The 57,671-nt window shown below is 48.3% G+C and carries 43 protein-coding genes (1 of these 43 running past the window's edge); 25 read left to right on the top strand and 18 right to left on the bottom strand.

The annotated features are described in order from the left end of the window. Both AC2215_RS13730 and AC2215_RS13725 read right to left on the bottom strand, forming a co-directional pair. Positions 1-1,442 carry the 5' portion of an ABC1 kinase family protein gene (locus tag AC2215_RS13730; protein WP_486810575.1) on the bottom strand. The gene continues 604 nt to the left of window position 1, outside the view, so the window shows 1,442 of its 2,046 coding nt (coding positions 1-1,442); it begins with the start codon at positions 1,440-1,442; its stop codon lies beyond the left edge, outside the window. A 293-nt stretch (positions 1,443-1,735) separates the two neighbouring features. Then, a complete protein-coding gene (locus AC2215_RS13725; protein ID WP_486810574.1) occupies positions 1,736-2,431 on the bottom strand; it encodes a hypothetical protein in 696 nt (231 codons plus the stop codon). A 523-nt stretch (positions 2,432-2,954) separates the two neighbouring features. On the opposite strand from AC2215_RS13725, the gene fmt reads away from it, so the two are divergent. The 3 genes from fmt to AC2215_RS13710 all read left to right on the top strand — a co-directional run bounded on the left by fmt (position 2,955) and on the right by AC2215_RS13710 (position 7,950). Further along, positions 2,955-3,950, top strand: coding sequence for a methionyl-tRNA formyltransferase (gene fmt / locus AC2215_RS13720; RefSeq protein WP_486810639.1), 996 nt, complete (start codon positions 2,955-2,957; stop codon positions 3,948-3,950). A 137-nt stretch (positions 3,951-4,087) separates the two neighbouring features. Continuing rightward, on the top strand, positions 4,088-4,846 hold the full coding sequence (locus AC2215_RS13715; RefSeq protein ID WP_486810573.1) for a class I SAM-dependent methyltransferase: 759 nt from the start codon (positions 4,088-4,090) through the stop codon (positions 4,844-4,846). A gap of 350 nt (positions 4,847-5,196) precedes the next feature. Further along, entirely contained in the window at positions 5,197-7,950 is a 2,754-nt protein-coding gene (locus AC2215_RS13710) for a glycosyltransferase (RefSeq protein WP_486810572.1), read from the top strand. Between the two features lies 1 nt (position 7,951). Here the strand turns inward: AC2215_RS13710 and AC2215_RS13705 are convergent, their stop codons facing one another. Further along, positions 7,952-11,293 carry an O-linked N-acetylglucosamine transferase family protein gene (locus AC2215_RS13705; RefSeq protein WP_486810571.1) on the bottom strand — a complete coding sequence of 1,114 codons (3,342 nt, stop codon included), beginning with the start codon at positions 11,291-11,293 and terminating at the stop codon, positions 7,952-7,954. Positions 11,294-11,488: 195 nt separating this feature from the next. Here AC2215_RS13705 and AC2215_RS13700 point away from each other — a divergent pair, with 195 nt between their 5' ends. Then, positions 11,489-14,398, top strand: a complete 2,910-nt coding sequence (locus AC2215_RS13700) for an O-linked N-acetylglucosamine transferase, SPINDLY family protein (protein WP_486810638.1) — start codon at positions 11,489-11,491, stop codon at positions 14,396-14,398. A gap of 117 nt (positions 14,399-14,515) precedes the next feature. Here AC2215_RS13700 and AC2215_RS13695 read toward each other — a convergent pair whose 3' ends face one another. Beyond that, positions 14,516-15,031 (bottom strand): type IV pilin-like G/H family protein, encoded by a 516-nt coding sequence (locus AC2215_RS13695; protein ID WP_486810570.1) that lies wholly within the window; start codon positions 15,029-15,031, stop codon positions 14,516-14,518. 105 nt (positions 15,032-15,136) lie between these two features. On the opposite strand from AC2215_RS13695, the gene AC2215_RS13690 reads away from it, so the two are divergent. After that, on the top strand, positions 15,137-15,352 hold the full coding sequence (locus tag AC2215_RS13690) for a hypothetical protein (protein WP_486810569.1): 216 nt from the start codon (positions 15,137-15,139) through the stop codon (positions 15,350-15,352). Between the two features lie 9 nt (positions 15,353-15,361). Here AC2215_RS13690 and AC2215_RS13685 read toward each other — a convergent pair whose 3' ends face one another. Continuing rightward, the gene (locus tag AC2215_RS13685) at positions 15,362-16,672 is read right to left on the bottom strand and encodes a class I SAM-dependent methyltransferase (RefSeq protein WP_486810568.1); all 1,311 of its coding nucleotides are present in this window, start codon (positions 16,670-16,672) and stop codon (positions 15,362-15,364) included. A gap of 545 nt (positions 16,673-17,217) precedes the next feature. Next, positions 17,218-18,165 (bottom strand): Rpn family recombination-promoting nuclease/putative transposase, encoded by a 948-nt coding sequence (locus AC2215_RS13680; RefSeq protein WP_486810567.1) that lies wholly within the window; start codon positions 18,163-18,165, stop codon positions 17,218-17,220. Between the two features lie 343 nt (positions 18,166-18,508). Between AC2215_RS13680 and AC2215_RS13675 the strand changes: the two genes are divergently transcribed. The 6 genes from AC2215_RS13675 (at position 18,509) to AC2215_RS13650 (ending at position 25,726) form a co-directional block, all read left to right on the top strand. Next, positions 18,509-20,236, top strand: a complete 1,728-nt coding sequence (locus tag AC2215_RS13675; RefSeq protein WP_486810566.1) for a diflavin flavoprotein — start codon at positions 18,509-18,511, stop codon at positions 20,234-20,236. Positions 20,237-20,408: 172 nt separating this feature from the next. Next, on the top strand, positions 20,409-22,139 hold the full coding sequence (locus tag AC2215_RS13670) for a diflavin flavoprotein (RefSeq protein ID WP_486810637.1): 1,731 nt from the start codon (positions 20,409-20,411) through the stop codon (positions 22,137-22,139). A gap of 151 nt (positions 22,140-22,290) precedes the next feature. Then, positions 22,291-23,040 carry a radical SAM protein gene (locus AC2215_RS13665; protein WP_486810565.1) on the top strand — a complete coding sequence of 250 codons (750 nt, stop codon included), beginning with the start codon at positions 22,291-22,293 and terminating at the stop codon, positions 23,038-23,040. 33 nt (positions 23,041-23,073) lie between these two features. Further along, positions 23,074-23,979, top strand: coding sequence for a hypothetical protein (locus AC2215_RS13660; protein WP_486810564.1), 906 nt, complete (start codon positions 23,074-23,076; stop codon positions 23,977-23,979). Positions 23,980-24,012: 33 nt separating this feature from the next. Further along, positions 24,013-24,963 (top strand): hypothetical protein, encoded by a 951-nt coding sequence (locus AC2215_RS13655; RefSeq protein ID WP_486810563.1) that lies wholly within the window; start codon positions 24,013-24,015, stop codon positions 24,961-24,963. Between the two features lie 34 nt (positions 24,964-24,997). Beyond that, a complete protein-coding gene (locus tag AC2215_RS13650; protein ID WP_486810562.1) occupies positions 24,998-25,726 on the top strand; it encodes an SMI1/KNR4 family protein in 729 nt (242 codons plus the stop codon). Here the strand turns inward: AC2215_RS13650 and AC2215_RS13645 are convergent. The 6 genes from AC2215_RS13645 to AC2215_RS13620 form a co-directional block, all read right to left on the bottom strand. After that, positions 25,712-27,130: a glycosyltransferase family 2 protein gene (locus AC2215_RS13645; RefSeq protein ID WP_486810561.1), complete on the bottom strand. Its 1,419-nt coding sequence runs from the start codon at positions 27,128-27,130 to the stop codon at positions 25,712-25,714. The genes AC2215_RS13650 and AC2215_RS13645 overlap by 15 nt on opposite strands. A 181-nt stretch (positions 27,131-27,311) precedes the next feature. Next, positions 27,312-28,829: a carotenoid oxygenase family protein gene (locus AC2215_RS13640; protein ID WP_486810560.1), complete on the bottom strand. Its 1,518-nt coding sequence runs from the start codon at positions 28,827-28,829 to the stop codon at positions 27,312-27,314. A 171-nt stretch (positions 28,830-29,000) separates the two neighbouring features. Further along, the gene (locus AC2215_RS13635) at positions 29,001-29,168 is read right to left on the bottom strand and encodes an NblA/ycf18 family protein (protein WP_486810559.1); all 168 of its coding nucleotides are present in this window, start codon (positions 29,166-29,168) and stop codon (positions 29,001-29,003) included. Positions 29,169-29,577: 409 nt separating this feature from the next. Next, entirely contained in the window at positions 29,578-31,470 is a 1,893-nt protein-coding gene (locus AC2215_RS13630) for a hypothetical protein (protein ID WP_486810558.1), read from the bottom strand. A gap of 242 nt (positions 31,471-31,712) precedes the next feature. Continuing rightward, a complete protein-coding gene (locus AC2215_RS13625; protein ID WP_486810557.1) occupies positions 31,713-32,729 on the bottom strand; it encodes a calcium-binding protein in 1,017 nt (338 codons plus the stop codon). A gap of 454 nt (positions 32,730-33,183) precedes the next feature. Continuing rightward, positions 33,184-33,459 carry a HetP family heterocyst commitment protein gene (locus tag AC2215_RS13620; RefSeq protein WP_486810636.1) on the bottom strand — a complete coding sequence of 92 codons (276 nt, stop codon included), beginning with the start codon at positions 33,457-33,459 and terminating at the stop codon, positions 33,184-33,186. 1,147 nt (positions 33,460-34,606) lie between these two features. Between AC2215_RS13620 and AC2215_RS13615 the strand changes: the two genes are divergently transcribed. After that, complete coding sequence (locus AC2215_RS13615) at positions 34,607-35,269, top strand: pentapeptide repeat-containing protein (protein WP_486810556.1); 663 nt, start codon at positions 34,607-34,609, stop codon at positions 35,267-35,269. Here AC2215_RS13615 and AC2215_RS13610 read toward each other — a convergent pair. The 4 genes from AC2215_RS13610 to AC2215_RS13595 form a co-directional block, all read right to left on the bottom strand. Beyond that, positions 35,261-36,262, bottom strand: a complete 1,002-nt coding sequence (locus AC2215_RS13610; protein ID WP_486810555.1) for a caspase family protein — start codon at positions 36,260-36,262, stop codon at positions 35,261-35,263. The two genes, AC2215_RS13615 and AC2215_RS13610, sit on opposite strands and share 9 nt — an antisense overlap. Before the next feature lie 389 nt (positions 36,263-36,651). After that, on the bottom strand, positions 36,652-37,530 hold the full coding sequence (locus AC2215_RS13605; RefSeq protein WP_486810554.1) for an alpha/beta fold hydrolase: 879 nt from the start codon (positions 37,528-37,530) through the stop codon (positions 36,652-36,654). 61 nt (positions 37,531-37,591) lie between these two features. Beyond that, positions 37,592-37,936 (bottom strand): DUF1815 family protein, encoded by a 345-nt coding sequence (locus tag AC2215_RS13600; protein WP_486810553.1) that lies wholly within the window; start codon positions 37,934-37,936, stop codon positions 37,592-37,594. Positions 37,937-38,526: 590 nt separating this feature from the next. After that, positions 38,527-38,739, bottom strand: a complete 213-nt coding sequence (locus AC2215_RS13595; RefSeq protein WP_486810552.1) for a DUF2839 domain-containing protein — start codon at positions 38,737-38,739, stop codon at positions 38,527-38,529. A 149-nt stretch (positions 38,740-38,888) separates the two neighbouring features. Here AC2215_RS13595 and AC2215_RS13590 point away from each other — a divergent pair, with 149 nt between their 5' ends. The 4 genes from AC2215_RS13590 (at position 38,889) to tsaB (ending at position 41,824) form a co-directional block, all read left to right on the top strand. After that, the gene (locus AC2215_RS13590) at positions 38,889-39,914 is read left to right on the top strand and encodes a DMT family transporter (RefSeq protein ID WP_486810551.1); all 1,026 of its coding nucleotides are present in this window, start codon (positions 38,889-38,891) and stop codon (positions 39,912-39,914) included. 2 nt (positions 39,915-39,916) lie between these two features. Further along, entirely contained in the window at positions 39,917-40,459 is a 543-nt protein-coding gene (gene moaB / locus AC2215_RS13585; RefSeq protein ID WP_486810550.1) for a molybdenum cofactor biosynthesis protein B, read from the top strand. A 134-nt stretch (positions 40,460-40,593) separates the two neighbouring features. Next, positions 40,594-41,178 (top strand): LexA family protein, encoded by a 585-nt coding sequence (locus AC2215_RS13580; RefSeq protein WP_486810549.1) that lies wholly within the window; start codon positions 40,594-40,596, stop codon positions 41,176-41,178. After that, positions 41,168-41,824 carry a tRNA (adenosine(37)-N6)-threonylcarbamoyltransferase complex dimerization subunit type 1 TsaB gene (tsaB, locus tag AC2215_RS13575; RefSeq protein ID WP_486810548.1) on the top strand — a complete coding sequence of 219 codons (657 nt, stop codon included), beginning with the start codon at positions 41,168-41,170 and terminating at the stop codon, positions 41,822-41,824. The genes AC2215_RS13580 and tsaB overlap by 11 nt, the downstream gene beginning before the upstream one ends. A gap of 106 nt (positions 41,825-41,930) precedes the next feature. On the opposite strand, the gene AC2215_RS13570 is transcribed toward tsaB, so the two are convergent. Further along, entirely contained in the window at positions 41,931-47,939 is a 6,009-nt protein-coding gene (locus AC2215_RS13570; RefSeq protein ID WP_486810547.1) for a CHAT domain-containing protein, read from the bottom strand. 126 nt (positions 47,940-48,065) lie between these two features. Continuing rightward, complete coding sequence (locus AC2215_RS13565; RefSeq protein ID WP_486810546.1) at positions 48,066-49,079, bottom strand: hypothetical protein; 1,014 nt, start codon at positions 49,077-49,079, stop codon at positions 48,066-48,068. A gap of 951 nt (positions 49,080-50,030) precedes the next feature. Here AC2215_RS13565 and AC2215_RS13560 point away from each other — a divergent pair. The 9 genes from AC2215_RS13560 (at position 50,031) to AC2215_RS13520 (ending at position 57,393) form a co-directional block, all read left to right on the top strand. Further along, positions 50,031-50,276, top strand: a complete 246-nt coding sequence (locus tag AC2215_RS13560) for a peptidoglycan-binding domain-containing protein (RefSeq protein WP_486810545.1) — start codon at positions 50,031-50,033, stop codon at positions 50,274-50,276. A gap of 137 nt (positions 50,277-50,413) precedes the next feature. Continuing rightward, positions 50,414-50,629, top strand: a complete 216-nt coding sequence (locus AC2215_RS13555; RefSeq protein ID WP_486810544.1) for a tetratricopeptide repeat protein — start codon at positions 50,414-50,416, stop codon at positions 50,627-50,629. A gap of 306 nt (positions 50,630-50,935) precedes the next feature. Then, a complete protein-coding gene (locus AC2215_RS13550) occupies positions 50,936-51,136 on the top strand; it encodes a hypothetical protein (RefSeq protein WP_486810543.1) in 201 nt (66 codons plus the stop codon). A 278-nt stretch (positions 51,137-51,414) separates the two neighbouring features. Then, entirely contained in the window at positions 51,415-51,915 is a 501-nt protein-coding gene (locus tag AC2215_RS13545; RefSeq protein ID WP_486810542.1) for an ATP-dependent zinc protease family protein, read from the top strand. Next, positions 51,912-52,817: a 30S ribosomal protein S6--L-glutamate ligase gene (gene rimK / locus AC2215_RS13540; RefSeq protein ID WP_486810541.1), complete on the top strand. Its 906-nt coding sequence runs from the start codon at positions 51,912-51,914 to the stop codon at positions 52,815-52,817. The genes AC2215_RS13545 and rimK overlap by 4 nt, the downstream gene beginning before the upstream one ends. Positions 52,818-53,177: 360 nt before the next feature. Beyond that, on the top strand, positions 53,178-53,645 hold the full coding sequence (locus tag AC2215_RS13535; protein ID WP_486810540.1) for an NfeD family protein: 468 nt from the start codon (positions 53,178-53,180) through the stop codon (positions 53,643-53,645). 106 nt (positions 53,646-53,751) lie between these two features. Continuing rightward, the gene (locus AC2215_RS13530) at positions 53,752-54,726 is read left to right on the top strand and encodes an SPFH domain-containing protein (RefSeq protein ID WP_486810539.1); all 975 of its coding nucleotides are present in this window, start codon (positions 53,752-53,754) and stop codon (positions 54,724-54,726) included. Positions 54,727-54,924: 198 nt separating this feature from the next. Continuing rightward, complete coding sequence (gene tilS, locus AC2215_RS13525; RefSeq protein WP_486810538.1) at positions 54,925-55,905, top strand: tRNA lysidine(34) synthetase TilS; 981 nt, start codon at positions 54,925-54,927, stop codon at positions 55,903-55,905. A 36-nt stretch (positions 55,906-55,941) separates the two neighbouring features. Then, the gene (locus tag AC2215_RS13520) at positions 55,942-57,393 is read left to right on the top strand and encodes a 2-succinylbenzoate--CoA ligase (protein WP_486810537.1); all 1,452 of its coding nucleotides are present in this window, start codon (positions 55,942-55,944) and stop codon (positions 57,391-57,393) included. The last annotated feature ends 278 nt before the right edge of the window (positions 57,394-57,671 follow it).

Here is a 57,671-nt window from a genome sequence, read left to right as displayed (position 1 = left end):
AGGCGCTTGGCGACGTAGGGGTAGGCTTTGCTGAGAACTTTGAATTCGGGATCGACGTTGATAGCAATCCCTTCTAAGGTGACCAGCGATCGAATAATCAGAGCATAGTAAGCCGGCACTCGGAACGGATACTCGTACATCAGCGCCGAGAGTTGGTCGGTAATACTCTTGAAATTCAGTTCGGCGACACTGGCCCCCAAAGCATCGTTAAAGACGTTCCCCAGTGCGGGAATAATCGGGGTTAAGTCCGTTTCGGGGCCGAGAAACTCCAGCTTCACGTAATCGTGGGCTAACCCTTCAAAATCCCGATTCACCAAATGCACCACCGCCTCGATCAATCCGTAGCGCTGATATTCCTTAATTTGGCTCATCATGCCGAAATCGAGGTACGCCAGCTTTCCTTCGGGGGTGGCGAGCAAGTTACCGGGATGGGGATCGGCGTGGAAAAAGCCATGTTCGAGCAACTGGCGCAGGGAACATTGCACCCCCACTTCCACGAGATACCCCGCATCGATGCCTTGGGCTTGAACCGCCTCTAAATTCGTCAGCTTCGTACCATCGATCCACTCCATCGTCAGCACCCGCTGTCGGGTATATTCTGGGTAAATCGTGGGAACGTAGATATCTTTGAGATGTCCGTAGAGTTGCTCGAAGCGCTGGGCGTTGGCGGCTTCTTGGGAGTAGTCCATCTCCTCGAAGATGCGCTCGGCAAATTCATCCATAATGCCGACGAGATCGCTGCGCACCTGTTTGACGTTTTTTTGCACCCAGGTAGCCAGGATGCGCAACAGGTAGATATCGAGGGTCACCCGTTCTTCTAAGTCCGGGCGCTGGACTTTAACGGCGACATCCTCGCCGGTTTTGAGCTTACCTTTGTAAACTTGCCCCAAGGAAGCCGCCGCAATGGGATTGGGGGAAAGTTCGGCGTAAATATTTTCCGGGCGATCGCCGAGTTCAGCTTCGATGAAACCGAATGCCACCTCGTTGGGGAAGGGCGGCAGTTGGTCTTGGAGTTTGCTCAACTCTTCGAGATACAGCGGCGGCACGACATCCGGTCGGGTGGAGAGGGCTTGACCGATTTTGATGTAAGCCGGACCCAAACGGGTGAGAATTTCTCGTAATTTGATGGCTCTGCGGCGCTGGTTTTCCTGGCTGCGTCCGGTACGGCGATCCCACCACAAACTCAAAAAGAAGCTGACGAAAGAGCCGACGATCGCCACGAAACGTCCCCAAACTGCCAGGGGGCGATTGCGGTATCGATCGCTCACTTGCTGCGGATCGTAGCGCAGAGCTGGAACTCGACCTAGCGGTTCTGGCTCTATTGAGTCGGCGACGGGAGCAATCCGTTGAGGGCGAACGGTGACCGTCGCTGAATTTGCAGGGGTAGTTCTAAGGCTCGAATCAACTCCACGAGAAAGAGGCGATCCCGTCTGGACATCCATGAATTTGCCATTGCTGAGAGCTTACTTAAAACATTGTAACAATTTGTTGCCTCAGACCGGGATATAAGTTAAGACTTTCTGCGCCATACAGATCGGAAAACCCTAAAAAACGTCAGGTTCGGGATCGGACCGTTTCGGGTGAGGGTGGGGTGTGGGGTGTGGGGCGTTGGGTCATCATCTCGGAGAACAGGGGGAAAATCTGCCCTCACGGGGGCGATTCCATTTCCCGTTCTCCGTTTGTGCCGACGCCTTTACCCACTTTCGCCCGAACCGATCCAATCGCGCGCCTGACATCAAAAAGAAGCAGCGACTTGAGTTGATTCCAACATGGCGCTGAGGGAATTTCCGAACAGGAGGGGACGATCTTCATTCGCAGTGACCGTCATGCCGGCTAAATCCACCGCACAGACAGACCACTCGCGAAATCCCAAGCCTCCCAATCGGAATAAAACCCGATCTCTGTGGGCTTGACTCCAACCCAACAACACGGCACAGCCGCCATCGAGTCGGTTGGGGGCTAAGGTGGTGCTGCGGTTGCGCTTGCCATCCCAAACCACCGCATAATCCGTGGCTTCAGAGGAACAAAATAGTCCTTCAAACTGGCGGGCGAGAAGGCGATCGCCTCCCCGAGACCAAGATAGGGGTACGGAGACGGAAATTGTACCGCGCATTTGAGTCGGATCGATCGCCGCCCGAGCGCTGGTGGCAATCGGAGAGGTGGGAACCACGCGCTGGACTTCTCCCGTACGGCGGTTTTCCACAAATAGATTGCTTTTGAGGCTGCTGCGGTGGAGTTTGGGATCGACGTGCATCTCCACTTGCGAGTAAGCGGCATATGCGCCATCGGGTGAAATCAAATTCCCCGTGCGATAATATTTAACTCCAAAGCCGCGAGTGGAACTGACTTGGGCGTGGGTCGTCATCGCCCAGTTCCAGGGCAGGGGATGAGGACTACCAATGGGGTCGTTCGAATTTTGTTGTTGATTCATGGGTTAGGCTAAGTATTTCTAAGGAGTTTCGATGGGAAACTCGTTGGGGTCTAGGTATTTCCGAGATCTGGGCGTCGACCGAGTTTTCGATGCCGAATTCTACGAAATCGGGTAGGTTTTCACCGTACCCGCATACACCCTTCAACACTTTTCCTGCCCAAGATCGCCCCGAGCGCGATGTCAAAATCGAAAAATAGAACCAAAGAGTAAGACACGGCGATCGAGTATAGATTGCGAGGCTCTGGCTCCCATAAAACTCTTCACGCCATTAAGCGGCGATTTGGAGGAAAATACTGAATGAATGAGGTCTTATCAAAAGTGCACGACCGCGATCGTACTGATGTTCTACCATTGATTCCGGAGAAATTCAATTAAATTTAAACAAAAATCGATGAAATGTGGATAAAGTGTTGATGAAGTTTGGCGATGCCGATAGCATATAAAAGCCGCAAACGGATAGTACAGTAGAGTTTCAAGGGGTCGCGCCACTGAGGTGGCTCGATCGTCATCGAGTGAACTAATGATGAAAATTATCTTCTTCGGCACGCCTCAATTTGCCGTTCCCACCCTAGAACGCCTCCTGGAAAATCCAGAATTCGAGGTGGTCGCAGTGGTGACGCAGCCCGATAAGCGGCGATCGCGGGGCAAAAAACTCCTACCCTCTCCGGTTAAAGTCGCAGCTGTTGCCAATAACCTGCCGGTGTGGGAGCCGAGTCGCATCAAAAAAGAGGCCCCCACCCTGGCTAAGTTGCGAGACGCTGGGGTGGATGCCTTTGTGGTGGTGGCGTACGGGCAGATTCTGTCCCAGGAAATCCTGGATATGCCCAAACTCGGCTGCATCAACGGTCACGGTTCGATTTTGCCTCGATATCGCGGGGCGGCCCCCATTCAATGGTGCTTGTGCAACGGCGAAACCGTAACGGGGATGACGACGATGCTGATGGATGCGGGGATGGATACCGGGGCGATGTTGCTCAAATCGGAAGTGTCGATCGATTTGCTCGACACGGCAAACGAGTTGGCGGGGAAATTAGCCTCTGTGGGGGCGGATTTGATGGTGGAAACTCTCCTTAAACTCAAGAGTGGGCAGGTACAACCTATTCCCCAAGATAATGCCCTCGCGACCTATGCTCCCCTCATCAAAAAAGAAGATTACCAACTCGATTGGACGAAACGGGCTATCGAACTGCACGATCGCATTCGTGGGTTCTATCCCAACTGCACCACCCCATTTCGCGGGCAAGCTTTGAAAATTCAAGCGACTGCCCCCCTGGGGGAAGAATATCGATCGCGCCTCCCGGATGAGATGGCGGGGTTGCAGGGAAATTTAGATGCGATCGCCCCGCAGTCCGATCGACCTGGAGTTGTGGTAGGACTAGCAAAGAAACTCGGTCCGATCGTCCAGACGGGAGATGGATTGTTGCTATTGCGGCAGGTACAGTTGGCGGGGAAGAAAGCGCAATCGGGATGGGATTTTGCCAATGGGACTCGGTTGGAAGTCGGGGAAGTTTTGGGTTGAGGGAATTTTCGAGTTCGATCTTGATGGCAAAAACGTAGGGGGAATGCGGCCGTTGACCCTCCGACTGTGATTTCACGACAAACGGCCCACCTGCCCCGACGGGGTTCTATCTTGACAAAAAGTGCGATCGGTTCAGTATGGATTATCAAAAGTTTATTCAGCATCTTCCCAATCTCTACAACCATTGGGGTGAGGAATCTATTTCTCCAAAATCCGCTCGATTCCAACCGGTTTTAAGGCAAGTTCGGGGGATGACGACGACTAACGTTCTCCAATTGCTCAACTGGGCGGTTGAGTGTATGGAAGCGGGGGAAGTTTACTGCGAAATTGGCTGTTTTCAGGGGGCAACTCTGATTGGGGCACTGCTCGATCGAACCGAAACCGTGGCTTATGCGGTGGATAATTTTTCTGAGTTCGATCTTGAGGGCAAAAACTTGGAACAACTGGCGCAAAATCTAACCAAGTTTGAGCTAGAAGATAACGTTATTTTTTGCAATCAAGACTTTGAAGAATTTTTTGGCGAGTTAAGGGATTTAAAATTTGCTGAGAAAATTGGGGTGTACTTTTATGACGGTGCCCACGACTATCGCTCTCAACTATTAGGGCTGTTATTTTCCGTTCCCTTTTTAGCCGATCGGGCTCTAATTATCGTCGATGATAGCAATAACGGTGAGGTGCATCAAGCCAACTGGGATTTTATCGCCGCTCACCCCCAGTGTAAAATGTTACTCGATTTACCCACGACTAAAAATGGCGATCGAACCTTTTGGAACGGTTTGCAAGTATTGAGCTGGGATATCGATCGAGGTGAGAATTACACCGTCGAGGAGTTGCGGCAACAGCGCAATGATAAAGTTATTGATGAAATTTATCATTTAGCTATTGAAAAATATTAATAAATTTAGATATAAATATTTTAAAATACATATCTTAAAGTGCGTAAAATCATGATTGAGACAATTCAAGTAAATCTCTTTTCAATACTCAAGCAATAACAATGGAGAATGAAAACTATACTTTTTGGTTTGAGCCACCCAATTATCTTGAAAATCGTTCTCATTATAATTTGAATGAGACCCATCTCATTGCTTTCCCAGATTGGAAAAGGCTTGAGAGTGGACTCTATACCGAACTTTACCAGTTATGTTTAAAAATACTAACCCAAGCCGATCGAAACATTCTATTAGTCTTAGTAGAAAGCGATCTAGATAGAGAAGATATTGAGTCATATTTTTTTGAGATTCTGATGAATATCTTGATGGAAGAAGAGATAGACATCGATCTAAATTCTGAATCGAATATTTTTCTGCTAGAGAGAAGTCACCTTCAAGGTTGGATCGATCTATATCCCAAAACAAAATATCAGGTTAAACTCAGCCAGGAATATCAGCATATTCCTCGTTTAATTCAAACCTTAAAAAAAATTGATCTCGATCGAATTTTACAATTTCAAAAAAATAAAAACAAAATCACAGAACTCTATCAAAATAAAATTAAAACTCTAGTCAAAGCCAATCCCGATCAGCTCTCAATTAGCGAGTATACTTATCTTGCCGATATTATACTTCAAAGAAGTCCCGGAAACTTTTTGATTTTTGGAGTTGGGAAAGATAGTCAACTATGGATAGATATCAACAACAATGGAAAAACCGTTTTTTTAGAAGATAATCAAGGTTGGTTGAATGAAGTAAAGTCATCAATTCCACAAATAGAAGCTTACTACGTTGATTATCAAACTCAGCTCTCTCAATGGCTGAATTTACTTCTTCAGTATAACCAGGGTCAAACTCCATTTTCCCTGACGCTTCCGAAACCGATCGAAACCACAAAGTGGGACGTTATCTTTGTCGATGCGCCAGCCGGGTATGCCGATGAAACTCCCGGACGGATGAAAAGTATTTATCTTGCCTCTCAACTGGCTTTCAAAAATTATTGTACGGATGTCTTCATTCACGATTGCGATCGCATCGTTGAAAATCTTTATTCGGGCTATTTTTTACACGAGGATAATCTATATCACCAAGTTAGAAAACTCAAACATTATCGAATTAACTTTAATTGGGACGATAACCCACAGGATGTAAAATCGTTCGTTGAATTGGGGATACGTTGCTTCGATATAGAAGACTTTTTGTCGGCAGAGTCTCTTTTGCGTAAAGCCTTGCATCTCGATCGCCGGAACAAGCTAGCGATCGAATATCTGGCGAAAGTCTTAGTGGAAATGAATCGGGATGAGGAAGCTACACATCTTTTACAATATTTATCTCCTATACAGACCCAGAAAACACTAAGTTTACCCGAAAAAATAGGCAAGCTGAATTTATCATCGGCAACTCCAGAAGAGCTTTCAGAGAATCTTAAAGAAGAGAATCAGTCCCGAGACAGGAGATTTACATCAAATCTAGAAAAAAAACGAATTCTGGTTATCAATAATTTGTATCCTCCCCAAGAACTGGGAGGGTACGGTCGCCGAATTTGCGATTTTGCGAATGTTCTGACTCAACGAGGTCATACCACTTATACTCTCACCTCAGATGCTCCTTATTTAGGCGAAATTCTATCGGTTGAAGATTCGATCGAGCGGAGTTTAGTCCTGTTTGGAACTTACGAAAAACTCCCCCCCGAAGCGATCGAAGATCGCGATCGCGTCATGGAAATTGTTGCTGGTAACGAGCTCGCAATTCAAAATGCGATCGAAAACTTCGCTCCCGATGCATGCATTCTGGGAAATATCGATTTATTGAGCTATAAAGTTATCGAAACGCTCCTCGAACGCTGCATTCCCACGCTCCACTTACTCGGATTCGATAGTCCCGGATATGAAGTCTCCGATACACCGCAAAGTTTGCTCTATTATGTTGCTGCCAACAGCGAATTTAGTCGAAAAGGGTTGCAGGATAAGGGATATCCACTCGACGATATTGGCATTGTTTACCCCGGTGCTTTTACCGATCGATTTAAGATGTGCGTGCTGCCGAACTTCGATCGGCTGCGGATTGTATTTGCCAGCTTAGTCTTACCCTACAAAGGCCCTCAAACCCTCATCGAAGCTTTAGCCATTCTCCACGATCGAGGAATCGACTTTCACTGCTCGATCGCTGGCGATGCACCGGTGACATGGTTTCTAGAGAGTCTACAGAAACGTACGAATGAGAGCGGCATTGAGGAAAAAATCGATTTTTTAGGCTATCTATCCCGTTCTCAATTGATTGACCTCTTTGCCACGCACAACGTATTGGTCTTTCCTTCCACCTGGGAAGAACCCTTCGGTCGCTCTCAAGTGGAGGCGATGGCGGCGGGTTTGACGGTGGTGACCAGTGGTACGGGGGGAGCGAGTGAAATCATCGAACCGGGTATCAGCGGATTGACCTTTCCCCCGGGGGATGCGGAAGCTCTGGCAGAGGTGCTGCTCGGCTTACAACACGATCGAGAACGGTGGGAACGCATTGCAGTTGCGGGTCAAGAACGAGCTGCACGATTCGATATCGATCGCTCCATCGATGTTATCGAACAAAAAATGGCAGAACTTTGCCTTCTTTGTAGAAGCGAAGAAAAATTTCAAGCTCAAATTTTAAGCAATTTAAAAATACAACTTCAGCTCAGAGATATTAATTTCATCGTTTTTCCCGATTGGACTCGATCGGAAGAATCATTTTGTGCAAATCTAGAACCGGCGATCGCAGCAATGTTATCTCATCCTCACCTCGATCGGCTCGCTTTACTCGTGCAGGTTGGTGATGTTTCTGACGAAGAAGCTAGCTTAGTAATGGCTGGAGTCATAATGAATGTTTTCATGAGTGAAAATTTAGAGGTAACGGAAGAACCGGCAATTTATCCAATCCGAAATTTGAGTTCGATACAATGGGAACTTTTATTGCCTGTATTAAACGGACGAATTATCCTACAGGAGGAAGATCGAATTGCGATTGCTCGAATACAAGCCGAACACATACCAAGCTATCAACCCCAAGAAATTTATCCTGTGGAAGTTGCTGAGTAAGTTACGCGATCGATCCAAGGTACTGATGCCACATTTGTTGGTAAGCTTTTTCGAGTTCCCGCGTAAATTGTGCGGTATTCCATAAGGGTGAAATTTGTTTAGACTGCCGTAACTTCCACGCAATTTTTTGGCGTAACTGGGAATCGGTTCCCAATCGAATTCCCCATTCAATATAGGCTTCATCCGTCCAGGCAATTCCTTCTTCAATCCCGGCGTTCGTCAGTAACGTATACCCTTGTCGGCTGGCAAATTGTTCCCCAACCCGCGTCACCACCGGAACTTCCATCCACAGGGTTTCCAGGGTTGTCGTTGTTCCGTTGTAGGGATAGGTATCGAGAACCACATCGGCAATGCTAATATTTGCTCGATGGATGGCTTCTGACGGTGCAGCCGGGAGGAATCGCAATCGATCGCATTTTACCCCTTCTTCCGTCGCAATTTGCTCGAAAAAACGACGTACGGATTCGAGATCGGTGTGTAACCCTTTAATCAGTAAATAACTGTTGGGAACGGCTTTTAAAATCTGTAGTTGCGATCGCACGTTATCGGGATGGCGTTTGCCACCGGTTTGGGAACTGAAATAGACGATCGCATCCTTGGGAATCTCTAATTGTTCTCGTCGTAACGTGGGTACGCCAACCTCAAAACCATCCACAGCAATATAGGTTTGGGGAAGTCGCCAAATCTTCTCGGTGTAGTAATCTTGTACTGAGTCGGGAAGAACGTAAGAGTCCACTAGGAAATAATCAATTGCCGGTAATCCAGAAGCATCAAAACCCAACCAGGTTAACTGAATGGGTGCGGGTTTTAACGCCATTACCGCGCATCCAACACCAGAAGTGAGGCTATCTAGATCGACCAGGATATCGATTTCATCTTGATGGATGATTTGAGCAATCTCGGGAATCGTTATTCCTCGCGATAGATCGCGAAATTTCGACACTTGAGTGGCAATAAACTGTTGCACCTCATCTTCAGTTTTCTGTAGAGAATAAGCAAAAGTCTGAAAGTGAGTTCGATCGTGATTCTGAAGTGTCCATCGCACTAAATAGCCAACGGAGTTTCGTCGCAAACCGCTTGACAAATAACCAATTTTTAGTATTTTATTTTTATTGACAGCGATTTCACGAGTGTTCGTTTGGGGGTGTCCCACAAAGTATTTCCGAATCTTAGATTGCATAAAGCTCGAAAAATCATTATTAAATTTTTTGTTTTTACGAACATCATCATCAAGATACGCTCCAAATAAGGTCGTGGTGATGAGTTGAATAATGTGGTTGCGATCGAGTTCTAGATCGGATTCAATTAATTCGACGATTAATTTTTCGTATTCTTGGTGAATCCTTCGAACTTTCTCGAAATTCCCACCAGCTTTCATTAAGCCTCTGAGAAGGAGATAGTACGCGGCAATTCGATCGGGTAGATTCTCCGTTCTGTTTATAAATGCTTCCGCCAGTTCAAAACTTTCCGCATATCGTTGCGTATCTTGATAGAGATTGATTAATGCAACCAACACGGGAAGATTGTTAGGTTGAAGAGAAAGATAAATTTCGGCGTATCTCGTGAGAACCTGTTTCGGTAAAATATTTTCTTGTAGAAAAACCGTCGTTTGACGGATAAGGAGTTGCCTGAACTCCGGAGAATCAGCCGCGTAACGAACACAAAATTCACTCAACCAGATAACAGACTCAATGGCTGGCTCGAATTCTAACGCTTTTTTCAGAGTCTCTAGCAGAATATCTCGATCGAGAGCGTGAGTTTCTGATTCTCCTAAGCTTAGTATTTCTCTGAGTTTTTCTAAAGTCGAATCCAACTCCGATCTCAATTCTAAATTGGCTGAAAGTACAGCCAGTTGTAGCCAATTATTGAGGTCTTCGGGAACAATTTCTCGAATGTGCTGCCGGATGACCCAAGCCATTTGCCAGTGGCTCAACGTTTCTTGTCGGCGAGCTTCATTTTGCAGCACTCCCAGCAGCTCTGACATCCACACCTGGCTTTCCTCTTCACCCGCTTCCATCATTACCGAGAGCCAAGTGGTTTGTGCATCTGCTTCTTGTCCTTGTAGGAGTAATACTAAGCCGAGATGCCAGTAGTTCGATCGATTGGCAGGATTGATTTCGATCGCTTGTTCGTAGAGAGTTTTCGCTCGATCGCATTCACCTTCAACTAAACATTGGTAGGCTTGAGTGGATAAATCTTCTCGATCGAGTTTTTCTTTAGCTTTGTGGGTCGTAATTTGCTCCAAGACCTCGACCCATTCTCTGGCTCGAACCGACCAAATACAGTCGCGATTCATCGATTCAACTTGCTGTCGCAAATGGGTTTCGGTATCTAGAACTTTGGAACTCGAAATCTGTGTGAGAATCTCAATCGTTTGTTCGACAAAATTAGTTTTATAGGTTTCCCAATCTCCTTCGACGGGAATTAAGCGAGCAAACCCGGCCGTTGTCTCCGGTAACGCACCTAAGTGACTGGTGACCACATAGCAACCACTCGCCATCGCCTCCATCACGGCAATACAGGAGGTTTCCGCAAATGTATTCGGATAAGCCAGAACGGCGATCGATTTCAGTTCGCCGGCCAAATCCGCTTGAGGAAGAGAACCAATATACTCAACCCCTTCCGTCTGGCGACATTTTTCGTAAAGTTCGCCGTACTTCGACTCGTCCTGATTTTCAGAGACTTGGTACACTTTCATGCTCGAAAATACCTTGAGGCGAGTTCCAGGTATGGCTTGACGAATCTGAGGGAAAACTTCTAAAAGAAGATCGAGACCCCGGAAAGGCGTGCTGGTATAGGCCAGTACGAGGGGTTGCGATTTTTGGGTTAGGATACCTGAAGTGCGATCGAACATCTGATAAAAAGGGAGACCGATCGCATTGCGCAAAACTCGAGTTCGAGACGGGTCAATTCCGAAGTGTTCGCAAAAACAATTTCGTTGCCAGTCGCTTACGAAGACGATCGCATCGTAAATATCTTTCTCCGCAGAATCCTGTAGCTTTTGTACGGAGGGTTGGTTGCGATCGTGCTGAGTCCAGAGAATTAAAGCGGTGCGATCGTTCAAGATGTCCTTAACCTGTTCTCCCATACCCGCTTGATTCTGGATCGCTAAAACATCTAGATCTTGTAATACATCTCTTGGTATGTTGTGCATATGGATGCATTCCACTCCTGAATATTTTCCAGGATGTGAAGTTTGGTTCAATAAAAAGACTTGATGACCCAATTTGACCAAAGCATTTGCGAGGTTGCACAGTGCAGACTGAGAACCACCTAGTGGCATTCGAGAAACATCGTCGGTGTTGTAGTCCCAGCCACTAAAGTCTACAAATGCAATTTTCATCGTGCTTATCTTAAGTTTTATCCTTTTCGCTATTTTACCGATAAATTGAGTCAGTTTTCGCTCTAATATTTTAATTTAAATATGAAATTTCAAGATTTTAAGAATGATTTCAATCGATATAATTTAGATAATCCAAAATTTAAAAAAATTCAAACGCTCTTCAAAAACGAACGAGATCTTAGCACAATAACGGTGATGCAGGTTCTTGATTGTGCTGTGGGTTGTTTAGAAGGGGGAGAAATTTATTGTGAAATTAGTTCTTTTCAGGAAGCAACTCTAATCGCGGCGTTACTCGATCGTCCCGAGCAATTTGGATATGCCGTAGAACGTTCTGAAGAAGTTGCCCTCGACGAGCAAAAGCTTGAGGATTTTTTTAATGTGCTTGCTCATTTTGAAATTGAAGATCGAGTCATTCTTTGCGAGCAAAATTTTGAAGAATTCTTTTTCGATTTAAAAGAGCTTGAGCTAGAAGATAAAATTGGCGTTTATTTTTACAATGGAGCGCACGATTATCGCTCTCAGCTTTTATCATTACTGATGGCAAAGACGTTTTTGGCCGATCGCGCTTTAATTGTGGTGAGTCATACTCACTCAAGTAGCGTCCATCAAGCGATTTGGGACTTTATGGCAGCGCATGCAGAATGTAAAATCTTGCTGGATTTGAAGTTACCATCCCATGAAACCAATCAGTTTGGCGATCGAATTCACGTTCTCAGCTGGGATATCGATCGAGACTATAACTATCCCGGCTCGAGTTCGATCGAGATTCGCGATGACGCTTTGATTCAGAGTATTTACGACCTACAATTTGGCAGCGATCGAAAAATTTTAGAATCGATTCGTCAAGAAGCATTAGAGCTGCAAAAACGAAATGATTATCGTGCCGCCGCCGAAAAGTACGAGCAGTTTTTAAAGTGGGACGATCGCGATTTCCAAGCTTGGTATAATTTAGGCATTGTTTATTATCACCTAGAAGACGATCGAGAATCTTTTCAAGCATTACTGCATGCGTTAAAAATCGATTCAGAGCGAGCGAACCTACATTATACTTTTGGATTCGTTTGCGAAAAACTAGAACGATTTTCTGATGCAGTGACCGCATACCAAAGAGCGATCGATTTAGATAAAAATTATATTGATGCATATAACAACTTGGGAAACTTGTTATACGCCGATTGCCAATTTAAGCTAGCGGAAGAACTGTACCGTCAAGCCATCGAAATCGACTCGCAGCATCTGGGAAGTTATTTAAACTTAGGAAATGTCCTCATCGTCCAACGCAAAATTGATGCCGCGATCGAGACTTATCAAGCAGCATTAAAACTCAATCCAAATTATCCCGAACTACAGAATAATTTAAATTTAGCCCTTGAAGCTCAAAAGAATCCCGAACAGTTTTATCTAAATTTAGCCGATACCTATTATCGCCAAGGTCAATATCAATTAGCGAAAGTTCAGTATTTACAATATATCGAAAATCATCAAGGTCAGGTTGAATTATACTTATCCTTATTTGATTGTTTGCGATCGCTCAAGCAAAATGAAGAAGCCATAGAATACTTAAAACAAGCGATTTCTTTGTATCCTCAAGAATCGAAGCTTTATGCTCTTCTCATTGTTGCACTTCGAGAATATGGCTTAATTGACGAGTCTATGGCTTTAGCGAAGAAAGCACGTAAATTAATTGATTATTCTTTTGAGATAAACCTGATAAACTCTCTGCTCTTACCGGCAATCTATCGTTCGAAAGATGAAATAAAAAACTATCGAGATCGATTTATCCAGAAACTAAATGAATTGATTGAAACCACCGCTCTCGATACGGAGATCGAACAGCAGGAAGCACTGAAAGCCTTGGGTTTGCATACCAACTTTTACTTAGCTTATCAAGGTCAGTGCGATCGAGATATCCAACAACAGTACGGACAGTTTGTCGGCAAAATCGTGGCGGCGAACTACCCCCAATGGATACAAAACCTTCCTTTTCCCCCCTTAACTAAAGAGGGAAAAATTCGCATTGGCTATCTTTCATCTCATATGGGACCGAAACGACTCGGAGAATTGATTGTGGGTTGGTTGCGTCACAGCGATCGGGAAAAATTTGAAATCTACTGCTACTATCTGGGTAATAAAGAAGATTCATTAACCCATCAATTTAAAAATGCCAGCGATCGCTTCTATAAAGTGACGGGGAGTGTAGATGAAACTTGCGATCGGGTGATTCAAGATCGCTTACATATTCTCGTCTTTTTAGATATTGGCTTAAACCCGAAAATGACCCCCCTTGCCTCTTTACGACTCGCTCCGATTCAATGTACGACTTGGGTGCATCCGGTCACTTCCGGCTTATCCACGATCGATTATTTCTTATCGAGCGATTTGATGGAACCCGAAAATGGCGAACAGCACTATTGCGAACAACTCATTCGGCTACCGAATATTGGCATCTGCTATCGAGAACCGATAGTTCCCAAACTCGAGAAAACTCGTTCGGATTTTGGGATTGATGACGATCGGATTATTTATCTCGCCTGTCAATCTCTATTTAAGTATCTTCCTCAGCACGACTATATTTTTATCGAAATCGTTCGCCAGCTTCCCCAAGCTCAATTCGTATTTCTCTCTCATCCCAGTCCTCATACAACGGAACAATTTAAACAACGCCTAAAATTGGCGTTTGCGAAGTTTAATCTCGATAGCGAAGACTACTGTACTGTTTTACCTCGTCTGAGTGAGTCCGACTATCTTCAAGTAAACCAACTCTCGGATATTTTCTTAGATAGTTTTAGTTGGTCGGGAGGGGTGACGACCCTCAAAGCGATCGCCTGTCACTTACCCGTGGTGACCTGTCCGGGGGAATTTATGCGCGGTCGCCACTCCTACGCCATTTTAAAAATGTTGGGAGTCACCGATACGATTGCGGATAATGCCGCAGAATATATAGATATTGCCGTGAAGTTGGGTCGGGATGCTCGATGGCGGCATAGTATCGTTAACTGCATTACAAATGCTCGAGATCGCCTCTACGACGATCGAGAATGTATCGCAGCGTTGGAGGATTTTTATCAGCGTATCGTTCGGGAGAAACTCCCCAAACGGGACTGATGTTCGATCGTTGGTTCCCATCAAAAAGTATCAGGCAGAACTGAGTCTACCTGATACTCTTGAAGGTACAACTTCCAAACGGAAAATTAATTGAATTAATTCAGTTTGTAGCGTCCCTTACTTCATCACATTCTCTTCGCCACCGCAGTCCGTCACGAGGTTACCACTTACTGTACCAATAGCAGGCGGAGAGGAGGGTAATGTTGTATTTTGACAAGCAGCAGCCAAGGATTGACCGGTCTCATCAACTTGCACTTTCCCAGCGTAGGCAGCGAGGGTTGCATTATCTTTTGGATTGGCGTTAATCGTCGCTTCTGTACCGCTAGGACCTGTAATCTCAAATGTATAGTTGTTACCGCTCGTGGGGATACCAATCTGGAGCGCAGTGAAATCCGGGGCAAATTGAGTGTTTTCCAAGCGATAGGCTTGTTGAGACCGGTTGACAGCACCGACGTTATTCTTACCTTCGGCTTGCTTCGCTTTAGCGGCTTGGTTGAGGAAGGAGGGAAGAGCAATAGCGGCGAGGATACCAATAATGATGATCACCACCAGCAGTTCGATGAGGGTAAAACCGCCTTCTCTCTTCTTCTGATTCAAATTTTGCAAAAACTTGGCTTTAAATTCAGTCTTCATGCGCGTGCCTTCTCCTAAAAGGTTTGGGATGCTTGGGGTTTTTATCTCCTAGATCTAACGTACCCATCCTCGACGGAGTTCATATCACCCCCCCAAAAAAATTTTTTGGGGATACAGCATACCGTAGATGGAGAGACTGTAGGGTGGGCAACAAGAGGAGAAGAAATTGCCACGAGTGAAGGCTTCGTGTTGCCCACCTCATCCAAATTGACTGTTGGTGGGCAACAGCGTATTTCCTTATCCGTGTTTCCGATAATTGGTTTGCCCACCCTACCCGAAAACTACCCGGAAACTACCCTGAAACTCGAACGTTCGTCCTGAGATGAAATCCTAGCGCTCAACCAAGACGTAGCCGTATTCCACCATCGTCGAAACTATTCCCCTGACTGTTGCAAATGCTGACTCGAGATCGATCGGCTCCAGAGTTATCGGATCGAGGGGTTGTAGCTGATGCCAGCGTTGCACCATCTCCATCATCGATTGCGACTCGTCCCAGAGTGGCAGCAAACAACTCATAGACGAACTATCGAGCCAAATCCCCGACAATCCCGGCAATGGTAAATATTGACCGATCTCTAGGGAGATGAGTCGATCGATTCCAGCGACTGCTGCCTCTTTGACTTTTTCTGTTTTGAGTTGGGGGTGTAGGTGAACGCTGGCGGTGTGCCAATCTCGATCGCTCCATTCCGTTATCGGAACGGTCTGTTTTGCCGATTTGGGATGACCGCACCAAAAATCGATCAACCGATGAATGGGATTGAGAAGTTCGTAGAGATGGAGTTTAGTTTCAACGCTCAACCCCGGCAAACTCATCCCCCAAAATGCCGGTAGGTCGTCTGGGTTCTGGAAGAGTCGAGCGATATCCCACTGTCGAAAATTTAACAGTTCGATAAATTCCAAACCGGCAACTTCAAGCAACGCAAACACTTCGGGAATGGTATATCCTTTATCTCCTTGCAGGAGATGATTCATCAAAGCTCGTTTCGGATTGGTTTGGATTTCGGGTCTCCAAGTTCTTTGCTTGAGATTGACGCTATTTTTTAGCGCTTCCATCGTTTCTTGGAGAATTTCGACGGCCAAGTCATCGGGATCTTCATCCATCAAACCGAGTTGTTGGCAAAATTTCTGAGCGCGAAAGACTCCCGCACGTTGGTAAGCGTTGTGCAGATTGGTGCGAATGATACCATCGGATTTGAGAACGGACTTCATCGCGTTGAGTCCGGCAGCAACATCGGGTAAAAGATAGAGAACTTCATCGTTATTGATATAGTCGAACTCCAATCCCAAACTGGGGAGTTCCTCTAGTGGCATGGCGTGAAATTCAAAGTGTTCGACCTGATGGTACGCCAACCGCTTCCGAGCCACTGCGATCGACTTTGGAGACAGATCGACTCCCACAATTTTCGCACCGGGATTGGCTTCGGCTAAAATCAGAGCTTTATAACCACTCCCACACCCAGCATCGAGAATCACTTTTCCCTCAGAACTAGGAATTTCTTGATTTCTAAGATAGTACGGAGTGACTAGGTTGTGGAAGTAAAGAAGATTTGCGTCGTCTTTGGGTGAATCTTCTAGAGGCACGTTTGGGTAAGGTTCGGATTCATATTGCTGGCGAATTTTTTTGACAATTTCGGAGGACATAGGCACGCTAGAGTTACAGACAAAAGTGAAAAAATTTCAATAAATTTAGAGGTTACTTTATCTGATATCTTGCATAAATAGACGAGCTTTTAAGTAGGTGGGCGTTAAAATTTTTACCGATGTAACTAAATGTAAATTGCCTCAACTCCTCTCTCCAGGCGAAATCGGATTTATTTTACAAATTGCAACATAACACAGCTTGTCAGTGCCTACCTACTTAGCTCAAATTTGGTCGTTTTTAATCAATTATTTTTGGCGATTATAGATGATTTTCAAAAAAACTTGAAATCAACGTAAAATTGAGATTTCGATCGCAGAAAATATTGATAGTTCTAGAGCTTAAATATCCGTTCGATTGAGTGATTACTCATGACGAACGAATTTGGGACTTGCTCGATCGCGCTGGCGGCTTCTGGAAATCGACCCGTTCCTTCAATGGCGCTACGTCTGCCACTATTTTCTCATCTTTTCTAGCCGTTTCAGTATCGAATCGGTTTTGACCTCTGCGATGCGATCGAGATACAAACTGGGGAGATTTCGATCGTCTATTTCAGTTGTGCTAACCAGCGTTGTAAATCTGCCATATCATTGAGTTCAAAAATAGCATCACCAAGCTGTTCGAGTTGGGAACTCGGTAAACGTTCGATCTGATTTTGCAGTTCCGGAGTCAGTTGGCGAAATCGCCGATAAAGCAGCCGAAGAACGAGTTGGCGTTCCCCCCGTTCGAAGCCTTGTTCTAATCCCTGTTGCAACCCCAATCTGCGTCCTTCTTCCAGACCCTCTTCAATTCCTTTTTTGACGGCTCCAATTTGGTCGAAGAAAAACATTTCGCGTTTTTCTAACAACTCCAATTCTTCCCGATTCAAGCTCGCTCGATTTGCAAGCTGCATCGCTTTTGTTAGTTCCGGAATCACTTGCATCTGTGGGGGAATACTTTCTAATTCCGTTGCATTTTTGATAAAATAAATCCATCGATCGGCAAGGGTCTCGAGTTCGTCTATCGATTTGTTGAATTTAGGAAGTTCGACAAAAATCAGCTCCATTTCGACATTCATCGGATCTCCCAAATCTTCAATATCTTTGAATCGGTATCTGGAAATCGCACGCTCGTGACGCTCGAAGAGTCGAAAATCGGTAATTGTCAACGTGAGAACGGGATTGAGTTTAAAGTAGCCTTCTCCCGATTTAATCTGCGTGGCATAGGTTTTTGCAGCATTGTAAACCACTCGCTTATCAAATGCCGCCACATTGAGAATTTGCATATCAATTGCAACAATGTGTTGGTTATCGAGGGTTGCCTTAATCCCGAGATAGCCATCTTTTAATCCCGCTGTATTTGCAGAGGAATAGGGATCGATAATTTCTAAGTTTTTAATCGGGGCTTGGTCTTGATAGAGCAGAGCATTCAAAAAACTCCTTAAAATATCTTGGCTATCTACAGAACCAAATATTTTTTTAAAAGCAAAGTCTATTTTGGGAATAATAAATCTCATGTTTTTCCACCCAAAACGATAGAGTTACTAGCCAGTCAAACTCTCAAGATATTTATCTTCGAGCCATCTTTCGCTCGTTATTATATGACATTATCAAAGATCTAAAACCCAAATTTACTCTATTCTTTTCAAAATTGGATGTCTTCCAAGCAACTGCCACGCCATTACCTTTGGGATTCGGGCTATTGACCTCGAAGCTTCTGGTTTTAGATCGTTGAACTTTCATGAGTTTAAAAAAACTTAAGCGGACGATAGGTTATTCGATCGAAGCTTATGTAAAATCTGTGTAACAATATGAAGAAAGTGATAAAAATATAAAACTTTAACATCGAGAGGTCACAATATGGTAGTTGCCACCGCACCCGCCCAAAAACGGCTAACGACCCAGACCGTCGAGATTGCCGAAGATACGACAACCATTCGTTGCTTGGACTGGGATCGCGATCGCTTCGATATCGAGTTTGGCTTGCAAAACGGGACCACCTACAACTCCTTCATCATTCGCGGGGAAAAAACCGCCCTGGTGGATACCTCCCACGCTAAATTTCGCCAACTGTACCGCGATGCCCTCACGGGAGCCATCGACCCCACCGAAATCGACTATTTAATTATCAGCCATACGGAACCCGACCATAGCGGTTTGGTCAAAGATATCCTCGAACTCGCCCCCGATATTACCGTCGTCGGGGCAAAAGTCGCCATTAAGTTCCTCGAAGATCTCGTTCACCATCCCTTCGAGCGCCTGCAGGTCAAAAATGGCGATACCCTAGATTTGGGCAACTCTCACGTACTCGAATTCGTCAATGCCCCCAACCTCCACTGGCCCGATACGATTTTCACCTACGATCGCCACACCCAGGTGATGTACACCTGCGATGCCTTCGGAATGCACTACTGTTCCGATCGCACCTACGACGATAACCTCAGCGAAATCGAGCCGGACTTCCGATTTTACTACGAATGTCTGATGGCCCCCAACGCCCGTTCCGTCCTCTCCGCGATGAAGCGGATGGACAAACTGGGGGAGATCGCCACCGTCGCCACCGGACACGGTCCCCTGCTGCGCCACAACGTCGGGGAACTTACCGGACGCTACCGGACTTGGAGTCAAAACCAAGCCAAAGGGGAAACCACCGTCGCCGTCTTCTACGTCGCCGACTACGGTTATAGCGATCGCCTTTCCCAAGCCATCGCCCGAGGTTTGACCAAAACCGGCGTTGCCGTCGAGATGATGGATCTCAAATCCGCCGATCCCCAGGAAGTCCACGAATTGGTCGGTCGCGCCGCCGGGATCGCCATCGGTACGCCACCGGCATCGGGTCCGGTGGCCACGGAAGTTCTCGATGCCCTAGGGACGGTGTTTGCCGCTGCCAAAAACAAGCAAGCCTTCGGGATTTTTGAAGCCTATGGCGGTAACGACGAACCCGTCGATCCCCTGACGACCAAACTGCGGGATTTGGGTCTGAAAGTGGGATTCAAACCGATTCGGATTGCCGACACTCCCAGCGAGCAAACCTACCAGCTTTGCGAAGAATCCGGCACGGATATGGGTCAACTCCTGACCCTCAAAGATGCCATCAAAAAAATGAAGTCCCTCGATAGCGACTTGGATAAAGCCCTCGGACGCATCAGCGGCGGACTCTATATTATTACTGCCAAAAAAGGCGACCTCACCAGCGGCATGTTGGCCTCGTGGATCGCCCAAGCCAGCTTCGAACCCCTCGGCTTTACCGTTGCGGTAGCCAAAGACCGGGCGATCGAATCCCTGATGCAAGTGGGCGATCGTTTCGTGCTCAATATCCTTGAAGAAGGCAACTATCAAGGCTTGATGAAGCACTTCCTGAAGCGATTTCCCCCCGGTGCCGATCGCTTTGAAGGGGTCAATACCCAACCCGCCCAGAACGGTTCGCCGATTCTCACCGATGCCTTAGCCTACCTCGAATGCACGGTCACCAGCCGCATGGAATGCTCGGACCACTGGATCGTCTACAGCAGCGTCGATACCGGCCGCGTCTCCAAATCCGATGCCATGACGGCCTCTCACCATCGGAAAGTCGGAAATCACTATTAATTAATGGAGTAGGGGTCTTAGCGTAGCCATGCGCGAAGCGCTATACGGCCGTTGACCCCTACCTTTATTTTCGCGGACAACACAATAACATCGCCTTGAAACCTCTTACCTTTCACTCAAAGTAATTGTCAATTGTCCATTGTCAATTGTCCATTATCAAACTCCTCTACCCATGCTAGAAACCGCCACCCCGCAGATTCCTACTCAACCGAGAGACGTACAGACCGTCGAAATTGCTGCCGATACCCTAGCGGTGCGATCGCGCAGTTGGGGACGGTTGCGCTTTGAAATCGAATACGCCTTGCAACGGGGAACCACCGCCAATTCCTACCTGATTCGAGGCAAAAAAACCGCCCTGTTCGATCCCCCCGGAGAGTCGTTTACCGAAAACTTTCTGACGCAGTTACAAGAGCGCATCGACGTCACCCAGCTCGATTACGTCATCCTCGGTCACGTCAACCCCAATCGGGCCGTCACCTTAGATGCCCTGTTAAAGCTCGCGCCCCAAATTACCTTCATTTGCTCCAACCCCGGCGCGATCGCCCTTCGCAACCTCCTCCCAGAACGCAATCTCGAGATTAAGGTGATGCGGGGGGAAGAAACCCTCAATTTAGGGGGCGGACATCGACTGCTCTTTACCCCCATCCCCACTCCCCGATGGCCCGACGGATTGGCCAGCTACGATCCGAAAACCCAAATCCTGTTTACCGATAAGTTTTTCGGCGCTCACGTTTGCGGCCATCAGGTGTTCGATGAAGGCTGGAGCGTATATAACGAAGATCGCCGCTACTATTTCGACTGTCTGATGGCCCCCCACGCCCGTCAGGTAGCGACGGTGCTCGATAAACTCGATAGCCTGCCCCCCGCGAAGTTCTACGCCCCAGGTCACGGGCCGCTGGTACGCTACGGTTTGACGGAACTCACGGAAAATTACCGCCTCTGGAGTCGGCAGCAAAATTCGCAGAAAATCTCCGTGGCGCTGATTTACGCTTCGGCATACGGTAATACGGCAACCGTGGGACAGGCGATCGCGAGCGGTCTCACCAAAGCCGGAATTGGGGTGGAATCCATTAACTGCGAAGTGGCCGAACCGGAGGAAATTCAAGCGGCGATCGAAAAATGTGCTGGATTTATCATCGGTTCCCCCACCCTCGGCGGCCACGCCCCCACCCAGATTCAAACGGCTTTGGGGATTATCCTCTCCAGTGCCGATAAGAGCAAGCCGGCCGGGGTGTTCGGCTCTTTCGGCTGGAGTGGGGAAGCCATCGACTTGTTGGAGACGAAGCTGCGAGATGGGGGCTACCAACTAGCCTTCGAGACGATTCGGGTGAAGTTCAAACCTACGGATGTGACCCTGAAAACCTGCGAAGAAATCGGCACGGACTTCGCCCAGTCCATTAAGCGATCGAAAAAATTCCGTCCCCCCGCCCAACCGGCCAGCAATACCGAGCAAGCCGTCGGGCGCATTGTCGGGTCTTTGTGCGTTTTGAGTGCCCAACAGGGAGGGGTTACCAGCGGGATGCTCGCCTCTTGGGTGTCTCAGGCAACCTTCAATCCGCCGGGTGTGACGGTGGCGGTGGCGAAAGAACGGGCGGTGGAATCGTTAACCCACGTCGGGGATACGTTTACCCTCAATATTCTCGCGGAAGGTCGCTCCCTGCGGAAGCACTTTATGAAGAAGTTTGCTCCCGGTGAAGACCGATTTGCCGGATTGGAGACGGAAGAGGGAGAAAACGGCTGTCCGATTCTTAAGGATGCCCTGGCGTACTTGGAATGTACGGTGAAAGATCGGATGGAATGCGGCGACCATTGGGTGGTATATGCGACGATCGATCGGGGGAATATGTTGCAAAAAGACGGACAAACGGCTCTCCACCATCGCAAGTCCGGGCGTAATTATTAGGTCGATCGGCGTTCAGCACGAGCGCGATCGGCCGTTAGCTTTCGAGCCAACGTGGCAGTACTGGCGTTAAGATAGTTTTGCGTGGGAGGGTCTGGATTTCGTTGCGATCGAGACCCTCCCACTTCTATCTTTCTTTTCCCGAGCAACATCGATGAGTGTCGAACGAATTTCCATCGAACTCACCAATCAATGCAGTAAGCAATGCCACTTTTGCTATAACCACAGTCATTCTGGCGGGAATACCACTTGGACTCCTGATGAGATTGTCACCTTCGTTCGCGATTGTGCCAGTTTGGGGACTCGGGCGGTTTCTTTAGGCGGGGGCGAACCTTTAGAGTACCCCGGATTATTTGAAGTTTTACAGCGATTGCAAGGGGTCTTGTTTCGTTCCGTCACCAGTAATGGATTGCACTTGCACGGCGAGAATTTAGAGCGGTTGGTGGCGGCACGTCCGGATAAAGTTCACCTCTCGATTCACTTCCCCCAACAGCCACAAGAAGTGATGCGAGTTATCGGGCCGGTGAAACAGTTGGAATTATTGGGAATTCACAGTGGCGTTAATTTATTGGTATCTGCGTCGAACCTCAAGTCTGTAACCCATGCAGCTCGACTACTGCGCTATTCGGGGATTGGAAACGATCGCATCGTCTATTTGCCCATGCGCGGAATCGATACGCCAACACCCGAGCAAATTTTCCGGGTTGCCGGGGAACAACCCTTTCAGTCGATGACCTGTTTGACGGCGTGCCAAAATAGCCCCCGTTTTTGTGCGATATCCTGGGACAAGCAGGTATCGTGGTGTTCCTATACTGTGGCTCGTCGCCCGTTAAAAGCGCTCACTGCCAACGCCCTAGAAATTGCCCTTCAAGATTTACCGTTGGTGTTCTGCGGCGAGAATTAGTCGATTTCAAGCAAATGAAGTGGAGGATTCCTCATGTCAGATTTTCCCGCCGCTCACAGTATGGATACAACTTGGTTTGCGGTTGATGCCGAAGGTCATATTGGTGTATTCGATTCAAGTGAAGGTGGTGCGGTTCCGGAATCGAATTCTCAGTTTATGAGAGAGTATTGGACGAAGAGACAAGACAATTTGTGTCTATACGAGCTGCACGATCTATTTTGGCAATGGTCGCAGGAAAATGAGAATCGAGTTATTGACCTTGAGATTCCATCCCATAAGATTCTCAACCAACTTAGAATCGATTTACCTAAGTCTAATTGCAGCCAAAAGACGACGAATAAAAAAAACTCTAAAATTCCACCAATATCACGATCGCCGTCGTGGATAGATGCAGGAGTAATCTCAAATCCCAATTCATATATTGACTGGGAAATGCTCTATGGTTGTTGGTTTTTGATTCTTTCGGGCGATGAAGCGAAGACGTTCGATATTTTGAAACATCACTGCTTGGGAAGTGCAGATTCTAGAGATTACATTCTCCATTTCTCCGGAGAACCTAATCTCATTTTTATAACCTATTGTCCCAAGACAACGATTCATGAACTTTTTTATCAAGGCTTGGTGCAATATGCTCATCCATCTAGTCCCTATCGTCGAGATTTCGCAACAACACTGGGACTATTTTCCTACCTACATGATTATTCCTACCCATTCCCATATGAGTGTGACGGTCAACCCATTCACCCCTTAAAACTCGATGATTTGCCAGAGAGGTTACAGGATATCTTGACTTGGACTTGGTTCGATGCCATTAAGTTTTCTGAAAGTCGCGAGATACAACCCATTGAACATATGAAATGCAAGACATGGGGGACAAGTAAGCGGTGGATAGATACTAAAGGTAACGAACGAGAAGGATATCCTCAGAATCGCTCTTAAATCTAAACTAAACTAAATTTGGAGAAAAGATTTATGTCAGATTTTCCCGCCGCTCACAGCGCGGATACAACCTGGTTTGCGGTCGATGCCGATGGTCATATTGGTGTATTCGATTCCGGTGAAGGTGGAGCTGTTCCAAAGCCTAATATTGAATTTCAGAGAGAGCTTTGGCACAAGGGATGGCCGGAACCATGTCTGTACGATTTGGACGAACTCTTTTGGGAATGGTCGCAAGAATACGAGAATCGGGTTATCTATCTTGAGATTCCCTCCCATAAGATTCTCGACAAACTCGGTTTATTGAAATTCGATCTGAGTACAACATCCACCCAGGATATTTCTCCCGATCTTCTAACTCCATTAATATCAATTCTGCGGATTGAGGAAGGAGAAACCTCAACTCCCGATTCAGACGACTCATGGATAGATTCCGAAGCTCCTTGGCTGTTGCTTCTTGCCGGTAATGAAGCACAAACGTACAATATTTTGAAATCTCATTGCTTGAGAAGTAAGGATTACGCAGACTACATCGTGCGCTTTTCTGGAGAACCCGCTCTCCTCTTTATTACCTATTGTCCGTACGGAACACTGCATACACTTTTTGAAAAAAACTTGGTAACTTGTGCGATTCCATTAGAAGGATATCGTTATAATTTAGCAACATGGCTAGGATTATTTTATTATTTTCACGATTGTCCAGATCCCATTCCATACGAGCGTGACAGTCAACCCATTCAGCCTTTAACACTGGATAATTTACCGAAGAAAATTAAAGATATTTTGACGATCACTCGTTTCGATCGAATTAAGTTTTCTGAAAGTCACGAGATACAACCCATCGAACATATGCAATGCGATACATGGGGAAGCTATGAATGGTGGATGGGTACTCAAGGTAACGAACGAGAAGAACATCCTCACGATTATCCATCTAACGCTCGTCCAACGAATACCTTATCTGACCCCGATGAGATCGAGTTTTAGAAGATCGGCTTCATCACTCAAAAAATTAAAGAACTTGAACGTTCGCCAAATTAAAAAATTTGATGAATTGTTTTATATCAGATTTAGTATGACTAGACCGATTCTAGAATTCCCAAATCGTCTCAATTTCATCGGGGAATGGTTAAAGCATCATCAACCAAATTCTTACTCGGCTTTACAACCGGGTTTGAGTCGATCGGAATTGGATGAGTTTTTAGATCCACTCCCCTTTTGCTTGCCGACTGAATTCTACGAATTGTATCAATGGCATGATGGCATGATGTCGCTAGATATAGGCTCGGATATTTACAATGGAAGTCCCGATCAACTCTTTCCCGGCTATACCTTTAACCCTATTCAAGATACGATCGATTTACGCGCAGACATTGCCGATGATGTAGGCGCTCTATTACTCGAAAAAATGAGAGAGGAAGATGGAATTTGGATAGAGCACTCGGGAATACTCAACAATTATTTTATTCCCATTTTTACATTGGATTGCAAAGAACATATTTGCCTTTTTGGCACGACATCTCAAAACGAATTTTCCCCTTTGTTGAGATTTTTTAGTGAAGGAGAGATCTACTTTGTATACGACGATCTAAACAGAGCAATCGAGACGATCGCATCTTGCTATCAAAATGGAGCGTACTATACTTTTGAGTATCCCGATGGAGAAAAAGAAGTTCGCTCTGATGAGAAGCGAGAAGAAGAAATTCGGATGTTTCTCAATCCCAAAGCTGCCAATTTAATCATCAATTAAAACCAGCTTGCGAATTTTATTGCGTCGTTTCTCTCGATAATCGGCTTCAACAGCAGCAAAGAAAATCCGCCAAGCAGAAATCGACAAGATCGCTGGAAACGCCGTTTTGAGACCCTCAACCATCTTCTTTTTTTGAATTGCGTCCCAACTCCAACGAAGCTGAAGATAAGCGCGAATGGCTTTGAGTTGAGGAGGATTTTTCGGTGGGTGAGTCTGGATAAACTGGTATAAGTTATCCAAGATTTTTAGATTAGTATCTTGTTGAGCGATCGGGGTGTTATTTTCAGCTTCGCTCTTTGTTTCCTGGCGACGAAACCTTAAAACCGCATGCTGACCGACCCTTTCGATTATATTGCGAACTCTTGATGTTTTTTCACCAGAATGAAAGTCGGCTAGCGTTGTTGAATTTTCGAGAACGTCAGGGGATTGAGATAATAGCTCGTTGGCATACTCACAAAACAATTTTTCTTTCGCAAACCAAGGTGGATGGCGAAACAAAATAGCTTTGACTAAAAGTTTCCAAGCCGGAAGAGAAAAGATAGCTGGAAATGCCGTTTGTAGGGTTGCCCAAAGCTGACCTTGCTTGAGTGAGACAAAACTCCAATGTAATTTTAAATAATCTCGAACGTCTTTGATTTCCGGTCGATCGTCGTGATACTTTTGATTAACGAGGGTGTGGATTTTTTGCTTCATCAAAATATTGGTATCCATCCGCTTTTGCACGGAAAAGCGATGGTTGTAAGCCCCCGGCCAAATCGTGCGATAGGCCAAACATTGATTGAGAAAGACCGCATCTCCGAACTGGGCGATTTTTATCCACGAATCGATATCGTCGCAGTTACCATCGAACCGAGAATCCCAACCCCCCGCTTGCCAAAATATATCCCGGCGAAAGGCCACCTGAACCGGCGTTCCAAAAGGCACCATTTCCAGCAACATTCCGTAGTGAATATCTTCTTGGGGAATGTAGAACGCTTTCCCCGGACCGGTTTTAGCCGTGCGGCTGAGTTCAACTTCCTCGGCATCCACTTGTGCGGCTTGACACGAACAAATCACCGCTTGAGGCCGCAACGAGATCGCCTGGGTCATTTCTTCAATGCAGTTCGCCGCGAGATAATCGTCGTCGTCGAGGGGTTTAACCCAGTCTCCTCGTGCCACCTTAACCCCGGCATTCATCGTCAGAGAATGACCCTGATTTGAGGCATTGCAATGATACACCAGGCGATCGTCCCCTTGCTGGTGCAGCGTATCTCGCAGGTGGGTCACGTATTCCCGCGTGCCATCTGTGGAACAATCGTCTGCAACCACCACTTCACAGGCAACGCTTTGTGAGAGTGCCGAATCAATTGCCCGCTTTAAAAGGTCTAAACGGTTATAGGTTGTAATGACAACACTGAAGTTCATGCACCTGGGAGATTTGCCAAGACCGTTTTCAAATCTAGTTAGATTTGGATGCAAAACCATAACCGATGGATGCCCCTCATTGTATCCTCTGTTCGATGATACATTCTAGAAGCATTTTCGACCTTCGCAACAACGAACTGGAGATGCAGATTTTGGCCCGCATCCCACTTCGAGTCAAATTTTACACAGGGGATGGCGCGAAACACTCCGAGGTAAAACTCCCATGCAATCCGTAGGGAACGTGATGCTTCAGGTGCAGGCGCGCGACGGGTTCGGCTTCGATATTGTTTGCATCCAAAATAACAACATCCGATCGATCTTTGGCCGCATCGTACACCATTATTAGTACCCAACCGTCATCTTCGGCAGTTCCACCAGGACGAGGTACAAATAGAGGTTCGCTGCCGAAACCGCGGGGGGCAAAACTAGATAACTGCCGTTCCCCGGTCTGTAAATCCAGCTTCAGTACCCCTTGTAAGGGTGCGTTCCCCGTTTCTTGATGGGCGGCCCCAATATAGACGTATCGATAGTTTCGACCGACGTTTTGGGGATGCAAGCTGGGAAACTCGCAACAGCGAGATTCAAGTACCCGATGTTGGACGGTTTGGGTATCGAGAGACAGTTCTAAGCGCCACAACTGCCCGGCCGGGACGGTATCGAAGTCCAACTCGCGAAAATCCGCATCGGGTTCAACGGTGGGGAAGGAGTCGTAGGCGATCGAATCTACAATAATTTTGTCTCCATCCTCCCAGGCGTTGGCATGGTGGAAGACGAAGGAGGAAGGCGCTTCGAGAATCCGAACCTCTCGGTTATTCCCAAACCGCGGAATCAGGATAACTTTCGTCGTCCCCGTCGGATCGAAAGCCACGCACTCGGCAGCCCCCCGCAATCCGAAGACGAAGGGCAAGGGGTTGAAGCGGACGGGATTTTGAAAGAAAATGCAGTAGTTGGGGGTAATTGCCATATCGTGGATAAAGGCAAAACCGGGTATGGCGTGGCTATGCTGCCGTAACAGCTTTCCGGCCGGATCGAATTCGTAAATGGTGATGGTACTCGAAATTCCGGCTTTGAGGGCAAAATTCACCAAACAGGGGGCGCCCCCATCCATTTCGCAGTGAGGATCGATGCGGGGATGGGCGGAAAAGCCATCTCCCGGTTTCAACAGTCCGTCGAGATCGTCTTTACCAAGGGTTTCGAGGGTGGCGGGGTCGAGACGGTGGGGCTCGGCAGCTTCCCAAAGGGCAAGCAACTTTTTCCCCCAATAAATGACATTGGTATTGGCAATATTTTTGAGTTTTACATCGAAGGCATTTGCCCAAAATCCACCGGGTTTATTCGTGCCGAAAACACCGCGATACAACATCTTATTGGCTTGCCGTTCGGCGACGTAGCCTTCGGTGCGAACGAAGCGATTTTTGAAATAGGCTCGACTGTTTTGAAAGGCGATAGAACAGACCATTCCATCGCCATCAAATGGGTGATGAACGGGTTCGCCACCGATATCGAGTAAACCGGGTCCGTTGCGAAAGAGAGTTCCTTCTAATTCCGGGGGAATTTCTCCTTCGATATCCTCGATCGAGTATTCATATTCATTGGGCTGGGAACGATAACCGCCCTGCCAGTCTTGGCGATCGTAAGGTTTTCCATCTGTAGCGAAAGTGCGATCGGCAGTGGGCTGCAAGGATTTTTGAATGGGCATTTTGGAGTCGATCGATTAATTCGTTATAGATTGATATTTTGTCTTCAAAGTAACGGATAATTTTGCCGTTATTTGAATTATAAATCGATCGGGTCTCTCTTCCGCAAAAAAATTCCCCAGTATCCCACTGGGGGTTGAAATTTTCTATGTTTGAGTATGAGGTCTAAGGTCTCATTTATTTTTGAGTAAATGCTTGACGAGATTATCTTTGACCATCATCTGGCGTAATACTTCTAATAAGCAATCCTGTGCTTCTTCTTGGCTTAGATTTTTCACTTGTGTTTGTAAAATCTGTAGCCGGAATTGCTGTTCCATACTGAGTTGAGCTGGCATATTCATATAAATCGCTCCTTACATATAGTCGCAATGGCTTCCAATACCTCATCCAATCCCCGATTGAAGTGCGTACGGAAGAGCTTGTTAATTAATATAACGCTTGAAGGGTAGCTTGTCTACATTGTCAAGCTAATCCTAATTAAAGCAACAATATTTTACACAAAAGCAGATGAATTTCGTTACAGGGGTGACATTTCCGACCCCGGAGAAATGCTAAGAGTCATAGCTGGCAAGCCGTAGAGCTGTCCAGAAAGGGTGAGGAGTCTCGCGCGACTGCTGAATGCTTCGACTTTCTACAAGCGCTGCACCATCATCGACGCAAAAAAAGCGGATGGTACCGCAAAAATACCACCCGCAATCGACCGAACGTTTGTCAATCTAGAAGCTCATCTGGATTCAACTGACATTCAACTTACACATCGTAGAGGACGCCAACAGCCCCGGCCGCATTCAGGTTATCGATCTGTTTGCCCGGAATGCCCACTAACAAGTCGGCACGGCCGTCACCGTTGAAGTCGCCCCCAGCCACACTCCAGCCGAAGCGATCGCGAGATTCAGGGGGTTCGCCGGTGATGTCGAGGTTATCTTGGGAGACAAAGCGATCGCCCAATCCCGTGAGGCGATTTTGAGAACCGTTGAGGATATTCACCCCACCCACATCGATACTGTTGACACCAACCCCGAGGTCTTCGCCGGGAACGCCCACACCCAGGTCATCGATGCCGTCACCGTTGAAGTCCGCCGCCGTCAGGCTAGTGCCGAAGCGATCGCCTAGGAAGCCGAACTCGCTATTTTCGCCCCCTTGAGCAACCCCTTGCACCCCAAAGCTATCTTGATGCCAGAACTGGTCTCCCGTCGCACTCAGGCGATTGGCCGAACCGTAGATGACGTTCACCGCACCGGCATTGGAGACATTCTCGATATCCTCTTGGGGAACCCCAGCGGCCAAGTCATCGATGCCGTCGCCGTTGAAATCGCCAGCGGTCAAACTCGCGGCAAATCGATCGCCCGTTTCCGCCTCATCGAGAATCCCCGGTCGGTTTTGGTGCCAGGTTTGATGGCCGTTTGCCGTCAAGCGGTTGGCCGAACCGTAAATCACCACCGCAGCTCCGGCATCCTCAATATTGCCGACGGATTCCCCAGGACTGCCGACAGCCAAATCGTCCCGACCATCGCCGTCAAAGTCCCCGGCCGTCAGCGCACCGCCAAATCGATCGCCCGCTTCCGCAACGGGACCGAGAACCGGACTCAGTTGTGCTTGGCCGCTATCTTGGTGCCAAATCTGGTCGCCGATGGAGGTCAGACCGTTGGCGGAACCGTAAATCACGTTCACTGCCCCCGCATCGACGATATCGAAGACATCTTCACCGGGAACACCCACGGCTAAGTCCACAAATCCGTCACCGTTGAAGTCACCGGCGGTGAGGGTTTCGCCAAAATTATCTCCGGCTTCGGCACCAAAACCGGAACTAATCCCCGGACTATTTTGCGTCCAGAACTGACTGCCGGTGGCGTTCAAACCGTTGGCGGAACCGTAGATGACGTTCACCATCCCCGCATCCACCACATCGATCGCATTTTCATCGGGAGAACCCACGGCCAAGTCCATAAATCCGTCGCCGTTGAAGTCGGCCGCCACCAAACTCGAACCGAAACCATCACCGGATTCTGCACCCAAACCAGAGTTCAAACCCGCACTGTTCTGCGTCCAAACTTGGTCGTTGAGGGGCGGGCCGTTGGGATCTAAACCGAGACCGGAACCGTAGATGATATTCACCGCACCGGCATTATTAATAGAACCCACATCTTCGCCGGGAACGCCGATGGCCGCGTCGTCGTAGCCGTCACCATTGAAGTCACCGGTTGCTACCACTTCTCCCATGCGATCGGCCGCTTCAGAACCGAATTTCACCCCAGGGGAGTCTTGGGACAAGAGCTGGTCGTCAGGGAGAGGCAGAATAATTTCAAAGTCGCCGGGAAGCACCACGGGGGGAACGACGGGAACGCCAATGATGGGGTCGGGATCGAGTTCGGGGCGCACGTCCACAGTATCCGGTTCGCGGAACGGGGGGGACATTTCGATCGGGCGTTCGCCGAGGATGATGCCATCGAGAGCGACGGTTTCTAGGGTCGGTTCGACAGTCGGTTCGAGACCGCCTCCGGAGGCGACACCCACCAAGGTATTACTCGCATCGGGCCCCATGAGGTCGCTGGCGAGTGCACCGACCATCGGATCTTCTTCTAAGCTGCCGATTTGACCGAGGGGACGAGTGTTGGGGAGATTTCCAAAACCAAGAGTTTCCATGATAATTTGTCCGATTTTTGTTGGATTAAAGAATTGTGTGAATCGTCAAGTTCGTGGCGTTCGAGTAAAAATTGGGGGCTGTCGGGGCGCAACCATTGGGGCGATTCATTCTGAGTCACGCGAAACCTGACATTTCCCAAAGCTTGTGCGCTATCCGGCTATGGCGCGCGCTAACGCCCTCTTCGATGGGGGAAATTGAGCGTAGGATGTTTGCCGGCATACTGTCGCTCCCCCCTGTGGCCCTAAACAATGGTTGTTAGAGGTCCGCCTTCGTTCAGGGTGAGGGTATTGGGATCGACACCATCAACAATTCCCACCAGTTCCCGCGCTTGGAAGAAGTTACCGCTGGTATCGACCCACAGACCTTGGTCGATGAAAATGCGCGTGCTGGTGCTGCCATCCACCATGAAGGATTCGAGGATGTAGTTTTCGTTGCCTTTGAGTTGGATCGTGTCTTGACCGACAATAAAGTCCGTGATGCGCGCGAAATCTGCTTCGCCGGAATTGCCGACTTCGATAACACCATCGTCGTAAAACGCTTTGCCGATACGCCCTAAAATAAATTTGTCGTTCCCGTCACCACCGGTGAGAATATCAAACTCACCTCGTCCGGGTTCGGCATCATCGTTATCGACACCGATTAGTACGTCGTTACCGTTCCCGCCCAGCAACTGGTCGTTCTGTGCGCCCCCATAGAGGCGATCGTTGTTATCGCCGCCATCGATAAAGTCGCGACCGTCGCCACCGTAAAGATCGTCGTTACCATTTTCACCAAAGATAATGTCGTTACCGCGCTCTCCATGAATTACATCGCGATCGCCACCGCCATACATCGAGTCGCTGCCAGAACCGCCATAGATTAAGTCGGAACCAGAGTTGCCAAAAATCAAGTCATTTCCACGACTCCCGTACATCGAGTCATTTCCACTACCTCCAATTAGAATGTCGTTGTCTAATCCACCATTAAGATAGTCGTTACCCAATCCACCATCTAAAAAATCTTCATCGCGACCTCCATACAGGCGATCGTTTCCCGGATCCCCCCAGAGAGAATCGTTTCCAGCTTCACCAAATAAAACGTCGTCACCGGCAAGAACTAGAGGGAAAACTGGGAAAAAAGGAGGTTTGCGATCGCCGTACATGACATCGTTGCCATTGCCACCGCGTAACGTATCGTTGCGGTCTAAACCGTATATCCCATCTGCAAAGGGACTGCCATTTAAGGTTTCAGATGCCGGCGTACCAGGAATGAATGCCATAACTCAAGAACTCCATCTATGGTGTTTGGGAGGATGAATTTCCTCCTGTGGCGTTTATAGGTTGGAGCGATGGAAAACTTATGCACTTTTGTTCTGGAAAGAAAATGCAACGGCAGAAAATTCGGGTCGATCGTCTTCTCAAAACCCCAACGGTCAAGGGTTATCGCTATATTCAGAGTTGTTATGGACGGTGTTGAGTCGCTCTCGGGAGCAATGCTAGCTTTGAGGGGAAACGGGCGCAGGATGCTGGTGACGCTCAGACTGTCCTCACCTAAATGAATGTCGCGATAGAACGATTGCGAGGTTTGCAGCATCAACCCGCTACAAACCCCATAATCGTTCTATCGATTCCGAAGAATTAGAAACATCTCGTGCAGTGCGCTAGAAAGAACTAACCGGTCTTCAATCTCTGAAAGCTATGTAGACTCGGCATTTTTAATTCCGTGTCGCAGCACTAAACCGATCGCTCTGACCATTCTAATTCTTCATCCGCAATTCGGCGACGATGTTTGCTCGGTTGACAGCCGTCACGATTTTCTTTCACGATCCGATTGTAGGTGCGGTAGGGAATGTAAGCTAAAGGATTATCCCCTCCAAAGCGCAACATCAAAGTACAAGCCCATGAATATTTCCCGGCCATAATCGCTTCAACAAGGTGTTCGTATTGCTCGGATGTCAAAATTTTTTCAATCTTTCTGTTGAAAGAATAAGTTCGATTTCTCGTATTCATCATATTCTAGTCCGATAGGAGTTTACCTAGAGTTTTATTTTCTACGAATCGTTGAAAACTCTAGTTTGGGTCGATCGTTCTTTATTTTTTGAAAGTCAACTAAGCGGCTATATCCTTGAACTCATGTAGCTCTAAAGAGAAGATGCATGAAGAAGGATTACTCACCTAAATTGAGTGAGATTTTTAAGCGAAAACTTAGCTCAACGGGCAAGGGAAAAAAGCTACTGATTGGATGGGTTGCCCGATCGATTTTTAAAGTAATTTGAGTGCAGCCTACCGTCGATATTGAATGAATTTGATAACTTTTATCAAATTTGGGATCGCATTCAATTTTGAGTCACATACAAACTTAATTTTACCTTTCCAGATAATGCTTTCTCGAAGTTAAAGAATGATTTCCAGATAAAAAATTAATAAATACAGCATTCTTTATAAGAAGAAAAAGCGATATTTATCGATCGAAAAGTATGGGTCGTTGTTTAGTTACAAGACTTTTAAAAATGACTAGACTTATACTTGCAAACCTTATTTATCAAAAAATGATGATATAAACATAACTAAATATATAACAAAAAAAATCTCTGGTGCCGTTTATTCATGAATCTTAAATTTTAGGCATATTGCCAGAATGCAGAAAGTATTGAGAAAACAAATACTTCAATACAAATAATAAATTCGGCATTTATATGCTTAAGCTTTAGATTGACTCTCGATTTATCAATCATGATATCAAATTAGATAGGGATAAAAACCTGAATTTATTCGAGACACTTTAAGATCGATCGTTTTTCTCCTTTAATTACTAAATGCGTATATAAAAATTTAATGAATTACCGATCCGACATAAAATTGACCGGAAAAAAGTGAAAAGCTGTCGATATCGTATCTTTAGGCCCACTCCGTTGGTGATGACTGGGGTCGCGAACCAGTCATAAATGCAATCGCTCGATCGGCTGGATGCGGATGGCTGACCGCACGAATGCTTACATTTTATTGACCCTGAAATTTCCAGAGATCGCCTGGTGAAACTCCAGAGATTTCCTGCAACGACATCCACTCATAAGGGCACTAAGCTAGTTCTAGATGAGGCGTTGAGGGCATCCAATAAAGTGCTGTTACGCCATTCTGCTACTGATGAGGTGTCGCCATGAAATACAATTTGAGTCCGCTCAGCTCTTCCCCAAATCTGACCCAGAAGGGTTCGCATCCTTGGACGGGACTCGAAATGCCATGGCAGTGGTCTAGGTTGGGTACTCAAAGTGTAACGTCTGGGATATCTCATCTCTATTCCCATGAATTGCTAGCCCGATACGATCTTGGAGACCGTGACTTCAGCCAACTCAATCTCAGGGACCAATATTTAGGTTGGGAAGATTTGACGGAAATTAATTTAAGCCAAGCCACTCTCGATCTTGCCATCCTCGAGGGAACGAACTTGATGGGAGCAAACTTAGAAAAAGCAAATCTGCATCAAGTGGACTTTACGGCAGCAAACCTGCAAGGGGCGAACTTGACGGAGGCAGATTTACATCAAGCGGATTTGCGCGGCACGGATTTAAGAGACACTCAATTTATGGACGCAGACTTAACAGGAGCCAATCTGACCGGTGCGGATTTGCGAGGAGCCAATCTCACTGGTGCGGATTTGCGGGATGCCAGTCTCACCGGTGCGGATTTGAGCGGAGCCAACTTGATGGAGGTGGACTGGACGGGAGCGGATTTAACTGGAGCGGATTTAACCGGGGCGATACTGCCTGAGGGTCAAGTTCGTCAGGCGATCGAAGATGCATCCCGTGGATGGTTAGGATAAGTCGAGTGTTTCTATTTTGGGGAAGTCGGATATATCCGAAGCGTCTTGGGAGGGCGATCGATCTTCCGATGAAATTTCGCGAGCCAGTAACACTCCCAGTAGCAAAATCGCTATGGTCAGACCTCCCCACCACAACCAACGCTCCCATTCCGGACTCGAAGATGTGGTGGGTTTTGGATGGGGAAGCGGGGTCTGAGTGGGAATGGGTTGGGATTCAGTGTTGGGATTTTCCGGCTCGGATGTGGTGGTACCAACGCCGGGAAAGAGAGGTTGATGGAGCAATTCTTCCCGGCGAACGACTGTAACGGGGTCTTGTTGAGGTCGCCAGTGATGGTCGCACAATTGGGGGAGACGATCGCGCAGATAGCGATCTAAGCTCTCTAGAGTGGAGGATTTTCGATCGTGCAGGACTTCGACGAGGGCTGTGGTGAATAAGCCGCCATCGAGGGCACTGGTTTCGTGGGAAAATTGACCGGGCTGACATGATAGCACGATCGCCAAATTGAGTTTGTGGGCGAGTTCGAGGGTTTCGCTACCAATGCCCGCACCGGCGTACTTCCCGGTGGGACGACTAATATCGAGAAATACCCGCACGTTTTGAGTGGGAGCTTGCCCGAGGCGATGGAGGAAAGATTCGACGGAAATGCCGGTTTCTGAAATGTCTTCGGGATTGCCCTCGATGGGGATTAAATAGTCTTTGCCGAGATAGTTCGCGCCATAACCACAAAAAAAGCACCAGAGGATATCCTCGGGTTGCAGGGGGAGGGTACAAATTTGGGCGATCGCTATCTCAATATTCTCTAAACTGGGATAGGTGGAGTGCCCCGCTCGTTTGGGGGAGGTTTGAGTTAGCAGCCACGTTCGGGATTTGGGAATCTTGGCAATGGTGCTGACGCATTTTTGAAAAGCACCGGCATCTGCTTGGGCGTACCGCAGAGGTTGCCAGCGATCGTAGCCATCGATTCCAATCGCGATACAAGCATGCTCGACCATGTTCGGCGTCCCATTTAATTCGTTGGGCTGAGTTTTCCCATTTCAATACTCCAACACCTCTGATGCTGCTAATACCGATTTGCCCTCAAATATCGCAGTTGCCATATCGGGCGCAGATACAAGTGAGCGCGAGGGGGGAGGCAAGGGGAAAGACCGCGGGTCATTAAACGATTATCCTCGTTATCCTAGCCACCCCGAGCGTTACGACAAGAGCAAGAAGGGCGTGTCGGGGAAGGCGGAGACGGTAGAGACTTGCCTCCAACATCAACTCCCCCGCCAAAGATTGCCCGCATTCGATGCACCATCTGATGTTAGATCGCTCCTGCAATCCTAGCAGGGTCTTGTCCGCGAGCGACCCTCGAACGGCATTCTCATGGTGACGATCGGACTTAACCCCGTCGGAGAAAATTGGTCAACTCTCGATTCACCGTTTGGGGTACTTCTTGTTGAATCCAATGACCGCACTGAGGTACGATCCGCAGTTTAAAGGGTGCGGCAATTAATTTATCGAGTCCCTCAGTGAGTTTTTTGCTCAGGAGGGTATCTTCTTCTCCCCACAAAACGAGGGTGGGAACTGTAATGCGATCGGGGGTTTTCCAACCCTCGAACAACCAGTTTCCAGGGGAGAGGAACTGACGGTAGTAGTTTAGAATCGCGGAGAGAACGCCGGGTTTTTCCAGAGCAGCTTGATACATTTGAGTATCTTCCGAGCTAAAAGCTCCCTTGCGCACGGCTTGTTCCCGAAACAGGTTTTTGACAAAATCCTTGAGGTTGTTTTGGATGAGCCATTCGGGAAGACCGGGAACTTGGCACGCAAAAAGGTACCAACTGCGGCGCTGTTGGTCGAGATTGCTCGAAAGTTCTTGCAAAAATCGCCGGGGGTGGGGTGCGTTGAGAATGGCGAGGCGATCGAGCAGAGGGGGGAATTTTTGGGCGAAATGCCAGGCGATCGCTCCACCCCAATCGTGACCCACAATATGGGCTTTTTGGTAACCGAGGGCTTCGATGAGACCCCGGATATCGGCGCTGAGGGTATCGAGATCGTAGCCGCTGGTGGGTTTGTCGGAATCGTTGTACCCTCGAAGGTCGGGAACGACCACTTTAAAGTGGCGAGCCAGAGCGGGAATTTGGTAGCGCCAAGAGTACCAAAATTCAGGGAATCCGTGCAACAGAAGCACCAATTCCCCTTCTCCTTTCGTTACGCAGTGCAGGCGAATGCGATTTGTGTTGACAAAACTATGCTGCCATGCAGCTTCCGATTGAGTCATTAGCAATGGGTTCGATTTAGATGTTAAGTGGCGTACTCATCGGGTATCTAAGCCATTGAATCTACAGGGACGAGCTGAGAGCAGGATGATAGTCGGATGGTTTAATTTTGTACTTGACTAAATCCGCGAGTTCTTGCAACTGACCGATGGCTTCAGCACCCTCGAGCTTCATTAATTCTCGGTCGTCGCGCATCTCCGTCCAGGTGATGCCGTAGTCGGAAACTAAAAACCGAATGAGGTGGTTGTTTGCCAAGCTCACCATAAAAGAGGCACTATTTTTCTGACCCCCACAGGTGTAGCACGATGCTAGATACCCTCTCTGTTCTAGCACGATCGCAAGGGCTTGCAGGTTCGTCACCAGGTCTTGGACGAACTGGCGGTGTTGTTCTGCGAGTCGGACAAACATGGTTTCCTCCTAACACACCTTCAGGTATTCTATGACAATTTTACCTTTTTTTAACAATTTTCTGTTAAAGTCCTGGTTGCAACGGAACTGAGAGTGCCACCCAAACTCTCAAGGATTGAGCTCTTAACATCTACTTCCTACCATAGCGAATTTTGAACTCAGGCAAAGTATCGAGAATGACACTTAATCTTGCGATGTTTTGCGCTCGAGAGATGGCAATCGAACGAGGTAAAATACTTAAACTCGTTATCGTTCAACTCTCAAACCAAGAGGTAGATGGAGATCGAGAGCAAGAGTCGTCGATAAAATCGATTTAAGAGGTAAGACGAACAGCCCAATTGTTTCGTTCCTGCATTCCCGATTGATAACAAGAAGTTTAAGAATAAAATTCAATAGATTTACAATTTATATATTTCGAATCCAAAGTATTTCGTGTTATTTCTTCAGGTTTTGTTGTGATTATTATCAATTAAGAGCCACGATCGTTTGAAAATTTAGCTCTTCGATCCGGGCAAGATCGTTCAAGCGCGCGCCCCAACAGTTTTAAACTCTGGCGTCACACTCAAGGCAATCGAAACCCGTGGGAGCATTTAGTTAGCCGACCACCACCCAAAAGATGGACCGATGAAAATAACGGTGACCCAGATTGCGGCAAGTGCGGCAATCCCTACCCAGGCTCCCCGGGTTGTCCATTTGACAAATGAGTCAGCTTGTTTTTTCGTAATCGGCAACCAGGGCAGTATATTTTTCTCTTGACCGTACTTTTCGCCGAGTGCTGCTTTGCGACGTTTGGATTCACCCATAATCCCCACCTAATTCGCTGAATTTTTTTATCATATCGCAGTTGTTTGCCGATGCCGCAATTCGATCGCGCCCGACCCATGTCAGTCCAGACCGATCGCCATGAAACCTGGTATCCTAAAGGCTGAAATATCGCCATCTCTAGGCATCAATGTTGACTCGCATTTCCGGGCGATCTTATTTAATCGTTGCCATTCTCATTTTTGCGACGGCTGCTTCTGCTATCCGGAAATTGACGGAAATCGGAGCGCAACACTTAGTAGACGGACGAAATCCGATTTCATTTTGTAACATTCTCTGTGTCGGAAATTTCTGCGCGCTTCTAATTTTAATTCCGCTCTATTATCGCGATTGGAATTCCCACAATCTAAGAGCCCTCACGAAAAGCGACTGGATTAGCCTCGGTAGCGTTGCCCTTTTAGAAGGGGCTTTAGCACCCGCCCTGAGTTTTTTAGCGCTCTCGATGACCCTCGTGAATAACGTAATTCTCATCGGTCGAATTGAGCCGCCCTTAGTACTGGCCCTGTCCGCCATTTTATTCAGAGAGCGTATTAATCGTTGGGTCGTGGGGGGCGCAATTTTCTCCTTTTTGGGCGTGATTCTAACCATTTTTCTACAACCCCCATCCAGGGAATCGATCGAGATGGTAAACCAGCTGCAAATCGGGAAAGGAGAGTTATACGCCGCCCTGGGGGCTATGGCTTTAGCCGCCTCAATTCTCACGAGCAAAGCAAAGCTTAAAAGAATTCCTTTGGGAATTTTTAGTGTGTTTAGAACGGCAGTCGGCACTGTAATCTTTTTCATCCTGGCAAGCTATCTATTCGGGCTCGAGCACTTCATGGATGCTTTGAATCCTGTCGTGTGGAAGTGGATGCTTTTTTATGGAGTTGTTATTGTTGTTGGCGGGCAACTGTGTTGGTTTATGGGATTGAAACAATCGAGCGCATCCGAAGTCTCTTTAGCCAGTTCTTTTAGTCCGATCGCAGGTGTTTTAGCCGCGTATCTGATATTGGGCGAAGTGCCGAATTTTGCCCAATATGCTGGGGGTAGTATTATTATCGTGGGGATAATTCTCAATCAGATTGGAACGATGAAGCAACGCGATCGACAAATGACTCCCCCAGAACCCACGAATCCAATTCAAATGGATGCCAAAGCTGGATTTAAAGGAATTTGATAATGAGCGACCCATCGAGCAAAATTGATGAAACCCAGCCTTTGATTTCAGTTCAGATTGCAGTTTTAACGGTATCCGATACCCGGACTCTGAAGAACGATCGCTCCGGTCAAACTTTAGTCGATCGGATCCTAGAAGCCGGTCACTGCGTTGTTGCCCGCGCGATCGTCCCCGATGACAAAACCGCCATTATTCACCAACTCAAAGATTGGATTGCCGATACGAACGTTGATGTTGTTATCTCCACTGGCGGTACGGGGATTACCGGACGAGACGTGACCCCAGAAGCACTTTCGACCCTCTACGATAAAGAAATTCCCGGTTTTGGCGAACTCTTTCGCAGCATCAGCTACGGCAAAATCGGTACGTCAGCCCTGCAATCTCGGGCAACAGCGGGGGTCGCTAGTGGTACGTATCTATTTGCCCTACCGGGATCTACGGGGGCCTGCCGGGACGGCTGGGACGAAATTATTCGCTGGCAACTCGACAGCCGCTACCGACCGTGTAATCTGGTGGCGTTGATGCCCCGTTTGCAAGAGAGGTAACTTGGGGAACCCACGACAGGGAAATGCGGGGAGAAGGAGACGCGCAGAGGGTTTTTCATCGGTATTTGTCGCCGATGTGCTACGAATCTGCTAATATTTTGAATGCAGTACGTTAAGCGTTGGAGTGTAAGATTATGGGTCGTGGTGGTAAACGTCCGGGCGCAGGACGACCCAGGGGCAGCGGGAAATACGGAGAACCCACCAAAGCCGTGCGTTTGCCCATCAGTTTAGTGACTCAGGTGAGCAAAATTTTAGACAACTGGCCCAGTCAAGGTCGCCTCGCCAGTACCGATCTTCAGATTCAACGTCTGTGCGCGCCCGAAACCACTCCAACAGCCACGCTACCTCTCTATTTAGAAGCCGTAGCCGCTGGATACCCAACTCCCGCCACAGACTATGTCGATGGCGAGTTAGATCTCAACCAACATCTAACGCAGCATCCCGAAGATACCTTCTGCGTGCGGGTCAATGGAGATTCGATGATCGATGCGGGGATTCATCCCAACGATCTGTTAATTGTCGATCGGGCCATCGAACCGAAACACGGTAGTGTGGTGATTGCCGTAGTCGATGGAGAAGTGACGGTTAAACGGATGCATCAAGAGGACGAACGACTCTTGTTGCTTCCCGAAAACGATCGCTACCAACCTCTAGAAATCACCGAAGAAACGACCTTTCATATTTGGGGTGTGGTTACCAACGTCATCCATGCCTTATAACTTCGAGTCGGAACCCCATCCCCCCCGATACGGTCTGGCACTCCATACCACGACCCCAGAACTCGGTCTGGCGATCGATAATTTTGCCGGGGATTTTCGCGTTGCCACCTGGAGTTTAGGGCGATCGCTCTCCACCCACTTACACTCCTATCTCGCCGAATTTCTCGCACCGCAAACTTGGAGGGATATTGCCTTCATTGCCGTTGCCAAAGGACCGGGTAGCTTTACCGGGACGCGCATCGGGGTGGTAACGGCACGGACTCTCGCCGCTGAATTAGACGTTCCCCTATTTCCTATCTCCACCCTCGCCGCTCTCGCGGATTCATTTCCTCGACAGGATTTCCCCCCAGAGGTGGATGTTGCCGTGCAAATGCCTGCTGCCCGAGAGCAACTGTTTACCGGGATCTATCAAGTCTGTGCGCAAGGGAATTCCGTGATGGCATTGCGACCAGACACCGTACGAACCCCCCAAGCCTGGGAGGAGGTATTAGAGGGTTGGACGCGGGACTATCGCCAGATGCGATCGACTCCAGAATTGGGCACCACGGTAACGAACGTTCTGGCTTTAGCCTACGGGGAATGGCAGCAAGGAAAGCGATCGCATTGGTCCGAGGCGGTACCGTTTTACGGTCAGCAACCGGTTTGAGGGGAGACAAGGAGACAAGGGGACAAGGGAGATGAATTTTCCCCAAACCCCAAACCCTACACCCCAAACCCTACACCCCACACCCCACACCCCACACCCAATACTCCTACCAAGGGCTGCCAACCATCGTAAAACCCGACCAAAAATAAGGATGGGAGAAATCGCGATCGTCCCAATCGCCAGTTTCCGGTGGCAGAGGAATGCGCATCCCGTTGCCAATGAGGTGTCCGTCGCGCACCATCACTTCCCCCCGCGCCAGAGCGAGTTGTGCCTGTCGCAGTGCCTCCGCTTTGATGGGTGATTCTTGGAGGCGATCGTAAAACTGACTCATCATCGCTAAGGTTCCCGTATCTCCAACCAACCACAAACTTGCCAGGACGGACTTGACCCCAGCGCGCACGGCGAGTCCGGCAAACCCCAACTCCGCCTCGCGATTTCCCACAGCGGTTTCGCAAGCACTGAGTACCAGGAGTTCGACGATGGGTGGTGCGTACCATTCCACCAACCGCATCGCATCTAAAGATAAACGAGCGTCCCAGAGTTCGATGTAGGCGCGGTCGTGGTTTTGGGTATCGAAATTGGCATGGGTTGCCAGATGAATGATGTCAAAGGGTTGTTGCTGGCGTTGCTCGATTAAGTTATCGAGGGTAAATTCTTCATTGAGAAAGGCTTGCCCCGCACCAGAGCGCTCGAGAAACGGTCTCTGGCTCTCCTGTAGGGCTTGGGTGCTATCGGGCAGGGGTGAGGGACTGCCCGCCACCAGAGCCAGTTCTAGGGGGACTGCCGGCAGGGATGAGTTACCCGATTGGGGAAACTCCGAAGCCCCCATCGCCAAAACTTGCATCTTATCCAAACGCCGGTAGCGAGTATCGGTCAAGCTGAGGCTGGGAATCGAACCGAGGCTGTAGCGTTCGATTAAAAACTGCTCGCCGTCGTGTAAAGCCGCCAGTGGCAGCTGCTGCAAACCCGCATCCATCGCAAAAATCAGGGTATCGATATCGAGGGCTTCAAGATGTTCGTCGAGGGGTTGAATCAACCATCGATAGAGTTGTTGCGAGGAGGGGAGATAACTTTGAGAGTTGTAATCGTTGATCCATTGGCGAAATAGACCCAGGGTGCGCTTGAGTTGTCTGGATTCGAGATTGACGGTTTTGACAATCGGCGGTCCTTCGGGAACCACTAAGACTAAGGTGAGTTGTTCCCCGTGGCGATCGCCCGTTGAATTGCTTTGAGTTGCGAGGGCTTGAGTTTGGGGTAAGGTGAGAGCGTAGACGATAACCGCTCGTTTTCCCGTTTCCAATTCTATGGTTTTGAGGGTTTCGCGCATCGCTTGGGCAGAAATTTCGACTTCATCTTCCTTGAGGCGTTCTCCGGCTTCTTCCTCGATTTGCTCCTCGAAGAATCGATCGATCGCTGCCACACCCCCTTCTGGATTACCTAACGCGAGTTTGAGGGAAATATCTTGCTTGGGATCGGGCAGCGTCCAGGTGACTTCATCTTCTTCTAATGACAGGTCTGCATCCAAACTAGCGGCAATTTCTCGTGCCAGTTGTTCGCGCAAGTCAATGTCAGAGGAACCATCGCCTTCGGTGGTATCTGATGTCCGATCGAGGTTGGGGGTCTCTAAATTGTTGGTTGGGTCGCCCTCGATGGAGTCATCATCGACACCATTACCCCCATTGCCGGGATTGGGGGTCTGTAAATCGTTGGTTGGGTCGCCATCGACATGGTTTTCCCCATCGAAACCATTATCCCCATTGCTGGGATTGAAGGTCTCTAAATCGTTGATTGGGTCGCCATCGACAGAGTGAGAATCATCGACACCATCACCCCCATTACCGGGGTTGAAGGTCTCTAAATCGTTGATTGGGTCGCCATCGACAGAGTGAGAATCATCGACACCATCACCCCCATTGCCGGGGTTGTTAACGCCATTCCCATCGTCGATCGAAGTTGGATTGTTGTCGGTATCGGACATCGAATCCGCACCGTCCTCCATAGCATCAACGGCATCGTCAGAATTCCGGTTGCTTTCATTGCCGAGATCGTTAACCAAATCATCAGGTTCTGAAGAGTCCTTTCCCTCTGAAGGGGTTTCATCGGGGTTGGGAGACATTTCAGATGGAGATTCATCGTCTATGCTGTCAATTTGACTGTTTGTTTCGATCGGGGCGGGGACGGAAATTACTTGAATGCGTTCCGAATCCTGAGTGTGAGTATAGAAAAATTCACCGGTAGAAATGGTCTCGACACTACCATTCCCTCGGGTGATGGCCCCATCGGTTCCGTTTCGAGCGGTATCTCCGACGGTAAAGGGAATTTCGCCATTGCCGCCGTGACGAATGACGATCGAACCGCCACCAGTTGCCCCAGCGGTGGAAATACTGGCATCGATTCCATTACGATCGACAAATGAATCGCTAATTTGTAGATGGTTTTCAAGATCGATATTGACATTTCCACCCGTCGCATTTTGACTTTGGCTATTGATGAGCTCGAGTTGAATATTTTGGGCGCTCAGAGTAATGTCACCACTCGCCAATATTGATGACGTATCGAGAGTATTGGCTGTGATATTTCCATTTTGACTGGTTAAACTGATTCGAGATTGTGAGGTTAAATCTTCTGCATTTAAATCCCCCATCGTTATTATTTCGATCGGGATAGAGCCATTATTTAGAGAACTGAGAATATCAATCGATGCTAAGGGAATCTTGCCGCCAATCGAACCCAAAATCTGAAGGTTTCCCCCAGAAGCATTTAGACCTAAGTTTTGTTCGCCATCAATCGTATTGTTAAATAATATATCCCCACTCGTTCGGGTAGAAAGCGAAACATCTCCCTCCAAAATTACCGGTGCGTTTAAAATAATATTATTTTGATTGGTTTCGAGATCCTCGTTTAGGTAAATACTACCGCCGGAGTTCACTGCGATCGTCCCTCCCATCCCATCTAAAGAGCGAGCATCCACTTGATTCAAGGTCACGTGACTCGCCGCATAAAGTTCGACATTTCCTCCCTGACCGAATGCCGAAGGTGTTAGGAGAGGACCGGAGATATCGATGCTTCCTCCATGAGTGCGAAGGCTGATGTTACCACTATCTCGGTTAAACCCACTCAGTAAAACGGGATTTAAAAGTGCGGTATCGCCAATGCCTCCAATCGTAATATCTTGTGCCGATTCTAGGAGGATATCTCCTCCATTTTCTCCACCGATGGAATTAATAAGATTTCCATTAGTATTGAGACTTCCCATTTGACTAATCAGGGAAATCGGACCCCCATTCGTACCCGCTGAAGACTCAAGACTTGCCGTCGTTATATTTCCCAAAGCCTCGAGATCGATCGGACCGCCATCACCACTATCCGCCCCCGTCAAAATTTGACCGACGGTGATGCTGCCCCCGGTGACAATGCTAATATGGCCCCCATTTTCCCCACCGACTGCCGATATCTCATTGGTAATGACGTTCCCCGGCACGCGAATGGAGATCGTGCCCCCATTCCCGAGATTCTCGGCAGTAGCATTCGCAAAGAAACTCCTACCTGTCGCATTCAAACTGCCCGTTCCGCCGTCAATTTCGATAGTAATATCGCCAACTTTGCCCCCACTTTGGGAATCAGCCAACAAATCTCCGCCCACATTGATATCGCCACCAGCCGAAAAAATAGACAGATTTCCCCCATCTCCCATCCGAGAAAATGCGATCGCTCCGATCGTCTCAACGCGACCCCCAGGTTCGTTAATCCTCAACGTCACATCCCCCGCATTTCCCACACCGCGGGAGAAGGAGAGCAAATTATTCGAGACCAAAATATTCCCGCTTGCGGTGGTCAGAGTAATATTGCCCCCGGTTCCCAACTCCGAAAAAGCCTGCAATCCTTCGATGTTGATGCTGCCCCCACCCTGGCGAACCGTGAAGGTAATATCCCCCGCAGTCCCTCCACCTCCGGAAAACGAGAACAAATCTGCCGTCGTAATATTGCCCGATTGGGTAATGAGTGCGATATCTCCGCCATCTCCAGCCTGGGAATCAGAACCTAAATCCCCAGTGACGATGTTGATACTCCCCGTACCGCTAATTTCAAGCAAAATATTGCCCCCAGACCCGGTTCCATCGGAATCCGTTCGGATGTGATGTGTCAAAATATTGCCATCGTGAGTTCTCAGGGTAATATTCCCGGCGCGACCGCTGACAGAACTCGAACGCAACTGTCCGAGTCGGGTATCGATGCTGCCAAAGCCGTTCGCCACCTCGATCGAAATATCACCCCCCGTTCTCCCACTATCTGAGTGCGCCCAGAGATCTCCGGCGATCAGATCTCCCCCGGAAGAGCGCAACGTAATATTTCCCCCATCCTCCCCGCTCAAGGAGGTATTGATACCGCCCAACACCAAACTCGCCCCAGAAATGTTCACATCCCGACCTGGCGATAAAATGCGATTGTCGGGATTCATCGAGAACGAGCCGCCACCGACCCCATCGGCGTCAGCGCGAAACGTCACCGAACCGGTACCGGGTTGAAGGGTGAGGCGATTATCGTTCAAATCTTCGATCGTAATATTATTGGTCGCTTCGAGAATAATATTCGTATTGCCATCGAGGGATTCGAGTTCCAACTCGTAAACGGTAACCGGCGCGCTATCCCCCGCTAGAATCTGACCGGCAGTGCCACCAAGGTCTCCGGCAAAAAGATTCGTCCCATCTGCCGCACCATCCCCACTTCCATTCGCAATGATGATATTTTCTGGGTCGAGGAGCAACGTGCCCAAGATGCCATTGGGGGCGCGGGTATCCACCTCACCGCGAAACATCAGGTTTTGCTTGCCCGAAACTTCGACAAAACCGCCAGATGAGGGTGTGGGGTGTGGGGTGTGGGGTATGGGGGCAGCACTGCCTCGGGCGCTGATGTTGCCGAAAAATTGGGTGGTGTCGTCAGCCCAGAGGATGACTCGCCCGCCATCTCCCCCACCATCCCGCGATTGTAGGGCATCGGCGAAAATTGAGGTGTCCGCATCCACAAAGGTCACCCGCGCGTTGGGAAGGGGACCTTGCCCGCGAAAGTTGCCGCCAATAAAAATATTGCCTCCCCCATCGGTTCCAGAAGCGTCTAGGGTGGCATCAAAGAGTCCGATGCGATCGCCCAAAATCCGAACGGTGGAGGAAGAAACGAGCGGCAAACTTCCTGAAACATCGGATATATCCCCATCAGCCACATCGACTGTACCCGAGACGATCGCATCTCCGGTTTGCGGGACGATGGGAGTCTGCGAACCCACCAAACTTCCCGCCAAACTGAACGAGCCATCGGGGTTAACGGTAACCGAAGAAGCATGACCCCACTCTTGTCCCCCTGCCAGCAATTGAGGCAAAGCAAGGGGCGTTAGGTTGAAGGGGGTTCCCGTCGAAGCTGCTGCCACTTCCAAACTCAACAGGTTGTCTCCCGCACTGAGGCGCACCAAGCTGGCTCCGGGAACCGCTGCGACGGTGACGTTTCCCCCACTGGCTTGCAACGTACCCGTATTGAGGATCGTTCCACCGAGCAAACTCAGATTTCCACCGGGGGAAACCGCTAAGTTGCCTGTATTGACGATCGCCCCTGGATGGGCAATAGCAAATTCAAATCGATTGGGGGCCCCCACCAAATTCGCCCAGTTATTATGCTCGAAAACGTTGAAGCGGTCGCCGTTGCCGAATCCAATCCCCGTAGCGGTCGTGGCGGTAAAGTCCGCTGGCACGTTGAGGGCGGCACTCGGGCCGAAAACGATACCGGCTGGGTTGATTAAAAAGAGGTTGGCACTGCCGCCGCTGACTTGCAGCAAGCCGTTGATGAAAGATGGATCGCGACCGGTCACGCGACCGAGAATGTTGCTTAAATTGGGGTCAGCGAGAAAGTTCGCCGTTTGACCTTCTTCGAGTCCAAAGCGATCGAAGCTGTGGAAGAGGTTGCGGCCGTCGCTGGAATGCCGTCCCCCGCGAATATCGAATTGTTCGCCATTGGGGGTGACGATCGTGCTAGTTCCGTCATCGGCCGGTGTAATCGGTTGGGCGAGAATTGGCGTGCTGTAACAAAAGGCAAGCGCCCAAATTGCCATTGCAGAGCGCGTAAACATATGATTAAAGGAGATCGTAGAAAGCAGGGGGAGGCAAGGAACATCGGAGAGCGTTACTGAGTAGGGGTAAGAGAGCGGGAGAAAAACCGCAGCGCAATTCGTGTTTCCCGCTCCGATTGCTCCAAACTATGGCAAGCTCGCACAAGAATCGGTTAATCGATCGAGGTGTTCTTGGGCTTGTTGCCTCAATTCCAACAAATCGTCACTTGCGAGTTTGACGGTTTGGCAGTAGGGTTCGAGGGCTTGTTCGGGTAATGCCAGGTAGTGCCAGTAGAGCTGAGCGACCCGGCTGTAAAGAGGGGCGTTTCCCATACCGCTGTCGATCGGGTTTTCGAGGATCTCGAGGGCTTCGGAAGTCAAACCTCGCGAGGTATACACAAAGGATATCGCCAAACCCCGAGCGGATTCCTCTAGGTTTTGGGTATCGATTTGGGCGATCGCCTCTTCCACTTCCCGGCGCCCATCCTCCGAGAGCAGGCGAAAGCCCAACCCGCCGGGAATCGGTTCTGCATCGAGGGAAGAGATGCCCGTATCGGTTTCGATAACCAGCAAATACTCCGCACCGACACGCAAAGGGCGATCGCTGGGGTAATCGATTTGGGTATCGGGGGTCGTGACGTGCCACAGTTCGATGCCATTTTCAAGGAGGCTGACGGTATATTCTGTTGCCCCAGGGACTAGATTCCAACGCAATGGGGGACGATCGTTGAGGAGGTAAGTGCGTCGGGGCGAGATCGGGTAAGGAATTCCATCGTTCGATGTTAGAGATGCCCAATCTCCGCGCGGGGGACATTCATACAAATCGGGATTGCACGATAAGGACGCTGGAGCCGCGCAATCGTTGAGTTGCTCCCCCAAGATGGACTCAATCGTCAGATCGGCACATTGAACCACCAGTTGAGCTCCTCGGGCGGTCAATAGGCGATCTCCGGGATAAATCTGCATACCCGGAAGGGGCTGAATTTGTCGATCTTGGCGTTCTAAGCGAGCGTCGCCATTGACTTGAAGAATTTGTCCGTTGGGATGGGCGGCTGCGATCGCAACGGAGCTAAACGCCAATGATGCTGGGGGACGGGCAATTTCCATCCAGGCCATCGGCATCAAACCGATCGCAAAGAAAGAAGAGAGTATCAGCTGCATGAGTTTACGAACCTCCAATGCACGAACTGGATTAAATGAAATCTCGACGGGATGAAGTTGGGGTTGGAGCTGTCATCGTCAATCTCAATCGTCTGTGGGTTGGTCGTTCAAGCCGACGATCTAGACCGAAAACGATCTCAAATTTGGCGAGCGCGGCTTGCTTTTTTCAGGTTGAATTCCGACCCATTAAAAACACCAGAATTCTTCGCGAAAAGTAGGATTCATAGCTGGACGCGACGAAATATAAATGGTATTCGTTTTTACTATTGTGTAAAATCCCTAACAATTCGCTTCATGAATTCTTTAACTTTTCTTCACAAAAACGATAACGATCCCAACCCAAAATCCAATATCGATCGCCTTTTTGGAGGGTGTCTTAGACTAACACGAGAAAGAAGCTAGTTGAGCTGGGACGAGTCAAACGTACCAATTGTGCAATGGGTCTTGAGCCATTCGGGGCAGGCAGCAGCAACGAGCTGCATTACAGGCATTACTGTCAGGTCATTAACCTTGCACGTCAGACTTCGGCGATCGTCGTTCTTTTTGGAGTTTACCCATAAACCAACCCATTTAGAACACATCGATCGATATCGATTCTGCGATCGTCGATCCGATGGCAACCTGTAACCCTTACCTTGAATACATCGAAGGGAATACATCAATGGTCAAAATATGGTCAAAAAACTGTCACATTCCACAGGTGGACTTTCTGGGCTGGCACAGGGGAAGATCTATAAGCCTCGAGCCCTTAGTACTATTTATTTAATTCTGTACTGATTCATCTACACCCTCCTGACATCATCTTGCCAGGAGGATTTTTGTTGGTCAGTTTTAGTTTTTCGATCCCAAGATAACGATCTATTTTGTAAAATTCATCCCGAATTCCAGTCCGTTGAATCGAAAACAAGCTACATCACACCCACTCATCCGATTCAATCTGGAGTTTCGAGAATGAATACCATCACTTCAACAATCGATCTACCTCAACTCAACCTCGGCGATGCCGGAAGTGCCGTTCGTTTCTTGCAACAAGTTCTCATTCTTTGTTACTGCTATAAGTCGGTCACCCCGAACGGTCAATTTGACGAGAAAACTGAAGCCGCCGTCAAAGAGTTTCAAGGCTGGAATAGTTTAGTTCCCGATGGCATTGTTGGGGAACTAACTTGGGAGGCATTGGGTCGTTATATTGGCTCTTAGATATCGCGATAGAAACCGATCTCGATCGACCGAAAAATAGCCAATCTCTCAACTGTCCCTTCACTGCATACACGGGTTCGCTCGAACCTAGATATTAGTGAGTGAAGTTCCAATGAACATTCTTTGAGGAAATCAGCATGAAACTAACTTGTCTTTCGAACAAAAATGCCGTGGCTACTGAATTTTCCGATGGATTTAATCCTTTAGCCTGGAATAACTTAGGTGTCGCCTTAGTGGGTTCGCAACAGTACGAAGAAGCACTCAATGCATTCGAGCAAGCTTTAGCTCTAAATCCAACTTTAGCCATTGCTCAAACCAATGCGAATTGCGTGCGATCGCTCTTGGGACGTTAATTTTGACAGGCTGAGCGGTGTAGCTCGCTCGAGTGTGGATGTTTGCGCTCGTTGAAATGCAACAGAGAGTCGAAATCGCAACGCTATCTGTATTTTAGCAGCAGCTCAATGGAGTCACTCAATTGTAAGTTGTGCAACATTACCACCCACGATCCAGTTACTCAACTGTCTGTTCCCAAACCAACTAAACTGCTCGAAAATTACCCTCAAAACAAGACAGTTGCTAAAGTGGTCAAATCTTTTATCCTCTAAAATTGGAGATATCGAAGGATAGATATCGATACTCAAATATCGATAAAGCCCATCATGACAACTCTGACATTTCTTTGCGCCCATCTCGTCACATCTGTAACTCGCGCGATTGTTTTGAAACAGACCGGACTATCCCCAGAGGATGAATCTTACTTAGCTCAGATCGAATGGCTCAGCGATGATGCCTCCTACGCCCCACTCAACATCGAACACGAAGGCGAACTCGATCGAGATTACACACTCATCAAATTTTAAGGCAAGCCTATGAAAATCCCCAGGTTCCTATGGGACTCTTGGAATAGACCGATCGAGATGAGTGCGCTTAGATATATCTATCCGAACGAACTCGACTTGGTTTTCCGAGATCTCTCGCTCGAACGAACAATGTATCCTCTTCCCCCAGTTGAACGACTGGGGAATTTTTTTATTTGACGTGACGGCTGCTACGATTGAGTACGCTGCCGACGACACTTTCAAACCACTTTCGTCGTGATGCTGCAAACGACCAAAGCAAAGTTCCCGAAGAACCGATCGTGACTTCTCGAGACAATCAAAACCTTCCCCTTATTGGCTGGCGAGAACGAGTGGCGCTGCCGGAATTGGGCATTGCTCGAATCAAAGCCAAAATCGATACCGGGGCGCGATCTTCTGCCCTCCATGCCTTGAATATTGAAGAGTTCGAGCGCGATGGCAAGCCTTGGGTGCGCTTCCAAGTTCATCCCCTGCAACGTGACGATTCCCACACGATTACTGCTGTTGCCCCGATTCTCGATCGCCGCAAAGTCCGTAACTCCGGCGGACAGGTACAACTGCGCCCCTTCATCCGCACCTTGGTACAATTAGGCGGCAGGTTCAGCGAGAAACCATGGCCCATCGAGCTAACCTTGACCGATCGATCGCTGATGGGATTCCGAATGTTATTGGGACGGGAAGCAGTACGCAAACGATTTTTAGTCAATCCGGGTCGATCGTTTCTGTGGAGTCCGACGAACGATCGCCTTGTCGAACCCGAACGTCAAGAAGAACAGCAATGAACATTGCCATTCTCTCTCAGAGTTCCAAACTTTACTCTACTCACCGGTTGAAGGAAGCGGGGGAACAACGAGGGCATAGCGTGCATGTCATCGATTACCTACGCTGCTTTATGAACATTACCGCTCGCAAGCCGATGGTGGTGTACGGGGGCGAACCGCTATTGGGTTTCGATGCGGTGATTCCTCGCATCGGCACGTCCCACACCTTTTATGGAACGGCGGTGGTGCGGCAGTTTGAAGTGATGGGAGTGTTTGCGGCGAACGAATCCCAAGCGATTTCTCGCTCTCGGGATAAGCTGCGCTGCTTGCAAATCCTCTCCCGCGAAGGGATCGGTCTGCCAGTGACGGGGTTTGCCCATTCCACCAAGGATATTGACGGTTTAATTGAGATGGTGGGGGGTGCGCCGTTGGTGATTAAACTCCTAGAAGGAACCCAAGGGATTGGGGTGGTGCTGGCGGAAACCTATCAAGCGGCAAAATCGGTCATCGAAGCCTTTCGGGGACTCGATGCCAATATCCTGGTTCAGGAATATATCAAAGAAGCGAAAGGAATGGATATTCGCTGCTTCGTGGTGGGAAATCAGGTGATTGCCTCGATGAAACGGCAGGGGGCAGAGGGCGAATTTCGATCGAATCTCCATCGTGGGGGGAAAGCCGAACGGATCGAACTCACCCCAGAGGAACGCAGTACTGCCATTCGGGCGGCAAAGGCGATGGGATTGCGGGTTGCCGGGGTCGATTTACTGCGATCGAACCACGGTCCGGTGATTATGGAAGTGAATTCATCTCCGGGACTCGAAGGCATCGAGAAAGCCACGGAAATTGACGTCGCTGGGAAAATTATCAAGTTTTTAGAAAAGAATGCCAATGCCAAACAAACGGGCGATCGAATTCAATATTAATGGTATTAAAGTCAGCTTGGACGTATTGACCCTCACTTAATCCGGTCGTGTCCGGTGTGTCTGTCTTCTTCTTTCCCGTTCCCCGAGTTTCCCACAAGATATCGCTACAACTCCTCAAGCGATCGGTTACAATATAATGTAAAAACAAAGCTCCATCCACGGCATTTTCGATGTCTCATTTGGGTCACAAACTTCGAGCGTTTTTTTACAAAAATTTACGTTCTATCGCTCGAATTTTAGAATATTTCAAAATGTAAAACCAAGATATCGAAATCGTCAATTTCAATTGATTGAACTTCAAACCTTGAAAGCCCGATCGATTCATGCTTTCTGAGGTAATTCATTTACTCAGCTTGCGATATGAGCGTTCTCTTGTTGCCGAATTCAACTTTAGCCGCTACCTCAACCCTGGCTCAGCTCAGTCCGTCGTTTATCTGGTTGTTGGGGGGTGCAATCTTATGTTTGATGGAGCTATTCCTTCCCACCGCTTTTGTTGAGTTAGCCATGGGAATCAGCGCGTTTTTAGTCGCCATCGTCGCCATGGTGATGCCGCACCTAGGTCTGCAGGTTTTCTTGTGGATGGTATTTTCCTTGGTGCTGGTCTTTCTGACGCGCAGATTACTTCCCAAGCACCAGCATCCGGTACTGCAAGAGGCAACAGAAGCGCAAACCCTCACGGAAATTGCTCCGGGAAAGGCAGGACGAGTGATATTTGAGGGGAACTCTTGGCAAGCGAAATCCGAGTGCGATCGCGTCATTGCCGCTGATGAAACCGTAATTGTTGTCGGTCGATCGGGAAATACATTATTCGTATTGCCCGAATCTTAAAGAAAAGCCCTTCCCTAGAAATTTTTAGTAATTTATCTTTTCCAAACCCAATTTCGGGAGATTTAATGTTTCCCGAACTCAATTTTAGTGATTAGGAGACTCAAACGTGGAATATCTAATTCCGATTTTTATCTTCGTTTTCGGTGGTTCTGCCCTTGCCGGTTCCGTGAAAATTGTCAATCAAGGAGATGAATCTCTCGTAGAAACCCTGGGAAAATATAACGGTAAAAAACTAGAACCCGGTCTAAATTTTATCGTCCCCTTTCTCGATAATGTCGTTTACAAAGAAACCATTCGTGAGAAAGTGTTAGACGTTCCGCCGCAAGTTTGTATTACCCGCGATAACGTGTCCATTACCGTCGATGCTGTGGTGTACTGGCGAATTATGGACATGGAAAAAGCCTACTACAAGGTGGAAAACCTGCGGCAAGCCATGCAGAACCTAGTATTGACGCAAATTCGATCGGAGATGGGACAACTCGATCTCGATCGCACCTTCACCACTCGCAGCGAGATTAACGAAGCCCTACTGCGAGAACTCGATATCGCCACTGACCCCTGGGGAGTCAAGGTGACGCGGGTGGAACTGCGGGACATCATGCCCTCGAAAACCGTTCAAGACTCGATGGAATTGCAGATGTCCGCAGAACGGCAAAAGCGGGCGGTAATTCTGACCTCGGAAGGGGAACGGGAATCGGCCGTTAACAGCGCCCGAGGCCGCGCTGAAGCCCAGGTTCTCGAAGCCGAAGCCAAGCAAAAACCCGCCATTCTCGCCGCCGAAGCCGAACAAAAAGCGATTCTCCTCAAAGCCGAAGCCGAACGCCAGGAGAAAGTCCTTCAAGCCAAAGCTACGGCGGAAGGGATGCAAATTCTCACCCAAATTCTCAAAGCTAACCCCAAAACCGCCGAAGCCCTGCAATTTTTGCTCGCCCAACAATATATGGAGATGGGCTTAAAAATTGGTAGCAGCGACAGCAGTAAGGTGATGTTTATGGACCCCCACAATATCCCCGCCACGATGGAAGGGATTCGGGCGATTGTTTCCCAGAAGTCATCGGCGATGGTGGACGAGCAGTTTTAAGCCAAGTTGAAGATGTTGAGTGCGCGCCTCTCGCGCGTACTCCGTCTATCGAATATTTTGCACTAGTGATAAATTTTGGAGATTGACATCTCGTATTTTGAGTTTAAACCATATTAATATTCACTTTTCCTTTCTTCGCAAACATCTATCACTTATCACTTATCACTTATCACTTATTACTTATTACTTATTACTTAATTGACCTCCTGGACTCCCCTCCACGCCCAACTCCACCAAACCCTGCGACAGCGCCACCTTTTGCCGAAAAAGCGATCGATTTTAGTAGCAGTTTCCGGGGGACAGGATTCCCTATGTTTGGCAAAACTGCTGCTGGACTTGCAGCCTAAATGGGACTGGCGGTTGGGGATTGCCCATTGCGATCATCGCTGGCGAGAGGATTCGGATGCCAACGCCCGCCACGTGGAAGAAATGGCAAAGCTTTGGAACCTGTCGTTTTTCAGTCGTCGCGCCGTGGAAGTGCCCCCCAGCGAGGCGGCAGCGCGGCAGTGGCGCTATCAGATGTTGGCACAGATGGCGGGGGAAGGGGAGTTCGATCGCATCGTCACCGGACATACTCAAAGCGATCGCGCTGAAACCCTTCTCTACAACCTGATTCGCGGTTCGGGAACCGATGGGTTGGCATCTCTAACTTGGCAGCGCGAATTAGTGCCGGGAATCGAGTTGGTGCGTCCTTTGTTAGAGGTGAGTCGCGATCGAACTGGGGAATTTTGCCGCCAGCAGCAACTCGAAATTTGGGAAGATAGCACCAACGCTGATGTCACCTACGCCCGCAATCGGATTCGCCGGGAACTGCTGCCGTACCTGCAAGCCCACTTCAATCCCAGTACCGAAAAAGCGATCGCTCAAACCTCCGAACTCCTGCGCGCGGATGTGGAGTACCTCGAAAGCGCGGCCGCAGAGTTACTCGCCCAGGCGAAGTTACATCCGGGGCAACTGCACCGTCCTATATTGCGATCGGCCCCTTTGGCGTTGCAGCGTCGCGCCATGCGTCAGTTCCTCTCTGGGATTCTCCCCCACGCCCCCAGCTTCGAGCATATCGAAAAAATGACCGCACTGATTGCCGCCCCCAATAAGTCCCGAACCGATCCGTTTCCAGGGGGGACGATTGCCGAGGTGGATGGAGATGCGATCGTCATGGGGAGTCCCGAATCGGTGTAAACTCGTTGGGTCGGTGCGAGATCGCCCTCGCCAGCTATGACCACCTATCCATTCAAAAAATCGAAAAGTGAGACGCTCTCTCCTTTAGTCGCTTTAAAACAGCGCTGGGACGATGATTGGCTTGTCGGGATAGAACACGATCGATTTCAGGCAATACTTTGTCACCGGCTACAAGAACTCGATCGATTAAAGGGCGATCGCACTCAGAAAATTTTCCTGTGCGAATCGAACCCTGAAATATTCTTAGCTAGTTTTCTCGCAGCTTGCATTTTGGGATATCCGATTTTTTTAGGCAATCCCAACTGGAAAAAAACAGAATTGCGGGAAGCGCTCGAATTAATTCAGCCGGATTTAATTTGGAATCGAGGGATTGATTATAACCCTGAAGATATCGATACAACTTTAATTTCAGATATCCCATTCATTTCACCGAGCGTAACTCGAATCGCGATCGCCACAGGGGGAACTTCGGGAAAAATTCGGTTTGCCATTCATACCTGGGAAACGTTGATGGCATCAGTGCGGGGATTGCAGGAATATTTTCAAGTCGATCGGGTAAATTCCTGCTGTTTGCTGCCATTGTATCACGTGAGTGGTTTGATGCAGTTTATGCGCTCTTTCACCACAGGTGGAAAACTCTGGATATTACCGAAAAAGAACCTAGAATCGATCGAGAATATTCCCCAACCGAATTTAAAAAGCGATTGCTGGTTTATTTCCCTCGTTCCTACCCAGTTACAACGGCTTTTAAACAATCCCGAGAGAATTCGTTGGTTGCAAAATTTTGACGTAGTTCTTATCGGCGGCGCACCGGCTTGGAAGACGCTTCTCGATAAAGCTAGATTGCATCAAATTCGCCTCGCACCGACTTACGGAATGACAGAAACGGCCTCGCAAGTGGTGACGCTCAAACCGGAGGATTTTTTAGCTGGAAATGAGAGTTGCGGGCAGATTTTACCTCACGCTAGTTTGGCGATAAACTCGTCAGTAAATTCAATTCATCAATCCGGTTCTATCTCAATTCGATCGCAATCTCTATTTCTGGGTTACTATACACCGGAAACTGGATTAACACCCATATTCAAACCCGAAATTCTGCAATCCGACGATGTTGGATTTTTTGACAGTTGCGGCTATCTTCATGTTATCGGTCGGTGTAGCGATAAAATCATTACTGGGGGAGAAAATGTCTTTCCTGCGGAAGTCGAAGCCGCTATTCGAGGCACGGGTTTAGTTGCCGATGTTTGTGTCGTTGGCATTCCCGATGATGATTGGGGAGAAGCGGTAGTTGCCGTTTGCGTTCCCAAAGTCGATCGTATTTCCGAGTCTAAATTATCCACCGCAATTACCGATAAATTAGCTCGCTACAAACAGCCAAAAAACTGGATTTTTGCGGCGAGTTTACCCCGAAACGATCGAGGAAAAATCAATCGTTTGCAAGTTAAAGTGATAGCGCGATCGGGTGTTAACGTTTTATCTTCCTGTTGATGGATTATTTTGAATTTAGATCGCAAATTTTTGAATAGTACTATCTTTGCTGACGTTGTTGCTTATAGTCATAGTCTTCGTCATAATCGATCGTACCGAAGAGGTCTAAGATTTTAAGCCGTTTGCAACGTTGAATAGTAAGCATTCAGGTGGAGGGGTTGACAATTGGGAGAAGCCAGGTAGCGTAGAAGAATGATTGAGCAGCTACCAGCTATTCCCCCGACGCGAGAAGACCTAGAACAGATGCCGAAATCGGTTCTGGTGGAGCTGGTGCTGCG

Source organism: Zarconia sp., from assembly GCF_057467645.1.
This window is presented reverse-complemented; position numbering and strand designations above follow the sequence as displayed.

What these genes read in the sequence shown, in the direction of transcription:
- AC2215_RS13565 (WP_486810546.1), bottom strand. Translation starts at nt 49,079, where the DNA reads ATGCAGCTGATACTCTCTTCTTTCTTTGCGATCGGTTTGATGCCGATG.
- AC2215_RS13640 (WP_486810560.1), bottom strand. Translation starts at nt 28,829, where the DNA reads ATGCCCATTCAAAAATCCTTGCAGCCCACTGCCGATCGCACTTTCGCT.
- AC2215_RS13550 (WP_486810543.1), top strand. Translation starts at nt 50,936, where the DNA reads ATGACAACTCTGACATTTCTTTGCGCCCATCTCGTCACATCTGTAACT.
- AC2215_RS13635 (WP_486810559.1), bottom strand. Translation starts at nt 29,168, where the DNA reads ATGAATATGCCAGCTCAACTCAGTATGGAACAGCAATTCCGGCTACAG.
- fmt (WP_486810639.1), top strand. Translation starts at nt 2,955, where the DNA reads ATGAAAATTATCTTCTTCGGCACGCCTCAATTTGCCGTTCCCACCCTA.
- AC2215_RS13570 (WP_486810547.1), bottom strand. Translation starts at nt 47,939, where the DNA reads ATGTTTACGCGCTCTGCAATGGCAATTTGGGCGCTTGCCTTTTGTTAC.
- moaB (WP_486810550.1), top strand. Translation starts at nt 39,917, where the DNA reads ATGAGCGACCCATCGAGCAAAATTGATGAAACCCAGCCTTTGATTTCA.
- AC2215_RS13625 (WP_486810557.1), bottom strand. Translation starts at nt 32,729, where the DNA reads ATGGCATTCATTCCTGGTACGCCGGCATCTGAAACCTTAAATGGCAGT.
- AC2215_RS13595 (WP_486810552.1), bottom strand. Translation starts at nt 38,739, where the DNA reads ATGGGTGAATCCAAACGTCGCAAAGCAGCACTCGGCGAAAAGTACGGT.
- AC2215_RS13680 (WP_486810567.1), bottom strand. Translation starts at nt 18,165, where the DNA reads ATGAGATTTATTATTCCCAAAATAGACTTTGCTTTTAAAAAAATATTT.
- AC2215_RS13555 (WP_486810544.1), top strand. Translation starts at nt 50,414, where the DNA reads ATGAAACTAACTTGTCTTTCGAACAAAAATGCCGTGGCTACTGAATTT.
- AC2215_RS13580 (WP_486810549.1), top strand. Translation starts at nt 40,594, where the DNA reads ATGGGTCGTGGTGGTAAACGTCCGGGCGCAGGACGACCCAGGGGCAGC.
- AC2215_RS13610 (WP_486810555.1), bottom strand. Translation starts at nt 36,262, where the DNA reads ATGGTCGAGCATGCTTGTATCGCGATTGGAATCGATGGCTACGATCGC.
- AC2215_RS13705 (WP_486810571.1), bottom strand. Translation starts at nt 11,293, where the DNA reads ATGAAAATTGCATTTGTAGACTTTAGTGGCTGGGACTACAACACCGAC.
- AC2215_RS13715 (WP_486810573.1), top strand. Translation starts at nt 4,088, where the DNA reads ATGGATTATCAAAAGTTTATTCAGCATCTTCCCAATCTCTACAACCAT.
- AC2215_RS13700 (WP_486810638.1), top strand. Translation starts at nt 11,489, where the DNA reads ATGCAGGTTCTTGATTGTGCTGTGGGTTGTTTAGAAGGGGGAGAAATT.
- tsaB (WP_486810548.1), top strand. Translation starts at nt 41,168, where the DNA reads ATGCCTTATAACTTCGAGTCGGAACCCCATCCCCCCCGATACGGTCTG.
- AC2215_RS13675 (WP_486810566.1), top strand. Translation starts at nt 18,509, where the DNA reads ATGGTAGTTGCCACCGCACCCGCCCAAAAACGGCTAACGACCCAGACC.
- AC2215_RS13685 (WP_486810568.1), bottom strand. Translation starts at nt 16,672, where the DNA reads ATGTCCTCCGAAATTGTCAAAAAAATTCGCCAGCAATATGAATCCGAA.
- AC2215_RS13725 (WP_486810574.1), bottom strand. Translation starts at nt 2,431, where the DNA reads ATGAATCAACAACAAAATTCGAACGACCCCATTGGTAGTCCTCATCCC.
- rimK (WP_486810541.1), top strand. Translation starts at nt 51,912, where the DNA reads ATGAACATTGCCATTCTCTCTCAGAGTTCCAAACTTTACTCTACTCAC.
- AC2215_RS13615 (WP_486810556.1), top strand. Translation starts at nt 34,607, where the DNA reads ATGAAATACAATTTGAGTCCGCTCAGCTCTTCCCCAAATCTGACCCAG.
- AC2215_RS13520 (WP_486810537.1), top strand. Translation starts at nt 55,942, where the DNA reads ATGACCACCTATCCATTCAAAAAATCGAAAAGTGAGACGCTCTCTCCT.
- AC2215_RS13710 (WP_486810572.1), top strand. Translation starts at nt 5,197, where the DNA reads ATGAATATCTTGATGGAAGAAGAGATAGACATCGATCTAAATTCTGAA.
- AC2215_RS13630 (WP_486810558.1), bottom strand. Translation starts at nt 31,470, where the DNA reads ATGGAAACTCTTGGTTTTGGAAATCTCCCCAACACTCGTCCCCTCGGT.
- AC2215_RS13655 (WP_486810563.1), top strand. Translation starts at nt 24,013, where the DNA reads ATGTCAGATTTTCCCGCCGCTCACAGCGCGGATACAACCTGGTTTGCG.
- AC2215_RS13590 (WP_486810551.1), top strand. Translation starts at nt 38,889, where the DNA reads ATGTTGACTCGCATTTCCGGGCGATCTTATTTAATCGTTGCCATTCTC.
- AC2215_RS13695 (WP_486810570.1), bottom strand. Translation starts at nt 15,031, where the DNA reads ATGAAGACTGAATTTAAAGCCAAGTTTTTGCAAAATTTGAATCAGAAG.
- AC2215_RS13535 (WP_486810540.1), top strand. Translation starts at nt 53,178, where the DNA reads ATGAGCGTTCTCTTGTTGCCGAATTCAACTTTAGCCGCTACCTCAACC.
- AC2215_RS13600 (WP_486810553.1), bottom strand. Translation starts at nt 37,936, where the DNA reads ATGTTTGTCCGACTCGCAGAACAACACCGCCAGTTCGTCCAAGACCTG.
- AC2215_RS13620 (WP_486810636.1), bottom strand. Translation starts at nt 33,459, where the DNA reads ATGAATACGAGAAATCGAACTTATTCTTTCAACAGAAAGATTGAAAAA.
- AC2215_RS13670 (WP_486810637.1), top strand. Translation starts at nt 20,409, where the DNA reads ATGCTAGAAACCGCCACCCCGCAGATTCCTACTCAACCGAGAGACGTA.
- AC2215_RS13665 (WP_486810565.1), top strand. Translation starts at nt 22,291, where the DNA reads ATGAGTGTCGAACGAATTTCCATCGAACTCACCAATCAATGCAGTAAG.
- AC2215_RS13645 (WP_486810561.1), bottom strand. Translation starts at nt 27,130, where the DNA reads ATGAACTTCAGTGTTGTCATTACAACCTATAACCGTTTAGACCTTTTA.
- AC2215_RS13605 (WP_486810554.1), bottom strand. Translation starts at nt 37,530, where the DNA reads ATGACTCAATCGGAAGCTGCATGGCAGCATAGTTTTGTCAACACAAAT.
- AC2215_RS13660 (WP_486810564.1), top strand. Translation starts at nt 23,074, where the DNA reads ATGTCAGATTTTCCCGCCGCTCACAGTATGGATACAACTTGGTTTGCG.
- AC2215_RS13560 (WP_486810545.1), top strand. Translation starts at nt 50,031, where the DNA reads ATGAATACCATCACTTCAACAATCGATCTACCTCAACTCAACCTCGGC.